This window comes from Streptomyces sp. CB02400 (assembly GCF_001905725.1).
In the GTDB taxonomy this organism is placed as follows: Bacteria; Actinomycetota; Actinomycetes; order Streptomycetales; family Streptomycetaceae; genus Streptomyces; species Streptomyces atrovirens.
In genome coordinates this window covers 1-55876 of record NZ_LIWB01000025.1, presented here as the reverse complement: position 1 = coordinate 55876, position 55876 = coordinate 1, and the positions used below count along the sequence as shown (strand labels likewise).

The window sequence follows — 55876 nt, the reverse complement described above, 5'->3', positions numbered from 1 at the left end:
CGTTTAGGGCCGTACCAGTGGCCTGAATCCCTCCCCCGACCGCATCCGGGGCCGGGGCGCCGGCCGTCCCGGCGCCGCCGTCGGCATTCCGTTTGGGTTTTCGGACCGTCAACAGGAAGACTGCACTCGTGACGTCCCGTATCCCGCGCGACTCCAGGCTCCGAATCGTCCGCCCGCGACCCCTGGCCGCCGCCCCCACAGCGATGAACCAGCGGCGCCCGCGCCGCCCCGCGCCACGCCCCCCGGAGGGCACGCCGGCCCCGGCGGAGCTGGCCAGAATGGCGCGCTCCGGTCTGGCCGCCGCGGCCCGCGTCGCCCGCTGGGCCGACGCCGCCCTCGGCCCCGGCGGGGACAGCGCCACCGCCGACGGCAAGGCCACCCTCTCCGACGCGACCGCCGAACGGGCGGCCCGTGCTCTGGGCCTGACCCCCGCTCAGGTCCGCGCCGACTGGGACACCGCCCGGCTGGCCGGCCTCATCGAGGTGCACGGCGACAGCGCCCGCCCCGGCTGGCGGCTGCGCGCCTGGAACCGCGACGACAGCGCCGTGCTGCGCGGCTGGGTCGCCCTCTGCGACGCCTGGTCGCTCGCCCACCCGGAACCCGAGGAGTACGAGGCCGCCGCCGTCGCCGAGGTCGTCACGGCCATGCCGCAGGTCCTCTCCTTCCTCCAGCTCTCCGCCGGCCCCGTCCCCGTGTCCCAGCTCCTCGACCTGCTCCAGCAGCGGGTGACGGAACTCCGCACGGAACGCTGCGAGGTCGACTACGTTCCGCAGCCCGAGGTCTCCGGGTCCGACGCGGCCCGTCCCGACGCGCCGGGGTCCGGCACGCCGCAGCCGGACGCGTCCGGTACGGCCGGTCCCGAGGCGTCACGGACCGAAGCGGCCCGGCAGGACGCACCGCGGGCCCACACGTCCGGAGCCGCCGGTGCCCGGTCCGGGCCCGGGACCGAGCTCAGACCCAGGGTGCCGCTCCAGCGGCCCCGGCCCGCGCCCGCCGTGCCCGCCGACGCCCCGCTCGAGCCGCTGCTGGACTGGGCGCTGCGCGCCCTCGCCTCCGTCGGGGCCCTCACCTACGGCGACGGGCAGGCCACGCTCACCCCGCTCGGGAGCTGGGCGGTGTGGGTCAAGCTGGAGCAGATCTGCGTCGCCGCGCAGAGCCCCGCCGGGAACATCGAGCAGGGCGCCGAGGACATGCTGCGCGGCTGCGGCCGGCTGCGCCCCAACGCGGCCCGCGCCGAATACCGCGCCTGGCTCGCCGCCCGGCCGGTCGGCAGCGCCGTCACGGAGCTGATCGACGCCGCCCGGGGCGAGGACGCCCTGCTGCGCGGCCTCGCCTTCGAGGCGCTGCGCGTGGTCGGCGCCCCCGCCGAGCCCGAGGTCCGCACCGTGCTCGACGAGCCGACGCTGCGGCCGTACGCCCTGCTGTGGCTCGCCGAGCACGACGGCGCCGACCCCGAGGACGCCCACGAGGTCCTCACCCGCGAGGAGGCCACCTGGCTGTGGGTGGACACCGCGGCCGCCGTCGCCGACCACGGCGAGGCCCCGCTGCTGGTCCGCCATCTGGAGTCCGCGGTCCAGCCGACCGTCCCCGCGCTGCTCGCCGAGGTACGCGCCGTCGGCCACCCGCGCACCGTCCAGGTCCTGGTCGCCCTGGCCGCCGCCCACCCCGACCCGGCCCTGGCCAAGGCGGTCCGCCGCGCCGCCTTCCAGGTCCACACGGGCGGCTGACGCCGCCGGCCCGCCGCCCAGCGGCCCGCAGGGCCCAGGCACGTACCCGGCTCCCGCTGTCCGCCAGGGCCCGCCCGGTGGCGGGACCGGGATGCCGGGTCTCAGGTCGCCGCCTCGGGGGCTGTGATCCTGATCCCTCGGGGGCATCAGGATCTCCGCGCTCCGGTCCACCACGCGCCGGTGGTGTGCGTCGGCGTGAACGACGCGACGCACACCACCGGCCGGGCGCCGCACGCTTCACCGCCGCGTCGAACGCCCTGCCACGCCCCTTTGTGCCCAGCATCACCACGCCGTCGCCCTGCGCCGCCTCGCTACAGCGCCGGCACCGGCCCCTGGCGACCGCCGGGTACACCCGCGCCCAGGAAAAGCGGTTGCACGGCCCCGTTAGAATGGCTCGCATGGCCATTCTCCTCGCGCATTAGACGGCGGGAACGTCCTCAGCCGCCCACCGCCACCCCATACCTGCCCTGGAGTCTGTCCGTGATCTCCGCCTCCGGCATCGAGCTGCGCGCCGGTGCCCGCGTCCTCATCGAAAGCGCCACCTTCCGCGTCGCCAAGGGCGACCGCATCGGCCTCGTCGGCCGCAACGGCGCGGGCAAGACCACCCTCACCAAGGTCCTCGCCGGCGAGGGCATCCCCGCCGGCGGCACCGTCACCCGCTCCGGCGAGGTCGGCTACCTGCCCCAGGACCCCCGCACCGGCGACCTCGACGTCCTCGCCCGCGACCGCATCCTCTCCGCCCGCGGCCTCGACGTACTGATCCGCAAGATGCGCGAGAACGAGCAGCGCATCGCCAACGGCCAGGGCGCCACCCGTGAGAAGGCGCTCAAGCAGTACGAGCGTCAGGAGACCGAGTTCCTCACCAAGGGCGGATACGCCGCCGAGGCCGAGGCCGCCACCATCGCCGCCGCGCTGAACCTGCCCGACCGCGTGCTCGGCCAGCCCCTGCACACCCTCTCCGGCGGTCAGCGCCGCCGCGTCGAGCTCGCCAGGATCCTGTTCTCCGACGCGGACACCCTGCTCCTCGACGAGCCGACCAACCACCTCGACGCCGACTCGATCGTCTGGCTGCGCGACTACCTCAAGACCTACCGCGGCGGCTTCATCGTGATCTCCCACGACGTCGACCTGGTCGAGACGGTCGTCAACAAGGTGTTCTACCTGGACGCCAACCGCGCCCAGATCGACGTCTACAACATGGGCTGGAAGCTCTACCAGCAGCAGCGCGAGGCGGACGAGAAGCGCCGCAAGCGCGAGCGGCAGAACGCCGAGAAGAAGGCGGCCGCGCTGCACTCGCAGGCCGACAAGATGCGCGCCAAGGCCACCAAGACCGTCGCCGCGCAGAACATGGCCCGCAGGGCGGACAAGCTGCTGTCCGGCCTGGAGGCCGAGCGGAAGTCCGACAAGGTCGCCAAGCTGCGCTTCCCCGAGCCGTCCCCGTGCGGCAAGACCCCGCTCATGGCGGAGGGACTGTCGAAGTCCTACGGCTCGCTGGAGATCTTCACCGACGTCGACCTGGCCATCGACAAGGGCTCCCGCGTCGTCATCCTCGGCCTCAACGGCGCGGGCAAGACCACCCTGCTCCGCCTCCTCGGCGGCGCCGAGAAGCCCGACACCGGCCAGGTCATCGAGGGCCACGGCCTCAAGCTCGGCTACTACGCGCAGGAGCACGAGACCCTCGACCCGGAGCGCACGGTCCTGGAGAACATGCGCTCCGCCGCCCCCGACCTGGACCTCGTCGACGTCCGCAAGACGCTCGGCTCGTTCCTGTTCTCCGGCGACGACGTGGACAAGCCGGCCGGTGTCCTCTCCGGCGGCGAGAAGACCCGTCTCGCGCTGGCGACGCTCGTGGTCTCCTCGGCCAACGTGCTGCTCCTCGACGAACCGACCAACAACCTCGACCCGGCCAGCCGCGAGGAGATCCTCGGCGCGCTGCGCACGTACAAGGGCGCGGTCGTCCTCGTCACGCACGACGAGGGCGCCGTCGAGGCGCTCCAGCCGGAGCGGATCATCCTGCTGCCGGACGGCGTCGAGGACCTGTGGGGCGCCGACTACGCGGACCTGGTCGCCCTCGCCTGAGCGATTCGCCCGGGGGACGTCAGCCGGGGTTGATCGAAGGTGTGATCCACTGCGTATGGATCATTCGGCCCATCGGTGATCCATCATTCGTGTGAGATCTCCTCATCCCGAGGTGTGTCCTACACGGATTTCGCGGCCGAGCTCCCGGCGAACCGGGGCTCGGCCGTCGCACCTTTCTGACCTGGCACTTCATGGAAGAACCCGTTCGGAGGTGCCGTCGGCGCACCGCGGAATCTCTCATTCCGTATGTGGGGATGCGCTCCCGTCGTCACAACCTTGTCTCATCGACCTTGCCGAATGGGTGGCCATGAAGGCCCGGAGGGGTGATCATGAGGAGACCAGAGCGCACTTCCCATGAGGAGGCACGGGTGGCCGAGACTCTGAAGAAGGGCAGCCGGGTGACCGGCGCCGCGCGCGACAAGCTCGCGGCAGACCTGAAGAAGAAGTACGACGCCGGTGCGAGCATCCGGGCGTTGGCCGAGGAGACCGGCCGCTCGTATGGCTTCGTGCACCGCATGCTCAGCGAATCGGGCGTCACGCTGCGAGGGCGTGGCGGGGCGACACGGGGCAAAAGGGCCCCTTCGGCCTGACCCCGGGCGCCCCGGGAACCCGATGGTGACCACCCGGTCGGCCGACTGACCGGCCGGGTGGTTACTGTGCAGTCACTTAGGTCGACCGCACCCATCGGAGGCGCCCCATGGCTTCGTCCGCCCAGGACCTCGGTCCCGTACTCGACAAGGACGGCGTACGGCTCACCGTCGACGACGCGATCGCCACGGTGACGCTGACCAACCCGGCCAAGCGCAACGTGCAGAGCCCCGCTCTGTGGCGGGCGCTGACCGAGGCGGGCCGGCTGCTGCCCGGCTCCGTCCGGGTCGTGGTGCTGCGCGGGGAGGGCAAGTCCTTCTCCGCCGGGCTCGACCGGCAGATGTTCACGCCCGAGGGGATCGAGGGCGAGCCGTCGTTCATCGACCTGGCGCGTCGCGACGACGCCACGCTGGACGCGACCATCGCCGAGTACCAGGAGGCGTTCACCTGGTGGCGGCGCAGCGACATCGTGTCGATCGCGGCTGTCCAGGGACACGCCATCGGGGCCGGGTTCCAGCTCGCCCTCGCCTGTGACCTGCGCGTCGTCGCGGACGACGTGCAGTTCGCCATGCGCGAGACCAGCCTCGGTCTCGTCCCCGACCTGACCGGTACGCATCCGCTGGTCGGCCTCGTCGGATACGCCCGCGCGCTGGAGATCTGCGCGACCGGGCGCTTCGTCACGGCCGAGGAGTCCGTGAACACCGGCCTGGCCAACCTCGCCGTACCCGCGACCGACCTGGACGCGGCGACCCAGGACCTCGCCGCAGCCCTGCTGGCCGCCCCCCGTGACGCCGTCATCGAAACCAAGACCCTGCTCCGAGGCGCCCAGTCCCGCACCTACGACGACCAGCGCGCCGCAGAACGAGCCGCCCAGTCCCGCCGCCTACGAGACCTGGCCGGCCTCGGCGAATAACCCCCGCCCCGCGTTCCCGCGGGCAGTCGCGCCCCGCGTTCCCGCGGGCAGTCGTGCCGCTGGGGCGGCACGGGTGGGCGCGACGGCACCCCATGAGCGCCGGGCTGCGCGTCCCGCCCCCGGCCCGGCGGACCGCCCGTCCCGGTCAGTCGACCGCCGTGATCAGTACAGCCACGGTGGGATGATCCGGCAGCGATTCGGTCACCGCCGAACGGACCCTCCGGGCCACATCCAGAGGGCGGGCGTCCGCCACCACCGCGAGGTCCACGCGCGCGTGACGGCGAGACAGACCGGTGTCGCCCCGCTGCTCGGTCAGGTGAACCGACCGTCCCAGCACCCCCGTCAGCCGGCTCACCCCCGGCACGGCAACCGCCGCGGTCGCGACCCGGTCAGTCTCCGAGCCACCGGGGCCCGCCGGCTCGTCCGCCGCCGACTCACCCGGTGCCGGTTCCGCACCCGGCACCGGCACCGACACCGGTACCGGCTCCGCATCCAGCAACTCCACCACCCGCAGATCCACCTCCACGACGGCCAACCCGATCCGCTCCACCACCACTTCCGCCAACACCTCCCGCAGCCGCGACGCGGTCACCGGCACCGGCCGCACCGCAGTGGCCGCGAACTCGACGGTCAGCCGCAACGCCCCCGGCGGCACCACCCCCGGCGGAGCCGGCACGACCGGCTCACCCGTCACCCCCTCCGGATCGGCGAGGCCGATCCGTACACCGTCCAGGCGTACGCCCGGCACATCCCGTACCACCGCGCGCCGCAGCACCGCCTCCGCCGCCCGCTCCGCGATCCACGCGCCGTCGCGCGGCCCTCCCAGGGCCAGGATCCTGCCCAGCCCCACCTGCTGCCGCACCGCCCGAGCCCACCGGTCTGCCGTCATTCCTCCAGCCTGACGCATCTCAGGCGCGGTACCGGGCAACCACGCATACCGTGGTCGATGGAGGACGACCGAAGGGACGCACGGCGATGACCGACATGACCGAGGGAGGCCCGGTACGGGCCCCCGACCCGGAGAAGAACCTCTTGGAGACCACCCCCCGCAAGGGCCAGGGAACCCGGCGCGGCGGCGGCGACCCGGCGACCCGCGGCCGTACCACCATCGCCGACGGTGTCGTGGAGAAGATCGCGGGGCTGGCCGCGCGGGACGTGCTCGGCGTGCACGCCATGGGCAGCGGCCTGTCACGGACCTTCGGCGCCGTACGCGACCGGGTGCCCGGCGGCTCGAAGTCGGTGACGCGCGGCGTGAAGGCCGAGGTCGGCGAGTTGCAGACCGCGCTCGACCTGGAGATCGTCGTCGACTACGGCGTGTCCATCGCCGACGTCGCCAGGGCCGTACGGGAGAACGTCATCGCGGCGGTCGAGCGGATGACCGGACTGGAGGTGGTCGAGGTCAACATCGCGGTGAGCGACGTGAAGCTGCCCGAGGAGGAGGAAGAGGAAGCGGAGGCCCGCCTTCAGTGAGGCTCGGTGAGCGGAGGAGCACACCATGAACATGGCCGTGGTCGGCATGATCGCCGGCATGGCGTTGGGCTTCGCCGGATACTTCGGCGGATTCGGAGCGTTTCTGCTGGTGGCGGCGTTGGGCGCCGTCGGGTTCGTCGTCGGGCGGTTCCTCGAGGGGGACCTGGAACTCGGTGACTTCTTCCGTTCCCGTGACGAACGGCGGCGGTGACGGCGGTGAGCACGGTCGTCGAGCCCGGCCGGGGCCCGGCCGCCGTCGCGCCGGGTGAGCGCGGGGCGACCAGGATCGCCGACCGGGTGGTCGCGAAGATCGCCTCGCAGGCGGCCCGCGAGGCGGCCGGTCCCCTGCCGCCGGGCGCCGCCCCGCCGCACGCCACGGTGGTGGTGCGCCACGAGGCCGCCCGGGTCCGGGTGCACATCGAACTCGGCTACCCCGGCGACATCGGCGGCCGGTGCGCGCGGGTGCGGCGCCAGGTGGTCGACCGGGTGCGCGCCCTGGCGGGGATGCACGTACCGGAGGTCGTCGTCCTGGTCGAACGGCTGCACCTGACGGCAGCGCCGGGAGCGGCCCGGGGGAGGACGTGATGAGCGGACCCGAGGGCACGGTCCTGGAGAAGGACCCGCCGCCCGCGGAGGCGCCCGGCGGCTCCGGCGGGCACCGGCGCTTCTGGTCGGCCCGCCGGGTCCCCGCGGGCCTGGTCGCGCTGCTGGCCCTGGTGGTCACGGGCGCGTTCCTGTACGACGTCGTCGCGGTGCGGGCCCACCGCGCCGCGCTGGGCTGGCGCCGGGAACTGGCCCGGCAGCTCGCCGAACGGCCCCTGGACGACATCTGGGTGCTGACCGGCGCCGGTGTCGCCACCGCCCTCGGACTCTGGCTGCTGCTGCTCGCCCTGACACCCGGCCTGCGCGCCCTGCTTCCGATGCGCCCCGTGGATCCCGACGTCCGCGCGGCACTGCACCGGGACGCCGCCGCGACGGTGCTGCGGGACCGGGCCCTGGAGGTGGCCGGCGTGCGGTCGGTGCGGGTCAGGGTGAAACGCGCCCGCGCGGACGTCCGCGCGGTGTCGCACTTCCGTGAACTGGACGACGTGCGGGCCGACTTGACCGCGACGCTCGACGACGCCGTGGCGGGCCTCGGCCTGGCCCGGCCGCCCTCGCTGTCGCTGCGCGTACGGCGGCCCGGCCGGAAGGGGCGGTAGAGATGCTCAAGGGCGTCAACCGGGTGCTGCTCGGGATCACGGGGCTGGTGCTGGTCGTCCTCGGCGGGTCCGTGCTGGCGATCGGGCTGGGGGCGCCGGCGCCCTCCTGGTGGCCGCACGACGGGCGGCACGACGTGCTGCTGGACGAGGCCGAGCGGACCCGGTGGCGGGACGACGGCTGGTGGTGGCCGGTCGTCATCGCCGTTCTCGCCGTCCTGGTCCTGCTCTCCCTGTGGTGGCTGCTCGCGGTGCTGCGCCGGCGCCGACCGGCCGAGGTACTGCTCGACACCGGCGACGACGAGGGCGCGTCACTGCGCGGAAGGGCCCTGGAACAAGCCCTCGCGGAGGAGGCGAGCCACCTGGACGGCGTAGCCCGGGCCCACGTCCTCCTCACCGGCCGCAGAAACAGCCCCAGAACCCGCGTACTCCTCTACCTGCAACCCCACATCGACCCGGCAACAGCCCTGCAAGCCCTGACAAAGGGCCCCCTCACCCACGCCCGGACCTCCACAGGCCACCCCACCCTCCCCACAGAGGCCCGCCTGCAAGCTGTAAAACACCACCCGGAACGAGTCACATAGCCGCATCCCCGCATCCCCCGCATCCCCCGCATCCCCGCGGGCAGTCGTGCCGCTGGGGCGGCACGGTGGGCGCGACGGCACCCCGTAAACGCCGGGCCGCGCTACCACCCCCCACCCCGCACCGACACAGGGCACCTGCGAAACGGCCGTCAGAACCCGTGCCGGAAACCTCCGTCCACCGGCAGCATCACCCCGGACAGATAAGAAGCCGCCGGCGACAGCAAAAACGCGGCCGTACGGCCGAATTCCCCCGGCGTGCCGTACCGCCGCAACGGAATCCGAGACTCCGCAGCCCGCCGCGTAGCCTCCGGATCCGCCGACAACGAGTCCAACTCCCGCACCCGGTCCGTATCGATACGCCCCGGCAGCAGCCCCACCACCCGGACCCCCCGCGGCCCCAACTCGTCCGCCAGCGACTTCGCGAACCCGGCCAGCCCCGGCCGCAGCCCGTTGGAAATGGTCAGCCCGGGAATCGGCTCGTGCACCGACCCCGACAGCACGAACCCGATGACACCCCCCTCACCCAGCTCCGCCGCGGCCGCCCGCGCCATCCGCACCGCCCCCAGGAACACCGACTCGAATGCCGCCCGCCACTGCTCGTCGGTGGTGTCGGCGACGAACCCCGGCGGCGGCCCGCCCACGCTGACGAGGATGCCGTCGAAGCGCCCGAACCGCTCCCGCGCGGTGGCGATCAGCCGCGCGGGCGCCTCGGGATCGGCGTTGTCGACGGCCACCCCGACCGCGTCCGGCCCCAGCGCGGACGCCGCCTGAGCGACGGACTTCTCCTCCCGCCCCGTGACGACCACCTTCGCGCCGTCGGCGACGAGTTCCCGCGCGGAGGCGTTGCCCAGCCCGCGGGTCGCCCCGGTGACGACGTACACCCGGTCCTTCAGTCCAAGATCCATGGCCCTATCCTGCCCCCTCGTCCCCGAACAGGGCGAGAGCGGTGTTCACCAGGCCGATGTGGCTGAACGCCTGCGGGAAGTTGCCCAGTAGCCGCCCGCCCACCGGGTCGTACTCCTCCGCCAGCAGACCCACGTCGTTGGCGAGCCCCATCAGCCGCTCGAACAGCGCGCGCGCCTCCTTCGTCCTGCCGGTCATGTGCAGGGCGTCCGCGAGCCAGAACGAACAGACCAGGAACGTGCCCTCCCCGCCGGGCAGCCCGTCGACAGCCGTCGCGTCCGGCGTGTAGCGGCGTACGAACCCGTCCTGCCCCAGCTCCGCGCGGACCGCGTCGATGGTGCCGAGCACCCGGGGGTCGTCGGGCGGCAGGAAACCCACCCGGGGGATCAGCAGCAGCGCGGCGTCGAGTTCGCGCGAGCCGTACGACTGCGTGAACGTGTTCCGCGCGGGGTCGTATCCCTTCTCGCACACCTCCCGGTGCACCTCGTCGCGCAGCTCCCGCCAGCCGTCCAGGTCACCCTCGAGATCCGGGAACTCCTCCAGGGCGCGCACCGCGCGGTCGGCGGCCACCCACACCATCACCTTGGAGTGCACGAAGTGGCGCCGACCGCTCCGCACCTCCCACAGCCCCTCGTCCGGCTGCCGCCAGGCCGTGCGCAGGAACTTCAACAGCACCGTCTGCATCGCCCACACGTCCGGCTGCGCGGACAGTCCCGAACGCCGGGCCAGCGCCAGGGAGTCCACGACCTCTCCGTACACGTCGAGCTGGAGCTGGTTCACCGCGTCGTTGCCGACCCGTACCGGCGTGGCGCCGCCGAAGCCGGGCAGCCACGGCAGTTCGAACTCCGGCAGCCGCCGCTCGCCCGCGAGCCCGTACATGATCTGAAGGTCCGCCGGATCGCCCGCGACCGCGCGGAGCAGCCAGTTGCGCCAGGCCTCCGCCTCCTCCTGGTACCCGGCGGCCAGCAGCGCCTTCAGGGTCAGCGTGGAGTCGCGCAGCCAGCAGAAGCGGTAGTCCCAGTTGCGCACCCCGCCCGGCTCCTCCGGCAGCGAGGTGGTGGGCGCGGCGACGATACCGCCGGTGGGACGGTAGGTGAGTGCCTTGAGGGTGATCAGCGAGCGGACGACCGCGTCCCGGTGCGGGCCGTCGTAACGGCACTGCGCCGCCCAGGCGCGCCAGTCCTTCACGCTGTGCCGCAGCGAGGAGTACGGGTCGACCAGCGGGGGCCGCGGCTCGTGGGAGGGGTGCCAGGTGAGCACGAACGCGACCCGCTCGCCCTCCCGCACCGTGAACTCGGAGACGGTGCTCCGGTCCTCGCCCCAGGTGTCCACGTCCGGGACGCTGCGCAGCCACGCCGAGTCCGGCCCGGCCACCGCCACCCGGTGGCCGTCCGCCCGGCGCACCCACGGCACGACCGAGCCGTAGTCGAAGCGCAGCCGCAGCGTGCTGCGCACGGTCACCTCACCCCGTACGCCCTGCACGATCCGCACCAGGTCCGGCGCGCGGTGGCGTTGCGGCATCAGGTCGGTGACCAGCACCGCTCCCTCGGGGGTCTCCCACTCGGTGTCCAGGACGAGTGTGTCCTCGCGGTAGGAGCGGCGGGCGCACCGGTCCGCACCGGCGGGGGCGATGCGCCAGTGCCCGTTGCTCTCGTCCCCGAGCAGCCGCGCGAAGCAGGCCGCCGAGTCGAAGCGGGGCAGACAGAGCCAGTCGACCGAGCCGTCCGCGCCCACCAGGGCAGCGGTCTGTTCGTCGCCGATGAGCGCGTAGTCCTCGATACGGTGCACGGGGTGCGGGTTCCCGGCCATCGGGGGCGGCAATCAGGGGCGGAGCCGGGGGAGTGACGGACCGTCGGCCACCGCCGCGCCGTCGCCGGAGAAGATGACACCGGGGTCCGAGGGGGCCTGGTTGAGCACCCACAGGCCGATCAGTGTGGCCAGCGCGAAGACGACGGCGACGAGCACGGCGAGGACGAGCCGCCGCCGGCGTTCGCGGCGCAGCCACTCGCCGCGCGCGGTGCGGTAGGCGTCGGGGTCGGGCAGCACCCCGCCGGCCAGGGCCTGGAGGGCGTCGCGCAGTTCCCGTTCGGTGCGCTCCGCGTCCGGCGGGCGTGGCGGCCCGGCCCGGAGGTGGTCGGTGCGGTCCGGGCCGGTGCCACGCGACGGAGTCGCATCTCGATGCGTCATCGCCGGGCCTCCATCGCCTGGGTCAGCGCGGAGATGCCGCGCGAGGTGTGCGTCTTGACGGAACCACGGGAGATGCCCATCGCGTCGGCTATCTCGCTCTCCTTCAGTCCGAGCCAGTGGCGCAGCACCAGCGCCTCGCGCTGCCGGGCCGGAAGGTGCTGGAGCGCGTCGATCAGCACCCGCTGGTCGTCGCGGAGCAGCGCGGTGTTCTCGGCGGAGGCCACGGTCTCGTCCGCCGGGGCCGCAGGACGCTCCTCGTGCCGGCGGGCGACCTGGAGGTGGCCCGTCCGCGTCCGGGTCAGATCGCAGACGGTGGAGCGCAGGTACGCCTCCGCCGCGGTCATGTCCTTCAGCCGCCGCCACTTGCGGTAGATCTGGTAGTAGGCCTCGGCCACCACGTTCTCCGGGTCGTCCGCGCCGAGCAGCACGGCGAGCCGCAGCATCGAGGAGTAGTGCAGCTCGAAGAGGCGGGCGACACCGGCCTCCCGTTCCACGTCGTCCGGGCCGGTGACGGCGGGCCCGAGCGGTCCGGGCGGCACCGCCGCGGGCGCCGGGACCGACGCCGGGGCCGGTGGCAGGGTGACCTGGGGGTGCTGTCTGCGTCTCACGGGTTGTCCGCTCCCGTCTGTGGACGTCGCCCGGCCATCAGGCGGGACGGCAGGTCGGTGGCGTCGGCGCCGCGCGGGACGCCGAGGCGGGCGAGGGCGGCGGTACCGGCCACCGCGACGGTCAGGTTGAGCAGCAGGGCGGCGACCCCGGCGTAGATCTCCAGCGGTCCGTTACCGGGGCCGAGCGGCACGATCGAGGAGAACCCCTCGCGCACCACCAGATACGTCCCGGCGACCATGCCCACGGCCCACCCGGCGAGCAGCGCCCGCGGATGCAGCCACCGCGTGTACAGGCCGACCGCCACCGCCGGGAAGATCTGCAGGATCCACACCCCGCCGAGCAGCTGGAGGTTGATGGCGTCCTGGTCGCGCAGCCCGAACACGAACGCCACCGCCCCGAGCTTCGCGGTCAGCGACACCGCCTTGGCGACCCGCACCTGCCGTTTCGGCGTGGCCGTCGGATGGACGTACTCGACGTACACGTTCCGTACGAAGCTCGTCGCCGCGGCGATCGACATCACCGCCGCCGGCACCAGCGCGCCCACCACGATCGAACCGAACACCAGCCCGGCCAGCGGGCCCGGCATCAGCCGGTCGACCAGCATCGGCACCGCCGCCTCGGCGCTGCCCTCGGGGGCCCGCACCCCGGCCGCCAGGGCCGCGATGCCGAGGAACCCGAAGAGCGCCAGCAGCGCCGTCCAGGCGGGCAGCCCCGCCGACACCTTGCGCAGGGTGCGCGTCCCGTCGGCGGCGAACCCGGCGGTGAGCACGTGCGGGTACATCAGCAGGGCCAGCGCGGAGCCGAGCGCGAGCGTGGCGTACGCGGGCTGCTGCCCCGGCGTCAGCAGCAGCGGGGAGTGGGCCGTGTCCGTGCCGCCGAGGGCGCGCGCCGCCCCGTCGAAGACCGCGCCGGGCCCGCCGAAGCGCCGCAGCACCAGCCAGCAGACGGCGGTGAGCGAGACGAACACCGCCACCGCCTTCAGCGCCGAGATCACCGTGGGCGCCCGCAGCCCGTGCCGGTAGGTGGCCACCGCGAGACCCGCGAACACCGCCACCATCACCAGGTCCCCGGTCGCCCCGTGCGGATACAGCCCGCCCGCGGTGAGCACCGCGCGGATGCCGAGGAGCTGCAGCGCCAGATACGGCATCGTCGCCAGGATCCCGGTCAGCGCGACCACCAGGGCCAGCGGCGGCGACCCGTACCGGCCGCGCACGAAGTCGGCGGCGGTGATGTAGCCGTGCCGCCGGGCCACGCTCCACAACCGGCTCAGCAGCACGAACGCGAGCGGGCAGACGATCACCGTGTACGGCACCGCGAAGAAGGCGGGCGCCCCGTTGCCGTACGCCAGACCCGGTACGGCGGTGAAGGTGTACGCCGTGTAGACCGTCCCGCCGAGCAGCAGCCAGGTCCAGCCGGCGCCGAGGCTCCGGTCGGCCAGCGCCCAGCCCTCCAGCGAGGGCAGCCGCTCGCTCGGCCGCAGCCGCCGCGCGGTGACGGCGAGCAGCGACGCCCCGCCGATCACGGCGAGGAACGTCGCGGTCATGGCGCCATCGGCCATGCATCACCGTCCTCGGTGTGCTGGGTGCCCTCGGGGAGAGCCGCGCGCACGGCCCGTCCGGTGCGCCGCGTCACTCTCGCACAGAGCGCCCCGAACCGGGAGAGGAGCGCAGGTCACAGCACGGACCGGTCATTCCCGGCTACGGCGCGTGTCCCCGGCGCGTGTCCCCGGTGGGGCCCGCTACACCGCCGCCGGTTCCGTCTCCTCGGCGTCCGCCGCCCCGGCCGCCGCGCGGGACCGCTCCCGGGCCTCGCGGCGGGCCAGCACGAACCAGCCGACCGGCACGGCCGCCGCGAACAGCCACCACTGGACGGCGTACGCGTAGTTCAGCGCGGAGTTCTCCTTGCCGGGGTCCCCGAGCCGCTCCGGGGTGCCGTCCTTCGGTTCGGGCGCCGTCTGCGCCACATAGCCGCCGAGCACCTGGGCACCGAGGCGCTCCGCCTCCTGCTCGCTGTTGATCAGCATGATCTGCCGGTCCGGCAGCCCCTCGAGGTCCTTGATGCCGCTCGCCTCGGTCGTCTCGTCGGGCATCAGCCGGCCCTTGATCGTGACCTCGCCGCGCGGCGGCGCGGGAACCTCGGGGAACGCGGTCTGGCCCGCCTCCGCGGGGATCCAGCCCCGGTTGACCAGCAGGACCTTGCCGTCGTCGAGGACGAAGGGGGTCAGGACGTGGAAGCCGACCCGGTCGTCGGCGTTGGTACGGCGGCGGACGACGACCTCGTCATCGGTGTCGAAGCGCCCCTTGGCGGTCACGGTGCGGTACCGCTCGGCGCGCGTCACGGCGTCCCCCGGCGCGGCGAGCCGCTCCACCGGCACCGGATCGGCGGCCAGCGCGTCGGCGACCAGCCGGTTCCGGGCGTCGCGCTCCCCGTAGCGGTCCATCTGCCAGAAGCCCAGCCAGATCATCGTGGGGATGAGGAGCAGGGCGACCAGCGTGATGATCACCCATTGGCGGGACAACAAGAAGCGGTACACCCCACGACCGTACAACTCGGTCGCGGGGTGCATTGAGGCGGGTACGTCCTCACACCTTGTCGACGATCCCCGCCTTTCCCTCCGCGCGGGCGCAGTGGGCGCCGCAGAACCAGTGACCGTCGGCCTCGACGCCCTGGCCGATGATCTGCACCCTGCAGTGCTCGCAGATCGGGGCCATGCGGTGGATCGCACAGGAGAAGCAGTCGAAGACGTGCACCGCGCCCTGCGCGTGCACCTCGAAGGTCATTCCGTAGCTGTTGCCGCAGACTTCGCATGTCGCCATGGGCCACAGGGTGGGCCGTCGGCCCGGCGCGGGCGAGCGGGCGCCGGGCGAGTCGCCCGCCAATCACCCGTCCGTACGGTCGTGCCCGGCGCCCCGGTCAGCCTTCCGGCGCGGCTTCGACGTCCCCGAGGAGCTGGCCGAACGCGGCCTCGTCGACGACCGGGGTGCCGTACTGCCGGGCCTTGACCACCTTGGACGTGCCCGAGTCCGGATCGTTGGTGACGAGGAGGCTGGTGAGCCGGGACAGGCTGCCGGCGACATGCAGGCCCGCCTCCGTCGCGCGGTCCTCCAGCAGGTCCCGCTCGACCGAGGTGTCCCCGGAGAACGCCACCCGCATGCCCTGCTTGAGCCGCCCGCCCGGCTCGTACCGCCCCGGATTGGGGTACGGGCACGCGGGCCGCTTGCGGGACGGGCGCCAACTGGTCGGCCGGTAGCCGCCGGGGCCCGCCTGCTGTCCGGTGCGGGGACGGTCCGTCCACTCGGTCAGCGGCAGGCACTCGTGCAGCGGCAGCCGTACGCCGCCCGCCGCCGCGGCCCGCAGACTGGGCCGGAACGCCTCCGCCAGCACCCGCGCGTCGTCCAGCGCGTGATGCGCCCGCCGCTGTACGACACCGAAGTGCGCGGCGAGCGACTCCAGCTTGTGGTTGGGCAGCGGAAGCTTCAGCTCCTTGGAGAGGACGATGGTGCACAGCCGCTGCTTCACCGGTGCCTCGCTCCGCGCGCGGGCGTACTCCCGGGCGATCATCTGCCAGTCGAAGACCGCGTTGTGCGCGACCAGCACCCGGCCCTCCAGCCGGGCCGCGAACTCCGCGGCGATGTCCTGGAAGAGGGGCGCCCCCTCCAGCACGTCGCTCGTCAGACCGTGTATCCACACCGGGCCCGGGTCCCGCTCCGGATTGACCACCGTGTACCAGTGGTCCTCGACCTCGCCGCGCGCGTCCAGCCGGTAGACGGCCGCGGAGATGATGCGGTCGTCCCGGGCCAGCCCCGTGGTCTCCACGTCGACGACCGCGTATCCCTGCGGATACGCGGCCGGCCACACGGTGGGGGAGGACGCTGCGGTCGTGAGGTCATCGAGCATGGTTCACGAGGATACGGGCCGGGACCGACACCGCTGCCCGTCAGGCCCCTCCACACGGCCCGCACCTTCGGACGCCGGGAATGTCCGTACGGGTCGCGAATCCCCGTTCACCAGCGGATCGGCACCGGAAGCGCCGTCAGCAGCCCCGACACCGCGACCACCACGCCGAGCGCGTACACCTCCGCCCGCGCGGGGGAGCAGGCGGTCAGCGGATCCCGCGCGCGGGCCAGCCGGATCCGGGCCCACAGGGCGAGGATGGCGACCCCGGCCATCAGGATCACCTTGGCGAGCAGGACCCGTCCGTACGCCGTGTCCGTCAACTGCTCCACGATCGTCTCCGGCGGCATCCGGCGCAGCGAACTGCACACGCCCGTCGCGGTGACGGCGACGAGCAGAACGGCCGCCACGCGCGCGTAGCGCCCCAGCAGCGCGGCGCCCGCCTCCGCTCCCTGCCACAGCCGCAGGGTGCGCAGCGCGTGCAGCAGACCGCCCACCCAGAGCGACGCGCAGACCAGGTGCACCAGGGTCAGCCCGGAGCCGATGAGCGGGCTGTACTCGGTCGCCGGATGCGCGCGCAGCGCCTCCGCGACCGTCACCGCGGCCAGCGGCCACACCTGGGTGCCGGGACGGCCGGACGCCGCGCACAGGGCCGCCGCGAGGAAGGCGTTGACCTCCAGGAGGGCGAGCTTGCCGTCCCTGGAGTCGTAGAGACCGCCGACGTCGATGTCGGCGAGGCTGCCGGGCACCAGGTTGCCGGTGGCCACCACGGAGGCCAGTCCGAGGGCGGCCACGAAACCGACGGAGTTCGCCACGGTCGACCAACTGCGGGGCACGGCGGGCAGAGCACCGGGTACGGAACGCGCCAGCCGCCGCACGAACAACTCGCCGACGGGTATGGACAACGCCGCGAACAACACCGCCCGCAACAGGCCGATCCCCCCGCTACCGGGCGCATCGGCCTCCCCGGTCCCCCGCAACGCGGCCGAGGGCCCGAGCAGCGGTGTCACCGCCCCGAGCGCCACCAACACGAGCACGGCAACGGCCCGCCCCCGCCCGCTCCTTCGCGCACTGTCCGCCCCAACCCTGGTTCTCATCAAACTCACCCCAGGATCTTCACAAGGCCCCACAGAAGCGGGCAAGCCCGCGACCACAGCAAGCGCCCCACCGCAGCTACGGGCAGTCGTGCCGCCCCAGTTGCGGGCAGTCGTGCCGCTGGGCCGGCGCCCGCCCTCTGGCGACTGTTGGCGTAGCTGTGGGCAGTCGTGCCGCTGGGGCGGCGCCCGCCCTCTGGCGACTGTTGGCGTAGCTGTGGGCAGTCGTGCCGCTAGGGCGGCACGGGTGGGCGCAGCGGCACCCTGCCGACGCCGACGAGTGAAACCCCGCGCGGTCCCTCAGACCCACCGAGCCGAATCGGCTCCCCAACACCCCGGCGCCCGCGCCCAGTCACGCGGCCCACCCTCGAACACCACCGGCGACAGGGCGTACCGCAGCCTCCCCAGCGAGCTGTCCCGCTCCGCGAGCCACTGGGCCACAGGCACATCGGCGGAAGCCCCGCCGCTTCGGGGCCCCTCCAGCAGCCACCCCGCCGTCCGCGCCAACGCCACCCGCACAACCCTGCTCCCACCCCCCTCCCCCTGCTCACTGAGCGCCCGCAACACCCCCGCCGCCAACAAGTACCCCGTGCCATGGTCGAGCGCCTGCGCCGGCAGCACCCCCGGCCGCCCCGCCGAAGAACCCTCGACCGCCGCGACCCCCGTCGCCACCTGCACCAGACTGTCGAACCCCCGCCGATCCCCCCACGGCCCGTACGCCCCCCACGCCGACAACTGCGCCACCACCACCCCCGGCCGCCGCTCCGCCAGCGCCCGAGGTGTCAGCCCGAAACGATCCAGAGCCCCCGGCCGGTACCCCGTCACCACCACGTCCGCCGTCGCGAGCAGCTCCTCGAACACCTCCCGGCCGACCGAAAGGTCCAGCAGCGCAGACCGCTTCCCGAACCCCGTGTCGGCGTGCTGGTCGACGATTTCGGGCAGCCCCGGCGCGTCCACGCGCAACACGTCCGCACCCAGCAGCGCGAGCGTACGGGTGGCGACCGGCCCCGCGATCACCCGCGTGAGATCCAGCACCCGCAGCCCCGCCGCGGGCAGCAGCGGATCCCGGCCCACCGGAGCGAACACCCGCGCGGGGGCCGAATCCAGCCGCTCGCGCTCCACCAGGGGGCGCCCGGCCACCTCCACGCCTTGCGCGTGCGCCGCCCACTCCTCGGGCGTCCGCAGAGCGACGGCGAGCCCCCCTGCCGCGCACACCGCCTCCTCGACCTCCCGCGCGGAGCGCTCCGCGAGCGCCGCCGCCACCGCGTCCGGGTCCTCCGGCACGCCCAGCACGGCCAGCAGCCGGGCCCGGTGGTGCGGATAGTTGGCGTGCGTGCGCACCCACCCGTCGGCCGTGCGCCAGAACCGCGACAGCGGAGCGAACGTCTCCGGGGCCCGCCCGCCGACCAGCAGATGCCGCTCGCTGACGAACGCCGTGGCCACCGCCCCGTCGTCCACCCGCACCGCTGGCACCTCGCCGCCGCCCGTCCGCCGCGCCCCCAGCTCGGCGGCGGCCAGCGCGCACGCGCCGACACAGGCGCGCGCCAGTTCCCGTACCGGCAGCCGGGCACCCAGCACACCGGGCCGTTCGACGGCCGACACGCGAGAGAGGAGGGCGGGATCGCCGCCCAGGGCGGACCACACGGACGCGAGATCAGTCATGACCGCACTATGCCGCGAGAGGGGCCGGGCGCGATCGCCCGGCCCCTCTCACACGGCTCCCGCAGGACCGGCGACTACCGCGTCACCGCGTCCAGCGCGTCGGCCGTGCCCCAGCCGTAGAAGCCGTTGCGGTTCTTCGGGCCCTCGCACACCGCGTCGACCTTGCCGTCGCCGTCGATGTCGTACGGGTCCGTGCACGCGGTGGCGTCGGCCTCCGCGTACAGCAGGGCCTTGACCAGCGCGGGCGAGGCGTGCGGGTGCGTCGACTTGATCAGTGCGGCGACGCCCGCGACATGCGGGGACGCCATCGACGTACCCGCCATGTAGCCCCACGACCCGCCGGGCAGCGTGCCCAGGATCAGACCGCTGGTGGCGGGCGGTTCCGGCTTCTGGTACGCCGTCGAGTCACCGCCCGGCGCGGCGATGTCGACGACACCCCGGCCGTAGTTGGAGAACGACGACTTCAGCCCCTTCGCGCCGGTCGCCGCGACCGTCACCACACCCGGAAGCTGGGTCGGGATGTCGTAGCACTCGGACGGGTCGATCACCCGGTCCGACGGGGTGGAGTCGTTGGGGGAGACCGGGTCGGTGATCTCGTCGGACGCGAGGTCGTAGTTCTCGTTGCCGGCCGCGGCCACGTTCACCGCGCCCTTGCGCTCCGCGTACCGCGACGCCCGGGTGACGGCCTCGACGAGCGCCTTCTGGTCGGGGTCGTCCGTGCAGTTGAAGTACCAGGGGTCGGTGTAATAGCTGTTGTTGGTGACGTCGACCCCGTGCTCGGCCGCCCACACGAAGCCGCACACCACGGCCTCGGTGTAGAAGAAGCCGTCCGGGTTGGACACCTTGATGCCCGACACCTTCACGCCCGGCGCGACACCGGTCATGCCGACGCCGTTCTTCGCGGCGGCGATCTCACCGGCGACATGCGTGCCGTGCGGGCTCTCCTCCGCGCTCGGCCGCCAGGCACCGTCGCTGGTGTCCGGCTTGCCCGACACGCAGTTGACCGACGCGTCCCGGTCGAAGTTGGGCGCGATGTCCGGGTGGGTGTCGTCCACACCGGTGTCTATGACGGCGACGGTCACCTTCGAGCTGCCCAGCGACTTCTCGTGCGCCTTGTCCGCCTTGATGGCGGGCAGGTCCCACTGCAGGCCCTGGAGCGGGTCCTGGCCCTCGGCCGCCGCAGACTCGGCCCGGGCGATCTCGGAGGCGCTGAGCGCCTTCGGGGTGCCCATGTCCGTGGTGGCCGCCGACGGCAGCGGCGCGGTGCGGGTGGCACCGGCCGACTGCACTCCGCGCACCTTGCGGATGGTCTTCGCGAAGTCGGCGTCCGACGAGTGGACGACGATGACACCGATCTTGTCGTACGACGTCACGATGGTCCCGCCGGCCTTGCCGATCGCCTTCTTCACGTGCGCCGACGTGCCGTGCCCGCCCCGGACGTTGACCACGTAGCTGAGCGGGGTCGCGTCGGCGGAGGCCGCGGCCGGCGCCGTGTCGGCCGGGGCGGCCGTGGCCGCGGTGTTCGGCAGGAAGGCGAGCGCCGTCGCCATGGCCATCCCGGCCGGGATGGCGAGCGCGCGGCGGTGACGCGGGTGGGACGCGGTCATGAAGTCTCCAGTTCGTTCACGAGTGCGGTCGGACGGGCGGGCGGGAAGTGCGGAGTGGCGCGGGTCACTTGACGGCGCGCAGCGCGTCGACGATGCCGAAGCCGTAGAAGCCGTTGACCCGGCTGCCGCCCTCGCAGGTCGCGTCCTGCGCGCCGTCGCCGTCCTGGTCGTAGGACTCGGGGCAGCCCGGGTTGTTCGCCTGGGCCTTCAGCAGAGCCTGCAGCTGGGCGGGGGAGGCCCACGGGTGCTCGGACTTCAGCAGCGCGGCGACACCGGCGGCGTGCGGCGAGGCCATCGAGGTGCCCTGCAGCCAGGCGTACTCGCCGTTCGGCATGGTGGACAGGATGCGGCCGTCCTTCGACGGCGTGTCCGGGAGCTGGTACTTGCGGTCGCCGCCCGGCGCGGCGACGTCGACGACGCCCTTGCCGTAGGTGGAGTAGTACGACTTGAGGTTCTGCACACCCGTCGCGCTGACGGTGACGATGCCCGGAAGCTGGGTCGGCACGTCGAAGCACTCGCTCGGGTCGATGGTGCGCTCGACCGGCGTGGAGTCGTCGGGGCTGGAGTCGTCGACGATCGCGTCGGAGGCCAGGTCGTGGTTGGAGTTCCCGGCCGAGGCGAGGTGCAGGGTGCCCTTGCGCTGCGCGTAGAGCTGGGCCCGGTTGACCGCGTCGACGATCGCCTTCTGGTCCGGGTCGTCCATGCAGTTGTAGAGCCACGGGTCGACGTAGTAGCTGTTGTTCGTGATCTCCACGCCGTGGTCGGCGGCGAACACGAACGCGCAGACGACGTTCTCCGGGTAGAAGAGGCCGTTGTCCGGGTCGCTGACCTTGATGCCGGCCACCTTCACGCCGGGTGCGACACCGGCGACGCCGACGCCGTTGCGGGCCGCGGCGATCTCACCGGCCACATGGGTGCCGTGGTAGTCGTCGGCCGTGTACGGCCGCCAGGCGCCCTCGCTGGTGTCCGCCTTGCCGCCGACGCAGTTGGCCGACTGGGAGGCGGAGAAGTTCGGGGCGAGGTCCGGGTGGGTGTCGTCGACGCCGGTGTCGATCACGGCGACGGTCACCCTGCGGCTGCCGTCGTTGATCTTCGCGGCCTTGTCGGCGCCGATCGCCCGCAGGTCCCACTGGTCGGCCTCGAGCGGCTCGCTGCCGGGGGTCCGCGCGGAGACGGCCTCCGTCCGCGCGGCCTCGGCGGCCGTCACGAAGTCGGCGGCGCCCTCGTCCGTCGTCCCGGCCGCTGTCAGCGGCGCGGTGCGGGTGGCGCCGGCCGACTGGACCCCGCGCGCCGCGCGGATCTCCTCGCCGAAGTCCGGGTTCGCCGAGTGGACGACGATCACGCCGATCCTGTCGTACGTGACCACGACCTTCCCGCCGGCCGCGGCGATCGCCCGCTCCACCGACGCGATCGTGCGGCGGTCCGCCTTGGTGTTGACGACGTACGCCAGGGCGGGCGCGTCCGTCGCCTGCTCGGCCGACACCGCCCGGGGGGCCGCCGAGGCCGCCGAGGCCGCCGTCGGCAGGAAACCGAGCGAGGCGGTCAGGGAGAGCACGACGGGCACGGCGAGGGCGAGCCGGCGTCTGGAACGCAGATGAGCCATGGGGTCTCCACATCATCCGGAAACGAAACCGGCCCGAGACACGGGTGGTGCTCGGGCAGGTACATGACGGGGTGGTGCAGGGTGAAGCTATCCCGCGCTCTCGCTGGCCAGCAATGTTTCGCCGGCAACGTCTTCGGAAAACGCCACCGGAAAAGAACGGCGGAGAGTTGAACCGGCCCTCGCGTGGCGCCGTGCCCTTGGGCAGGAAGCGCGAGGACACTCGCCTTTCGTCCCCGCCCGAACCGAACCGCACCGCGAGGAGACCCCGTGGCCGCCGAAGCACCGCCCCCCTCGACAGAACAACGCAAACTCCCCACCCCCGAGGAGTTCACCGAGGTGCAGGAGAGCGCTGAGTTCGGTGAACTGCGCCGCTCCTACCGCTCCTTCGCCTTCCCGCTGACCGTCGCGTTCATCATCTGGTACCTGCTGTACGTCCTGCTCTCCAACTACGCGGGCGACTTCATGGGCGCGAAGCTGTTCGGCAACATCAACGTCGCCTTCGTCTTCGGCGTCCTGCAGTTCGTCACCACGTTCCTCATCGCGTGGTGGTACTCCCGGCACGCCGCCGCCAAGCTCGACCCCAAGGCCGAGGCCATCAAGACCCGTATGGAGGGCGGCGCATGAGCCCCTCGATCACCCATGTCACCCTCGCCGCGAGCGAGGCGAGCGAACACCGCGCACTGATCATCACGTTGTTCGTGCTGTTCGTCCTCGCGACCCTCGGCATCACCATCTGGGCGGGCCGGCAGACCAAGGACGCCGCCGACTTCTACGCGGGCGGACGTCAGTTCAGTGCCTTCCAGAACGGGCTCGCGGTCTCCGGCGACTACATGTCGGCCGCCTCCTTCCTCGGCATCGCGGGCGCCATCGCCCTCTTCGGCTACGACGGCTTCCTGTACTCGATCGGCTTCCTGGTCGCCTGGCTGGTGGCACTGCTGCTGGTCGCCGAGCCGCTGCGCAACTCCGGCCGCTACACCATGGGCGACGTCCTCGCCTACCGCATGCGCCAGCGCCCGGTGCGCACCGCGGCCGGCACCTCGACCATCGTCGTGTCGATCTTCTACCTGCTGGCCCAGATGGCGGGCGCGGGCATCCTCGTCTCGCTGCTGCTCGGCATCACCTCCGACGCCGGCAAGATCCTCATCGTGGCCTTGGTCGGCGTGCTGATGATCGTGTACGTCTCCATCGGCGGCATGAAGGGCACCACCTGGGTCCAGATGGTCAAGGCCGTGCTGCTCATCGGCGGCACGATCCTCATCACCTTCCTGGTGCTGCTGAAGTTCAACTTCAACATCTCCGACCTGCTGGGCAGCGCCGCCGAGAACAGCGGCAAGGGCGACGCCTTCCTCGAGCCCGGCCTCCAGTACGGCGCCGACGGCACCACCAAGCTGGACTTCATCTCCCTCGGCATCGCCCTGGTGCTGGGCACCGCCGGTCTGCCGCACATCCTGATCCGCTTCTACACGGTGCCCAACGCCAAGGCCGCCCGGAAGTCCGTGAACTGGGCCATCGGCATCATCGGCGGCTTCTACCTGATGACCATCGCCCTCGGCTTCGGCGCCGCCGCGCTGATCTCCCAGGACGAGATCATCGCCTCCAACCCGTCCGGCAACACGGCGGCCCCGCTGCTCGCCCTGCACCTGGGCGGCGTCGACTCGGCCTGGGGCGCGATCCTGCTCGCCACCATCTCGGCGGTCGCCTTCGCGACGATCCTCGCCGTGGTCGCCGGACTCACCCTCGCCTCGTCGTCCTCCTTCGCGCACGACATCTACGCCAACGTCATCCGCAAGGGGAAGGCCACCGAGAAGGAGGAGATGAGGGCGGCCCGCTGGGCGACCGTCCTCATCGGCGTCGTCTCCATCGCGCTGGGCACCCTCGCCCGCGACCTGAACGTGGCCGGCCTGGTCGCGCTGGCCTTCGCGGTCGCCGCCTCCGCCAACCTGCCGACCATCCTCTACAGCCTGTTCTGGAAGCGGTTCACCACCCAGGGCGCGCTGTGGTCGATCTACGGCGGTCTCGTCGTCGCCGTCGGCCTGGTGCTGTTCTCGCCCGTGGTGTCCGGCGACCCCAAGGCGATGTTCCCCGACGTCGACTTCGCCTGGTTCCCGCTGAAGAACCCGGGCATCATCTCCATCCCGTTCGGTTTCGCGATGGGCTGGCTCGGCACCGTCCTGTCGAAGGAGGAGCCCGACGCCAAGAAGTACGCGGAGCTGGAGGTCCGGTCCCTGACCGGCACCGGCGCCCACTAGATCCGCACACCGATCCACGCACCGCGCGACGGCCGCGTCGTAGGGCCCCTTGTAGGTCCCTACGACGCGGCCGTTCGTCCCTCGTCACATCGGGTCGCTGTGGGTTGTCGGTGGCGTCACGTAGGCTCGCAGGTAGCCGGGCATGAGCGATCCGTGTACCGGGCACGAGTGATTCGTGTAAAGGGAGGGGCCACGTGCTCATCGACACCTACGGCCGAGTGGCCACCGATCTGAGGGTCTCGCTGACCGACCGGTGCAATCTGCGCTGCACCTACTGCATGCCCGAGGAGGGTCTGCAGTGGCTGGCCAAGCCCGACCTGCTCACCGACGACGAGATCGTCCGCCTCGTCGACATCGCCGTCACCTCACTCGGCATCGAGGAGGTCCGCTTCACCGGCGGTGAGCCGCTGCTCCGTCCCGGCCTGGTCGGCATCGTCGAGCGCGTCGCCGCCCTGGAACCCCGCCCGCAGATGTCCCTCACCACCAACGGTATCGGGCTGAGGCGCATCGCGCCCGCCCTGAAGGAGGCGGGCCTGGACCGGGTCAACGTCTCCCTGGACACGCTCCGCCCGGACGTCTTCAAGACCCTCACCCGCCGCGACCGCCACCAGGACGTCCTCGACGGCCTCCACGCGGCCCGCGAGGCCGGACTGACCCCGGTGAAGGTCAACTCGGTCCTGATGCCGGGGCTCAACGACGACGAGGCCCCCGACCTCCTAGCCTGGGCCGTGGAGCACGACTACGAGCTGCGCTTCATCGAGCAGATGCCCCTGGACGCCCAGCACGGCTGGAAGCGCGAGGGCATGATCACCGCCGGGGACATCCTGACCTCCCTGCGCACCCGTTTCGAGCTGACCCCCGAGGGCGACGAGGCGCGCGGCTCCGCACCGGCCGAGCGCTGGCTGGTCGACGGCGGCCCGCACCGCGTCGGCGTCATCGCCTCCGTCACCCGCCCCTTCTGCGCGGCCTGCGACCGTACCCGCCTGACGGCCGACGGACAGATACGCACCTGTCTGTTCGCCACCGAGGAGACCGACCTCCGCGCGGCCCTCCGCTCCGACGCCCCCGACGAGGAGATCGCCCGCATCTGGAAGCTGGCGATGTGGGGCAAGAAGGCAGGAGCAGGCCTGGACGACCCGACTTTCGTCCAGCCGGACAGGCCGATGTCCGCAATCGGGGGCTAGGGAAGCGCCCCGAAGGGGCGCGGGGCCGTATCGATATGCGGCTCCGCCGCGTGGGCGCGACCAGCCACGACGCGCCCGCAGCCGCGAACAACCGAAACCACCCGTGGCAATGGCGCTCACACGCCCCGCGCTTCCCACTCCTCCAGAGGGACAACCTCCTTCAAAAACCCCCGAACCCCCAGGAACTGGGACAAATGCTCCCGATGCTCCTCGCAAGCAAGCCATGTCTTCCGCCGCTCAGGCGTATGAACCTTCGGGTTGTTCCACGCCAGTACGTAGACCGCGGCGGCACGACAACCCTTGGCGGAACAGACCGGCATCTCGGGATCAGGAAGCATCACACCCCCGACCCTAACCCGCCCGGAAAAGGCGACGCCGAGCAGCCACGGGGGGAGCTGCCCGGCGTCGGTCCGTCGCTCCGACGGGGGATGCGGAGCGCGTACGAAGTATGTCACGGGTCACCCCGCCCCCGGCACCGGAACAACATGATTGATCTGAGCTTTTCTTGAGCTTGGCGGGGAAGTGCCTTCCGCTTCCCGCGGTCCGTGCTCACGCCCCGATCTTCACGACCCCTCGGGCCGCTCCGTTCGTGCGCCCGGAGCCGCCTGTGACGCCACATCTTCCGCATCGGATTCCGCGGAACCGTCATTCGTCCGCGACGGCGCGATCATCGGCTTCATCGGCGTCGTCACGAAGGTCGACGGCAGGGACGGCGCGTTCTCGCGCCCGGCGTTGGCGATCACCACCGCGACGTACGGCAGGACCGCCCCGAGCACCAGCGCCACGATCGCGACGTGCCGCTCCACGTTCCACAGCGTCGCCGCGAGGATGACCGAGATCGTACGGACGGCCATCGAGATCACATACCGGCGCTGCCGCCCCCGTACGTCCTCCTGGAGGCCCGTCCGGGCACCGGTGATCCGGAACACCTGGGCGCTGCCGCCGCCATGTTGCTTCCGCATCACATTCCACCATCCGCCCGCATCGGACCTTCCCCGTACCTGACCGGCCGCCGTCCCGTCCCGTGACACCGGGTCCGGACATGTCCACGTTACGCCGCGCCCTGCCGGGGCACGAGAGCGGGTCACCCCGCCCCGCGGCGCACCGTCTGCGCCGTAGCGCGTACGGCATGTCCGACATGCGGCGTACCGCGTCTCGGCCGACACTGGCCGTAATGCTCGCGTCAAGCCGTACGAGGAGGCAGCCATGGGCTGGTTGTGGGCGATCATCGTGGGATTCGTGCTCGGTCTGATCGCCAAGGCGGTGATCCCCGGCAAGCAGCACATCCCACTGTGGCTGGCCACCATCTGCGGCATGATCGGCGCCATCGTGGGCAACGCCATCGCGCGGGGCTTCGGGATCGAGGAGACGCGGGGCATCGACTGGGGCCGGCACATCTTCCAGCTGGGCGCGGCGATCGTCGTCGTCCTGCTCGCGGAGATGCTGTACACCGCGATGCAACGCAGGAAGCACGAGCGGCAGCGGGTCTGACCCGGCACATACGGCGACGGCGGCGTGCGACGACGGCGTACGGCGAGGCGGTTTCCGGCGTACGACGAAGGGGCGGCCTCCGGCGCACGCCGGAGACCGCCCCGCACCAGCCCGTCGGCTCAGCCGGCCGTGACCTCCACCGCCGCCAGGTTCTTCTTGCCCCGGCGCAGCACCAGCCAGCGCCCGTGCAGCAGGTCCTCCTTGGCGGGGACGGCGTCCTCGGCGGTGACCTTGACGTTGTTCACGTAGGCGCCGCCCTCCTTCACCGTGCGCCGCGCGGCCGACTTGCTCGGCACCAGACCGACCTCGGCGAACAGGTCGACCACCGGGCCCAGCTCGGTCACCTGGACGTGCGGCACCTCGGAGAGCGCCGCCGCCAGCGTGCGGTCGTCCAGCCCGGTCAGCTCGCCCTGGCCGAAGAGGGCCTTGGACGCGGCGATCACGGCTGCCGTCTGGTCCGCGCCGTGCACCAGCGTCGTCAGCTCCTCGGCCAGCGCGCGCTGCGCGGCGCGGGCCTGCGGACGCTCCTCCGTCTGCCGCTCCAGCTCCTCCAGCTCCTCGCGGGACTTGAAGGACAGGATCCGCATGTAGCCGGAGATGTCCCGGTCGTCCACGTTCAGCCAGAACTGGTAGAACGCGTACGGCGTCGTCATCTCCGGGTCGAGCCAGACGGCGCCGCCCTCGGTCTTGCCGAACTTGGTGCCGTCCGCCTTCGTCATCAGCGGCGTGGCGTAGGCGTGGACGGTGGCCTCCGGCTCCAGCCGGTGCAGCAGGTCCAGGCCGGCCGTGAGGTTGCCCCACTGGTCGCTGCCGCCCTGCTGCATCGTGCAGCCGTAGCGCCGGTAGAGCTGGAGGAAGTCCATCGCCTGGAGGAGCTGGTAGCTGAACTCCGTGTAGCTGATGCCCTCGGAGGACTCAAGGCGCCGGGCGACCGAGTCCTTCGTCAGCATCTTGTTGACGCGGAAGTGCTTGCCGATGTCCCGCAGGAACTCGATCGCGGACAGCCCCGCGGTCCAGTCCAGGTTGTTGACCATCACGGCCGCGTTCTCGCCCTCGAAGGTCAGGAACGGCTCGATCTGGCCGCGCAGCCGTTCGACCCAGCCCGCGACGGTCTCCGGCGAGTTCAGCGTGCGCTCCGCGGTCGGGCGCGGGTCGCCGATCTGGCCCGTGGCCCCGCCGACCAGCGCCAGCGGCCGGTGACCGGCCTGCTGGAGCCGGCGCACGGTGAGCACCTGCACCAGGTGCCCCACGTGCAGCGACGGCGCGGTCGGGTCGAAACCGCAATAGAACGTGACGGGACCGTCCGCGAGCGCCTTGCGCAAAGCGTCCTCGTCAGTGGACTGGGCGAACAGCCCGCGCCACTTCAGCTCGTCGACGATGTCCGTCACGGTTCTCGTGTCTCCTCGATGATCTTCGGCCGGTCGGGTGACGGCCGGTTGCGAACGCCTACGAGGTTATACGCCCTGGCTGACAGAGCTCATATTGAAATCGGGGACGCGCAGCGCGGGCATCGCCGCCCTGGTGAACCAGTCGCCCCACTCCCTGGGCAGCGTCTTCTCCGTACGGCCCGCCTCAGCCGCCCGGCCGAGCAGGTCCACCGGCGACTCGTTGAACCGGAAGTTGTTCACCTCACCGGTGACCTCACCGTTCTCTACGAGGTAGACGCCGTCCCGGGTCAGGCCGGTGAGCAGCAGCGTCGCCGGGTCGACCTCGCGGATGTACCACAGGCAGGTCAGCAGCAGCCCCCTCTCGGTGGCCGCGACCATCTCCTCGAGGGAGCGGTCGTCGCCCCCGTCCAGGATCAGGTTGTCGATCCCGGGCGCGGTCGGCAGCCCGGTCAGACCCGCGCCGTGCCGGCTGGTGGTCAGGTGCTTCAGCTCGCCCTCGCGGATCCACTCCGTCGCCGACAGCGGCAGCCCGTTGTCGAACACCGACTGGTCGCCGCCGGAGGAGTGCGCGATCACGAACGGCGCCGACTCCAGGCCCGGCTCGTTCGGGTCGCTGCGCAGGGTCAGCGGCAGTCCGGTCAGCCGCTCGCCGACCCGGGTGCCGCCACCCGGCTTGGAGAACACCGTGCGCCCCTCGGCCGCGTCCCGCCCCGAGGCCGACCAGAGCTGGTAGATCAGCAGGTCCGCCACCGCGGTCGGCGGCAGCAGCGTCTCGTACCGGCCCGCGGGCAGCTCGAGGCGCCGCTCGGCCCAGCCCAGCCGTACGGCCAGCTCCGCGTCGAGCGCCGCCGGGTCGACGTCCTTGAAGTCCCGCGTGGAGCGCCCCGCCCACGCCGACCGCGTACGGTCCGGCGATTTGGCGTTCAGCTCCAGCGTCCCGTTCGGCTGGTCGTGCCGCAGCCGCAGCCCCGTCGACGTGCCGAGGTAGCTGGAGACCAGCTCGTGGTTGGCGAAGCCGTACAGCTCCCGGCCACCGGCACGCGCGCGTGCGAACGCCTCGCCCAGGGCCGGGGCGAAGTCCGCGAACACGGCGGAGGAGGTCTCGGCGGGCGCCTCCGTGAACTCGGGCGACGGGGCCACCCCCGTGACCAGCGGCTGCGCGTCCTCGGCCGGACCCGCACCCCGCGCGGCGGCCTCGGCGGCCCGCACCAGCGGCTCCAGCTCGTCCACGGTCACCGCGGACCGGGACACCACCCCCGAGGCGGTGCCCTGCGCACCGTCCACCGTGGCGATCACGGTGAGCGTGCGCCCGCGCGTGACACCGTTCGTGGTGAGCGCGTTGCCCGCCCAGCGCAGGTTGGCGGTGGACTCCTCGTCGGCGATCACGACACAGCCGTCGGCCCGGGACAGTTCGAGAGCGCGCTCGACGATCTCGTACGGCTTGCTGGAACGCGCGCTCATCGCCCGGCCTCCTGCGTCGTGTTCAGGCTGTGCTTTCCCGGGGGACGGCCCCCGGACCCCCGGCCGATCCCGGTGCTGACGCTCATCGCCCGGCCTCCTGCGTCGTGTTCAGAATGTTGACTCCCTTGAACAGGGCGGACGGGCAGCCGTGCGAGACCGCCGCGACCTGCCCCGGCTGGGCCTTGCCGCAGTTGAAGGCACCGCCCAGGACGTACGTCTGCGGGCCGCCGACCGCCGCCATGGAACCCCAGAAGTCCGTGGTCGTGGCCTGGTAGGCGACGTCCCGAAGCTGCCCCGCCAGCCGCCCGTTCTCGATCCGGTAGAAGCGCTGCCCGGTGAACTGGAAGTTGTACCGCTGCATGTCGATCGACCACGACCGGTCCCCGACGACGTAGATGCCCCGGTCCACGCCCCCGATCAGGTCCTCCGTCGACATCCCGGCCGGATCAGGGCGCAGCGACACATTGGCCATGCGCTGCACCGGCACATGGCCGGGGGAGTCCGCGAACGCGCACCCGTTGGACCGCTCGAACCCGGTCAGCTTCGCGATCCGCCGGTCGAGCTGGTAGCCGACCAGCGTGCCGTCCTTCACCAGGTCCCAGGACTGCGCCTCGACGCCCTCGTCGTCGTAGCCGACGGTGGCGAGCCCGTGCTCGGCGGTGCGGTCACCGGTGACGTTCATCAGCTCGGAGCCGTACTTCAGCTTGCCCAGCAGGTCGAAGGTGGCGAACGAGGTCCCGGCGTACGCCGCCTCGTAGCCGAGCGCGCGGTCCAGCTCGGTGGCGTGCCCGATGGACTCGTGGATGGTCAGCCACAGGTTGGACGGGTCCACCACCAGGTCGTACAGCCCCGCCTCGACGCTCGGCGCCCGCATCTTCTCCGCGAGCAGCTCCGGAATCCGCCCCAGCTCGTCGTCCCAGTCCCAGCCGGTGCCCGTCAGGTACTCCCAGCCACGCCCGACGGGCGGCGCGATGGTCCGCATGGAGTCGAACTCACCGCTGGAGTCGTCGACGGACACGGCCGTGAACACCGGGTGCAGCCGCACCCGCTGCTGCGTGGTCACGGTCCCGGCGGTGTCGGCGTAGAACTTGTTCTCGTGCACGGTGAGCAGCGAGGCGTCGACGTGGTCCACCCCGTTCGCCGCCAGCAGCCGCGCGCTCCACTCGGCCAGCAGCCCGGCCTTCTCCTCGTCGGGCACGGCGAACGGATCGATCTCGTACGACGACACCCAGGTCTTCTCGGAGTGCACCGGCTCGTCGGCCAGCTCCACCCGCTCGTCCGACCCCGCCGCCCGGATCACCTGCGCGGACAGCTTCGCCATCGCCACCGCCTGTGAGGCGACCTTGGCGGCGGCGTCCAGGGTCAGATCCACCCCGGACGCGAACCCCCAGGTCCCGCCGTGCACCACGCGCACCGCGTAGCCGAGGTCGGTGGTGTCCGACGACCCCGCCGGCTTGGCGTCCCTCAGCCGCCAGGACGCGTTGCGCACCCGCTCCAGACGGAAGTCCGCGTGCTCCGCCCCGAGCGCCCGCGCGCGTGCGAGCGCGGCGTCGGCGAGGGCCCTCAGCGGCAGCGCCAGAAACGACTGATCGACCTCATGGGCCACGAGTGGCCTCCCCTTCTCACCATCGCGAGATGTGCTCATCCGTCAGCAGTGAACCACGGGTGCCCCCGGGGAACGTGACGGACGGCCGCCGCGGTGTGCCACTCGCGCCCAGGGGCTCTCAACTTCCTCCGGAACAACGGCTGTTCACCAATCGGCAGATGTCCCGTCACTGTCCGTGCGCGGAGCCGCCGTACGTTCGGGAGCGCCGGTCCGGACGATCATCCGGACAGCCCGACTCAAGGAGTGCGTATGCGTATGCGTCGTGTGGCCGCCCTGGCGGCCGCGACCGCCGGTCTTCTCACGGCCCTGTCCGCCCCCGCCGCGGTCGCCGACGAGCCCCTGCAAAGGACGGGCGGGCTGACGGCCTGCAACCACCGCGCGCAGCACATCAACGTGGAGTTCCCGCTGCGGGGCGGCTTCAGCACCTACGTCATCAACCCGGGCACCTGCCTGAGCACGAGCCTGGGCGACGGCGGGCCCGGCGAGCAGGCCGTGGCGTACGCCCACTACAGCGGCGGGCACAAGCTCGCCGTGGACCACTTCTTCTTCGACAGCGGGACGTGGTACACCCGCCACGTGTACTGAGCCGAAGCGTTCCGGGAGCGCTCCCGTGGGACCGTCCGGTCCGGCGGGAGCGCTCCCGCGCGTTCGGCCCCGCGCCGCCACCCGGGCGCGGGAAGTACGGGGGAGCCCCGCGCGCCCGTGACCGGACGGTGCGGCTTTCTGTAGGGACCCGACAGAGGCGGTGCGAAGGTGCTGTGGGTGGCCGATCGCTCGGATCGGCCCCGGTACCGATAGGTTTTCGCTGTACCAGACCGCTATTGAAAGGGTGACCCGATGAGCCGCTCGGTTCTCGTCACCGGTGGAAACCGGGGTATCGGCCTCGCCATTGCCGGCGTCTTCGCGGAGGCGGGCGACAAGGTCGCGATCACGTACCGTTCCGGTGAGCCGCCCCGGGTGCTCACGGAGCAGGGTGTCCTGGCGGTCCGGTGCGACATCACCGACCCCGAGCAGGTGGAGCAGGCCTACAAGGAGATCGAGGAGGCGCACGGCCCCGTCGAGGTGCTCGTGGCCAACGCCGGTGTCACCAAGGACCAGCTCCTGATGCGCATGTCCGAGGAGGACTTCACCTCGGTCGTCGACACCAACCTCACCGGCACCTTCCGGGTCGTCAAGCGCGCCAACCGCGGCATGCTGCGCGCCAAGAAGGGCCGCGTCGTGCTGATCTCCTCGGTGGTCGGACTGCTCGGCTCCGCGGGGCAGGCGAACTACGCCGCCTCCAAGGCCGGCCTGGTCGGCTTCGCGCGCTCCCTCGCCCGTGAGCTGGGCTCGCGCAACATCACCTTCAACGTCGTCGCGCCCGGTTTCGTCGACACCGACATGACCAAGGTGCTCACCGACGACCAGCGGGCGAACATCGTGTCGCAGGTGCCGCTCGGCCGGTACGCGAAGCCGGAGGAGGTCGCCGCGACGGTGCGGTTCCTCGCCTCGGACGACGCCTCGTACATCACTGGAGCCGTCATCCCCGTTGACGGCGGACTGGGAATGGGTCACTGAACGACATGAGCGGAATTCTCGAGGGCAAGCGCGTCCTGATCACCGGTGTGCTGATGGAGTCCTCCATCGCCTTCCACACCGCCAAGCTGGCCCAGGAGCAGGGTGCCGAGATCATCCTGACCGCGTTCCCGCGGCCCACCCTGACCGAGCGCATCGCCAAGAAGCTGCCCAAGCCCACCAAGGTCATCGAGCTCGACGTCACCAACGACGAGCACCTGGGCAGGCTGGCCGACGTGGTCGGCGAGGAGCTCGGCGGCCTCGACGGCGTCGTGCACTCCATCGGCTTCGCGCCGCAGGACGCGCTCGGCGGCAACTTCCTGAACACGCCGTTCGAGTCGGTCGCCACCGCCATGCACGTCTCGGCGTACTCCCTGAAGTCGCTGACCATGGCCTGCCTGCCGCTGATGCAGAACGGCGGCTCGGTCGTCGGCCTCACCTTCGACGCGCAGTACGCCTGGCCGCAGTACGACTGGATGGGCCCGGCCAAGGCCGCCCTGGAGGCCACCAGCCGCTACATGGCCCGTGACCTGGGCAAGCAGAACATCCGCTGCAACCTGATCTCCGCGGGCCCGATCGGTTCCATGGCCGCCAAGTCCATCCCGGGCTTCGGCGAGCTGGCCTCCGTGTGGGACAGCCGCTCCCCGCTGGAGTGGGACCTGAAGGACCCGGAGCCGGCCGGCCGGGGTGTCGTCGCCCTGCTGAGCGACTGGTTCCCGAAGACCACGGGCGAGATCGTCCACGTGGACGGCGGTCTGCACGCCATCGGCGCCTGACCGGACGCCTTGCCGAGGGCCCGCACCCCGTACGGGGTGCGGGCCCTCGCGTTGGCCTGACTCAGCCGACGGAGGTCAGCCGACGGAGGGCGGACCGAACAGTCCCGGACGGCACACGAACGGATAGGCGGCGGCCTCCTCGGCCGCCGTCGCCGCGTCACCCGCGCGGATCGCGTCCACCAGCCGGCCGTGGTCCATGTGCATCTCCGGGGTCATGCCCTCGCCCACGTCGCCGCGCAGCCAGTCCCGCAGCACCTCGCTCAGGTCCGAGTACATCGCGGTCATCACGTCGTTGTGCGAGGCGGCCACGACCGCCAGGTGGAACGTGGCGTCCGCCGCCACGAACGCCTCCGCCTCACCCGACTCCCAGGCCTCCTCCCGGCGCAGCAGCAGGGTGTCGATCTGCTTGAGGTCCTTCTCCGTACGCCGCTCGGCGGCCAGCCGCGCCGCCGCCGACTCCAGGGTCGAACGCAGCTCGGCGATGTGCCGGGGGTCGGCGTCGGCGAAGCGGCGGTGCATCACGCCGGCCAGCTCGCTCGTGGCCACCACGTACGTGCCCGAGCCCTGGCGGATGTCCAGCAGCCCGTTGTGCGCCAGCGCGCGGACGGCCTCGCGGACCGTGTTGCGGGCCACCCCCAGCTGCTCCACCAGCTCCGGCTCGGTGGGGATGCGTGCGCCGACCGGCCACTCGCCCGAGGTGATCTGGGCGCGCAGGGCGGCGATGACCTGCTCGGACAGGGCCGAACGACGGGGATGGCTCAACGGCATGACACACCTTCGCACGACAGGGGCCCCGTGCGGCGGCCACGGCATGGACAACCAATCATCCTATGATTCTATGATGGGCTTCATGGCTGGTGAGAAAAACCGGACGATCACGTCCACGACCGTACGTACGTCGGCCGCGTCCGGAGTCCGGACCGTTCCTGGGACCGGGGCTGGGGACGGGGCCACGCGCGCGTGGCGGACGCGACTGCTCGTCGTCGGCATCGTGCTGGCCGCGCTCAACCTCCGTCCCGCCATCACCAGCCTGGGCGCGCTGCTGGAGGAGGTCCGCGACGGGCTCGGCATGAGCGGGAGCGTGGCCGGACTGCTCACCTCCGTGCCCCCGCTGTGCTTCGCCGTCTTCGGCGTCACCGCGCCAAGGCTGGCCCGTAGGTTCGGCGCGGGCGCGGTGGTCTGCGCCGGCATGGTCGCCATCGGCGCCGGCCTGCTGATACGCCCGTACGTGGGCGGCACGGCGGCGTTCCTGGCCACCAGCGCGCTGGCGCTGATGGGCATCGCCGTCAGCAACGTCCTGATGCCGGTCATCGTCAAGCGCTGGTTCCCCGACCGGGTCGGCTCCATGACCGGCCTGTACTCCATGGCCCTCGCCCTGGGCACCGCCACGGCGGCGGCCGTGACCGTGCCGCTGACCGACGCGCTGGGCGGGAACTGGCGGTCGGGCCTCGCCCTGTGGGCGGCCCTGGCGGCAGCCGCAGTACTGCCGTGGATCCCCTTCGTACGGGCACGGGAACCGGAGCACGACGGGGCACGTGCCGGACGGGACACTCCCGCCGAGGCGCCGGTACGGCTGCGCATCACCCGCAGCCGTACCGCCTGGGCGCTGGCCGTCTTCTTCGGGCTCCAGGCCACCGCCGCCTACATCACCATGGGCTGGATGGCGCAGATCTTCCGGGACGCGGGCGTCCCCGCGGGCACGGCCGGGCTGCTCCTCGCGGTCATCATGGTGATGGGCGTCCCGCTGGCCTTCGTCATCCCGCGCCTCGCCACCCGGCTGCCCCACCAGGGCCCGATCGTGCTCGTGCTGGGCGTCAGCGGCCTCGTCGGATACGCGGGCCTGTACTTCGCGCCGGCCGCCGGCGCCTGGCTCTGGGCGCTGCTGCTGGGCATCGCGAACTGCGCCTTCCCGCTGGCGCTCACCATGGTCGGGATGCGCGCCAGGACCGGCGCGGGCGTGGCCCAGCTGTCGGCCTTCGCCCAGAGCACCGGCTATCTGATCTCCATCCCCGGCCCGCTCCTGGTGGGCGTCCTCTACCAGCACAGCGGCGGCTGGGGCCTGCCGATCGCACTGATGGCCGCCCTGATGATCCCCCAAATGATCGTAGGCGTCCTGGCAGGCCGCCCCCGCACGGTGGAGGACGAGGCGACGGCCCCTTAGGGGCGCGGGGCTGTGCCGGCATGCGGCTCCGCCGCGTGGGCGCGAGGGGGCTCGGGCCGAAGGGGCGGCGGGGGCGAAAAACGACCGCCCACGACCAGAAGCCACCCGGCACGGACCGCTCGACGGAACCGCCGCACCGGAGGCCCCGGCCGCCAGGCCACCCACGCCGTACGCCCCCCGAAGCCCGCCGCGGGCGACCGAGGTGCGAGACTTGCCGCATGCCAGTCCTCGACCCCAATCCGCAGAACGGCCAGAAGAAGATGCTGCTCGTCTTCGGCGCGTTCTTCGCCATCTTCATCGTCATCGGCGTGATCGCGACCGTCCTCGCCCCGTGACGCCCCATGGTGGTGCTGGCACCACCATCCCCTAGGGGGCCAGGCTCAGGGTCAAGTGGGTGGGTCACCGGATGGGTTGGGACCCAGGGAATCCGTACCTTCGAGATGTGGCCGCGAGACGCGGGCCACGGACCATTCGAAGAGCGGAGGCCCCCATGTCGGCGCGCACGCACACCCGGCCCCACCCGGCCCCCCGGGGCGCCGTCGACACCCGGCTGCCGTGGTGGGCCCTGGCCCTGCCCACCCTCGCCTTCGTCGCCCTGCTCACCCTGGTCCTCAACCCCTCCGACGCCCACGCGACCGTCGGCGATCCCGCGCTCACCCACCTCGTCGAGCGCGCACAGCAGCTCATAGCCCGCTGAACACCCCCCGGAGGCGCCGGTCAACTCCCTGCGCCCCATGGCCTGTTTCATGCGAAGCTGGGTCACATGAGCGTCGCAGAACCCCGCAGGATTGTCCTTTTCCGGCATGCGAAAGCCGACTGGCCCCCGGTCTCCGACCACGAGCGCCCACTCGCCGAGCGGGGCCGCATGGATGCCGCCGTCGCCGGGCGCAAGCTCGCCGACACCGGTATCGCCTTCGACCTGGCCCTGTGCTCCACCGCGGTCCGGACCCGCGAGACCTGGAAGCTCGCGGTCCACGAGTTCCCCGAGCGACCGAAGACCGTCTACGAGGAGCGGGTCTACGATGCCTCGCCCGGCGAGCTGATCGCCCTGCTCAACGAAACCCCCGACGACGCGCAGAACGTCCTCCTGGTCGGCCACAACCCGGGCGTCCAGGGACTCGCCGACATCCTGGCCGGCGCGGCGGAGGGCGACGCCCGCGAGCGCATGAGCCGGCTCGGCTACCCGGCCGCCGCCTTCGCCGTCCTTTCCTTCACCGGCTCCTGGAAGTCCCTCGAGCCCGGCGTCGGCACGCTGGTCGACTACTGGGCGCCCACCGAGTGACACCCGGCACGGCAGGGGTCCGGCACCCGACGTCCGTCGGTGCCGGGCCCGCCCGTCGCCGGGCTGTGCCCCGGTCCGGGCGGCTCAGCCCACGTCGAGCGTGTCCGCCGCCTCGACCTCTTCGCGGGTGACGCCGAGCAGGTACAGGACCGTGTCCAGGAAGGGGAAGTTCACCGCCGTGTGCGCGGCCTCGCGCACCACCGGCTTGGCGTTGAAGGCGACACCGAGCCCCGCCGCGTTCAGCATGTCGAGATCGTTCGCACCGTCACCGATCGCCACCGTCTGCGACAGCGGCACGCCCGCCTCGGCGGCGAACCGGCGCAGCAGCCGGGCCTTGCCCGCCCGGTCCACGATCTCGCCGGTGACCTTGCCCGTCAGCTTCCCGTCGACGATCTCCAGGGTGTTGGCCTGGGCGAAGTCCAGCCCCAGCCGCTCCTTCAGATCATCCGTGACCTGGGTGAACCCACCCGAGACCACGCCCACTTGGTAGCCGAGACGCTTCAGCGTACGGATCAGGGTGCGGGCTCCCGGCGTCAGCCGCACCTCGCTGCGGACCTTGTCCACCACGGAGGCGTCCAGCCCCTCCAGCAGCGCCACGCGCGCGTGCAGCGACTGCTCGAAGTCCAGCTCCCCGCGCATCGCGGCCGCCGTCACCTCGGCGACCTCGTCCTCACAGCCGGCGTGCGCGGCGAAGAGCTCGATCACCTCGTCCTGGATGAGCGTGGAGTCCACGTCCATGACGACCAGGCGCTGCGCCCGCCGGTACAGCCCCGCCCCGACCACGGCGATGTCGACCCCGAGCCTGGCGGCGTCGGTCACCAGCGCGGTCCGCAGCGGTTCCGTCTCCACGCCGGACACCGCGAACTCCACGGCGGTCACCGGGTACTTGGCGAGCCGGAAGATACGGTCGATGTTGCCGCCGGCCTTGGTGATCCGCGCGGCGATCGCCGCCGCCGCCTCCGAGGTGAGGGGGTGTCCCAGCACGGTGACCAGGGAGCGGCCGAGCCCGCGCGGACGGTTGTCGCCCTTGCCGGAGATGATCTCCGCCTGCATCTTCATCGACTCCGCCCAACTGTGGACGGTCGCCCGCAGATCCCCTTCCAGCCCCTTGGGCGGCTCGGTCACGAGCGCGCAGAGCACGATGCGGCCACGGGTGACGACCTGCTCGATGTCGACCACGTCGACCGAGTAGGCGGCGAGGGTGTCGAAGAGGCCGGCCGTGATGCCCGGCCGGTCCTTGCCGAAGATCTTGACAAGGAGGGTGGGAACGTCGGTGGTCTGCGATGCGCTCATGGTGTTCCCACCGTATCCGGCACCCAGTGCCCCGCGCCTCCGAGGTCCGCCAGCCGGACAATGAACACGGCCCGACACCGGGATGTCCCGGACCTTACGTACGGTCCGGCTTCCGGGGCGTCGGGGGAGGGGGCGGCGGTGGCGGTGGAGGCGGCGGAGGCTCGTCCGGCCACAACGGCGACCGCCCCCGCGCCCCGGCTCCCCGCCGGGGCGGCTCGACCGGCCCGATCACGGTGGGCGCCCCATGGACATCGCCGTTCCCCTCAGAATCCCCGGCCACCTGCGGCTCACCACCCCCCGACACCCCACCCGCCGCAGGCACCGCATCCTCCGGCTCCTGCGCCCCGGCTTCCCGCGCCCCGCGCGGTCCTCGCGGCCCCGCCTCCCACGGCTCTTGCTCCCCGTGCGCTTCCTGCGGTCCTCGCGCCGGCGGCCTCCATGGCTCCTGAGCCCTGGTTTCCTGTGGTTCGTGCGGTTCTCGCGGCGGTGGCCCCCACGGCCCCGGCGCCCCGGTCTCCCGTGACCCGCGTGCTTCCCGCGCCCCGCGCGATGCCCCCGGCGGCCCCCACGGTTCCTCCCGCACCCCCGACTCCTGAGGCCCCCGCGGCTCCCACCCCACCCGCAGATACGGATTGGTGTCCGGGTTGGGGGCCCGGTAAGGAACCCCCGGCTCGTACGGCCCGGCGGCCGGCGGCCCGTCCGCGCCCTCGACGCCACCCACCGCCCGCCACCCACCGTCCGCCTTCGTGTCACCCCGTGCCAACGGCGCCGCCCGCACCCCCGCCGCCCCGCTCGCCCAGGCCAGCAGAGCACCCGCCGCGCCCGCGCCCGCGCCCCACACCGCGCCCAGCAGGAGCGCCGTACCGAGCCGGCCGCGCAGCTCGATGCCGGCGCCGAGCGCGTCGAAGCCCAGCACGGACAGCGAGGCGTTCGCCGACACCTCCGTCAGCCAGGCCAGCAACGGCAGAGTCAGCGCCGTAGCGGCACCCAGCCGCAGCGCGCACCGCCCCGCGAAACCGGCCGCTCCGCGATCAGCCGCGTCCCCGACCGGCGTCCGCACGCCCGTCAGCACCCCCGCCAGCAGCATCATCAGCGCGGCGGCCACCGCCAGCAGCCACACCCGCCCGTCGAACTCCGCCAGCCGCCCCAGCGTGACGGACCGGTCCGAGCCGGCCCGCAGCAGATCGTCCACGGGGTGCGGCAGCGCCCCGAGCAGCGCCCCGCTCGCCCGCCCGTCCCACGGCACGAACAGGCCGAGCGGTACGCCGGTCCACACCCCGTTCGGGGCCCCCAGCAGCGCCGCCCCCGCGATCCGCCGAGGATGGTCGTCGCCGATCGCCGCGTACCCCGCCGCCGCGTACCCCGCCGCCACCGCCACCAGCCCCACCGCGACGAGGGCGGACACCGCCGGCCGTACGACACGGTGCACGGCGTCCCAGCCGTCCGGCAGGGGAGTGCGGCGGGACGCCAGCAGCGCGACGAGCAGGACGCCGGCCGTCCAGCCGAGGCCCCCGAGCAGCGTCGGCGCCGTGTCGACGGTGAACCCCACCGCCGCCTCCGCGTCGACGAGATCACCCACCCGGTCCGGCAGCAGCCCCCCGACATCGCCCAGCCCCGGGATCTCGACCCCGCCACCACCCGCCCCCGGCAGGTCGTCAAGGCCCAGCGAGCCCCCGTCGATGGTGATGACGTCGTGCCCCGCCCAGACCAGCCCGCCCGTCATCGTCACGAACAGCGCGACCACCGCGCCCGCACGCGCGAGGAGTTCGGCGCCGGAGACCACAAGTCCCGCCGCCCGTAAGGACCGCAGGAAGAAGTACGACAGCAGCAGCGCACCCACCAGACTCACGCCCAGCGGCGTGATCTCCACGGCCGTGCCGGCCTCCGCACCCGACAGCCCGAAGGCGGACACGTCACCGGACGGCGTGACCGAACCGCCCGCCCCCAGAGCCACCACCGCGGCGGTCATCGGACCCAGCGAACCGGCCGCGTCCGCGTCCAGCAGGTGCAGCCCGAGCGCCGCCGTCCCCGCCATCCCGATCAGCGCCCAGCTCACCGCGGCGACCGCGGACATCACCACATCGCCCCACGGCACGCGCGTACCGTGCTCCGCTGCTCCGACGCCCGTGGCAGCACCCATGGCAGGCCCCCCCGATCCGCGACGCGGCGTGACGGCCGCACATGTCCCCCTCGCGTGGTTTACCACTCTCCGGGCCGATTTCAACCCCGTCGACGAAAGCCGGTGAACACCTTGGTGCGCGCTCGTGACAAGGCCCGACTTTCGGTCAGAGGGCCGACCTGAAATAGTTCCCCCCGATGTTCGCCATCCCTAGACTCCCTGCGACGGGGGAAATTCGGGGGACAACTCAGTGGGGCATGGAGTGCCGGAACTCGTACTGGAATCAAACGGACGGACCTGGACGCTCGATCCGTCCAGGGCATACACCCTCGGACGCGATCCGCAGGGGGACGTCGTGCTGGACGACGCCAGGGTCTCCTGGCGTCACGCCACGATCAGCTTCAACGGGCGCAGTTGGGTCATCGAGGACCACGGCAGCACCAACGGCACGTTCGTGCAGGGGCAGCGGATCCACCACCTGGAGTTCGGTTCCGACACGGTGCTGAACCTGGGCAACGCGACCGACGGCCCGCGCGTGACGCTGTCCGGCGCAGCCGCCGGTGCCGGCACCGCGGCCCCGGCCGCCACGCCGCAGGCCCAGCCGCAGCAGCCGTACGCCGCCCAGGGCGCGAACCCCGGCTGGTCCCAGCAGGCGCCGCCGCAGCAGCAGCCGCCCGCCCAGCAGCCCGGCTGGCAGCAGCCGGCACCGCAGCAGCCCGCGCCGCACATCCCGCAGCAGGGCGGTCCGGGCGAGCAGTACGCGCAGAAGGTGCCCGGCGGCGGCGCGGGCGCGCCGCCGGTCTACGGCGACCGCAGCCCCACCACGTTCCACCAGTTCTCCCTCGGCCGCGTGATGCGCATCGGCCGCGCCCTGGAGAACGACCTGGTCGTCTCCGACCTCCAGGTCTCCCGCAACCACGCCGAGTTCCACTCGACGCCCGACGGCCGCATGGAGATCCGCGACCTCGGCTCGCACAACGGCACGTACGTCAACGGCCAGCCGATCGCCAAGGGCGGCGCCCAACTGCTCGGCCCCGCCGACATCGTGGGCGTCGGTCACTCGACGTTCCGGATCGTCGGCGACCGGCTCGAGGAGTTCGTCGACACCGGTGAGGTGTCCTTCTCCGCCCGCCACCTGACGGTCACCGTCGACGGCGGCAAGCAGATCCTCAAGGACGTCTCCTTCGGCGTCCCCGAGAAGTCGCTGATCGCGGTCATCGGCCCGTCAGGATCCGGCAAGTCGACCCTGCTCAAGGCCCTCACCGGCTACCGCCCGGCCAACCAGGGCGAGGTCCTCTACGACAACCGGAACCTCTACAAGCAGTTCGCCGAGCTGCGCCAGCGCATCGGTCTGGTCCCGCAGGACGACATCCTGCACAAGGAGCTGACCGTCAAGAAGGCCCTCAAGTACGCGGCCAAGCTCCGCTTCCCCGCCGACACCACGGCCGCCGAGCGTGAGTCCCGCATCGACGAGGTGCTGCGCGAGCTCAAGCTGGACATCCACAAGGACAAGAAGGTCACGTCCCTGTCCGGCGGTCAGCGCAAGCGCGTCTCCGTCGCACTGGAGCTGCTCACCAAGCCGTCCCTGATCTTCCTGGACGAGCCCACCTCCGGCCTCGACCCGGGCATGGACCGCGATGTCATGCAGCTCCTGCGCGGCCTCGCCGACGACGGCCGTACGGTCCTCGTCGTCACGCACTCGGTGGCCGAGCTGGCGATCTGCGACAAGCTCCTGGTGATGGCGCCCGGTGGCTCCGTCGCCTACTTCGGCCCGCCCGAGGAGGCGCTGAACTTCTTCGGCTACGACACCTGGGCCGACGTCTTCTCCGCCTTCGAGAACTACCGCGACTACGACTGGGCGGGCCGCTGGAAGGGCTCGCAGCACTACCAGATGTACGCCGCGGACATCGACGCGGTCGCACCGCAGTCCGTACAGGTCCCGCCGATGCAGGCGATGCGGCCACCGAAGCCGCAGGGCTGGATGTCACAGTTCGTGACCCTGGTGCGCCGCTACGTCTCGGTGATCGTCTCCGACAAGGGCTTCCTCGCCCTGATGGTGATCCTGCCGGCCGTCCTCGGCGCGGTCAGCCTGCTCATCGACGCGGACAAGGGCCTGCTGCCCAACCCGCCCAACGCGGCGGGCCGGGTCATCCCGAACGGCACGGCGACCACGGTCCTGCTGATACTCGCGGTGGGCGCCTGTTTCGCGGGCGCGGCGAACTCCGTGCGTGAGCTGATCAAGGAACGGGTCATCTACGAGCGGGAGCGCGCCACCGGCCTGTCCCGCTCGGCGTACCTGATGTCCAAGGTGTTCGTGCTCGGCATGATCACCGTGCTGCAGGGCCTGCTGGTCGGCGTGATCGGCTTCTCCAGCCGGGAGATCCCGGAGGAGGGCCTGGTCTTCGGCGGCTTCACGCTGCTGGAGCTCTCCGTGCCGATCATGGCGCTCGGCTTCACCTCGATGATGTTCGGTCTGATCATCTCCTCGCTGGTGAAGACCGCGGAGAAGACCATGCCGCTGCTGGTGATGTTCGCGATCATCCAGGTCGTCTTCACCGGCTGCCTGTTCACCCTGCACGGCTCGATCGGCGTCAACCAGTTCTCGTTCCTGATGCCGTCGCGCTGGGCGGTCGCCGCCTCGGGCGCCACGCTGGACTTCAACAAGATCAGCCCGCCGGAGACGGCCGGCGACACCGACCCGCTGTGGGAGCACACGGTCGGGGCCTGGGCGATGGACATGGGCGCGCTGATCGTCCTCGGCGTGATCTGCGGCTTCTTCGTGGCCCGCTTCCTGCGCCGCCACGAGCCCGAGGTCATGCGCAAGTGATCCGCGCCGTACGGCCCCGAAGGGCGGCACCCCGTCAGGAGGGTGCCGCCCTTCGGCGTCTTTGGTTCGCGAGAAGAGGTCCGCGCCGACCTCAGTACGCGCTGTCGACGTTGTCCATGGTGCCGTACTTGTCGGCCGCGTAGTTGCAGGCGGCGGTGATGTTGGCGACCGGGTCGTAGATGTTCTTCGAGGTGCCCGGGACGTGGTAGGCCTCGAACGTCGGCGGGATCACCTGCAGCAGGCCCTTGGACGGGATGCCGTTCTGGGCGTTGATGTCCCAGAGGTTGATCGCCTTCGGGTTGCCGGAGGACTCCCGCATGACGTTGCGGTGGATGCCCTCGTAGGAGCCTGGGATGCCGTGCTTCTTCATGATGGCCAGGGACTCGCGGATCCAGCCGTCCAGGTTGTCGCTGTAGGTCTTCTGCGGGGCGGCCTGCTTCACCTCGGCGCGCTCGGCGGCACGGCTGGCGGCCTCCTCGGCCTGGCGGGCCTTCTCCGCCTTGGCCTCCGCGGCGGCAGCGGCGGCCTTCTTCTCGGCGGCGGCCTGGGCCGCGGCCTCCTTCTTCGCCGCGATCTGCTCGACCTTGACGCTGGAACCGGCGAGCTGGTCGGTGACGCTCGCCTTGACGTCCTGGATCGGCTCGGTGCTGTACGCGACCTTCGCCGTGGGGGCGGCGACCTCGGCCGTGGTGGCCGTGGAGGCGTTGCTCGGGACGGCCGAGAAACCGATGGCGGCGGCGCCGAGGGCCGCGACACCGGCGACGGCGATCTTGTGGTGACGGGTCAGGGCACGACTATGACCACGGGTGAGGATGTTCTTGGACATGCGGGATGGACCTCTTCGAATAGCGCGGAGGTCGCTCAACGTCCGGTGGGGACAGGGTGCTTCCGGCACAAACGCCGCGGGGAGATACCCACGGCGCTGAGCGACGCAGCCATTCTTAGCGGCCGCAAAATTGCGGGGCAAAGGTGTGACGTACGAAGCCGGGTAGTGGATCAGGGAGGGGCAAACCGGGGCAGAGGGGGCCGTATGTCCCGCTCACGCGGGCGGTATGTCTCTCCTAATCCTCTTCGTACGTGATGTGCGCCCTATGCCCGGCCTCACACCGGCCACCCCCCGCCCTCACCGGTGGTTGCTGGAGCAATGCTCTGTGTGAGGGGGTTCGGTCACTCCGGCAGAACCAGGTGCACATCGCCGAACTCGTGCCACAGGTAGCGCCCGCGCAGCGCCTCCTCGTACCCCCGGTCGATCGCCGCCCGGCCCGCGACCGCCTCCAGCATCAGCAGGTGCGAGGCCTCCGGCTCGTGCAGCCCGGTCAGCAGCCCGTCCACCACCCGCACCCCGCGCTCGGGCGTCACCACCAGATCGGTCCACCCCGCACGGGCCCGCACCACACCGTCCGCACCGGCCGCCGACTCCACCGCCCGTACGGCCGTCGTCCCCACCGCGATCACCCGGCCACCCCCCGCCCGCGCCGCCCCGATCAGCCGCGCCGACGCCTCCGGCACCACGAACCGCTCCGGATACGGCGGCTCGTGCGCCTCCGCCGACGCCACCCCCGTGTGCAACGTGACCGGGGCGAACTGCACCCCCCGGCTCACCAGCTCCGCCACCATCCGCGCGGTGAACGGACGCCCCGCACTCGGCATCTCCGCACTCCCCGCACCGTCCGGCGACGGCAGCGCGAACACCGTCTGGTACGCCGACAGCGGCTGGTCCCGCTCCGTGTACGCGTACCGGATGGCCCGCCCGTGCTCCCGCAGCACCCCGAGCACGTCCCCCGACACCCACGCCCACCACAGCCGCTCCCCGCGCGCACTCAGCGGCTCCTCCAGCACCAGCCGCACACCCCCGAACAGCCGCACCTCTGTACCCGCGGGCGCCCCCGCGCGCGCACGCGTGGTGCCGCGCCCGTTGGGATCCCGCAGCTCGACCGCCCACCGTCCGTCGTCACCGCGCGTGGAGAAATGCACCACCACGCGCGCGTGCCCGATCCACCCCCCGACGGCCGCCGCCAGCGTCGGCGAGGTGTTCACCACCAGCAGGTCCCCGGCCCGCAGCAGCCGCGGCAGCTCCACGAAGGCGTGATGCGAAACCGCCGTGCCCCGCGACACCAGCAGCCGCACCGAGTCCCGCTCAAGACCCGGCCCCCGCTGCTCCACCGGCACCCGCGCGGACAGCTCCTCCGGCACCTCCACGGCCACGGTCATCGCCGCTCCTCCAGCAGCGCCGGGGCGCCGTAGCGACCGCTCGCCGGCCGCTCGTCCAGCAGCCGCAGGAAAGCGGGCACCACAGTGGCCGGCTCAGGACGCGGATCGTCGTCGTCCGGTACGGCCGCCGCGTACAGGTCCGTCGCCATGTCCCCGGGATCGACCGACCACACCCGCAGCCCCGGCTCCTCCACCGCCAGCACCGCCGCCAACTGGTCCAGGGCCGCCTTGGACGCCCCGTACCCGCCCCACGTCGGATACGCCTCCGCGGCGGCGTCCGAGCTGACCACCAGCACCGCCCCGGCCGCCGCCGACCTGAGCAGCGGCAGCGCCTCCTGCACCAGGCCCAGCGCCGCCACCAGGTTCACCTCCAGCGCCCGCCGCAGCCCGTCCAGCGGCAGCTCCTCCAGCGGGACCAGCGGCTCGGCGCCCAGCGCGCTCGCGTTGTGCACCACCAGGTCCACCCCGCCCAGCCGCCACGCCGCCGCCACCAGCTCCGCGCGGTGCGCCGCGTCCGTGACGTCCCCGGGCAGCACCGTCACGCGCGTGCCGTGCGCCGACACCAGCCCCGCCGCCTCCGCCAGCGGAACCGGGTCCCGCGCGTCCAGCACCAGATCCCAGCCACGCTCCGCCAGCCCCCGGGCGAGCGCCTCCCCGAGCCCCTTCGAAGCCCCCGTGATGATCGCAACCGGCATGGCAACCGTCCCCTCGTCCTCGGACGCCGCTTGATCGGCGTGCCCTCAACCTAGGGACCGGCCCGCCGCCACCGCCTCGGGCCCGGGACGCAACGCCCCGGGTCCCTTCGCCCTACGCCACCGACCCCGGTCCCGCGGTCCTACGCCCCGACCGGGACGGCGGGACCTCCGACCTAGGTCCCGCGGCCCGCCCGACGGCCGCCACACGTCCGATCCCGCTGTCACCGCCCGCCGGTACCGTGAGGACATGAGCCACGGCCCCCGGTCCGGCCTCGCCGCGGTGAGCTCCGCGTTGCTGGCCATGAGCAGGCACCTCGAGGTGCGCGACGTCCTCAAGACGATCGTCGCCTCGGCCCGCGAACTCCTCGACGCGCAGTACGCCGCGCTCGGCGTGCCCGATGACCACGGCGGCTTCGCCCAGTTCGTGGTCGACGGCGTCAGCGACGACGAGTGGAAGGCCATCGGCCCCCTCCCGCGCCAGCACGGCATCCTCGCCGCGATGCTCAATGAGGCCACCACGCAGCGCCTCGCCGACGTGCGCCGCGACCCCCGCTTCGGAGGCTGGCCCAGCGCCCACCCCGATCTGGTCGACTTCCTCGGCCTGCCCATCCGCGACGGCGACGAGGTCATCGGCGCCCTGTTCCTCGCCAACAAGAGGTGCCCCAAACCCGAGGGCACCTGCGGCTTCACCGAGGACGACGAGGAACTGCTCGGTATCCTCGCCCAGCACGCGGCGATCGCCCTGACCAACGCCCGGCTCTACGAACGCAGCCGCGAACTGACCATCGCCGAGGAACGCTCCCGCCTCGCCCACGAGCTCCACGACGCCGTCAGCCAGAAACTCTTCTCCCTGCGGCTCACCGCCCAGGCCGCCGCCCGCCTCGTCGACCGCGACCCCTCCCGCGCCAAGGGCGAGCTCCAGCAGGTCGCCGCCCTGGCCGCCGAGGCCGCCGACGAGCTGCGCGCGGCGGTCGTCGAACTGCGCCCCGCGGCCCTCGACGAGGACGGCCTCGTCGCCACCCTGCGCACCCAGATCCAGGTCCTCGACCGCGCCCACACCGCGCGCGTGACCTTCACCGGGCACGGCGTACGCGCCCTGCCCGCAGCCCAGGAGGAGGCGGTGCTGCGCGTCGCCCAGGAGGCACTGCACAACGCGCTGCGGCACTCCGGCGGCGACCACGTCGACGTCACCCTGGACCGCCGCGGCGGCGGAGCGGTCCTGCGGGTCAGCGACGACGGAGGCGGCTTCGACCCGCGGATCGTCCGCCGCGCGGGCCGCCATCTGGGCCTGGTCTCCATGCGGGACCGGGCGAGCGGGGTCGGCGGCAGGCTGACCGTGGAATCGGCGCCCGGCAAGGGCACCACGATCGAGATGGAGGTCCCCGGTGGCTGACGCAATCAAGGTGCTGCTGGTCGACGATCACCAGGTGGTACGCCGGGGGCTGCGCACCTTCCTCGAGGTGCAGGACGACATCGAGGTCGTCGGCGAGGCCGCGGACGGCGCCGAAGGGGTCGCCCTGGCGGGGGAGCTGGGGCCCGACGTCATCCTCATGGACGTCAAGATGCCCGGCATGGACGGCGTGGACGCGCTGCGCCGGCTCCGTGAGCTGGAGCACCCCGCGCGCGTGCTGATCGTCACCAGCTTCACCGAGCAGCGCACGGTGGTCCCCGCCCTCCGCGCGGGCGCCGCCGGTTACGTGTACAAGGACGTCGACCCCGACGCGCTCGCCGGAGCCATCCGCTCCGTGCACGCCGGGCACGTCCTGCTCCAGGCGGAGGTGGCCGGCGCGCTGCTGTCCCAGGAGGAGACCGGCTCAGGCACGGGACGCGCGGGCTCCCTCACCGAACGGGAGCGCGAAGTGCTCGGGCTCATAGCGGACGGCCGCGCCAACCGGGAGATCGCCCGCGCCCTGGTGCTCTCCGAGAAGACCGTGAAGACCCACGTCTCGAACATCCTGATGAAACTCGACCTGGCGGACCGCACGCAGGCCGCCCTGTGGGCCGTACGCCATGGCCTGAGCGGCTGACCCGTGACGCCTCGGACCGGCCGGAAGGTTCCCCTCCGATCCGAGATTCATACCGTAGTGGGAATGTCCCTCGGACGGCCGTATCCCTTGTCGTCTCCGGCCGTTCTCCAGTGCACGCCGCGGCGCCTGCCGCGGTCATCGCAAGGAGGGCTCGGAAAGTGAAGAACCTGAAGAAGGCAGCGGCCGTGACGATGGTGGCCGGCGGTCTGCTCGCGGCCGGTACGGGGATGGCCTCCGCCACCGACGGCAGCCACGCCGACGGCACGGCCGTGGGCTCCCCGGGCGTCGTCTCCGGCAACGTCGTCCAGGTCCCGGTCGACGTCCCGGTCAACGTGTCCGGCAACAGCATCAACGTCATCGGCGTCCTGAACCCGGCCTTCGGCAACACCGCCGTCAACCACTGACGCGCACCCCCACAGCCCCGGCCGCCCGCCCCCCACCGAGCGCCGGGGCTCGGCGCTGTCCCGGCACATGCCGCGTGACTACGGACAGCCGTACCACCCCCCGACGTCACTGCGGGCAATCGTGCCGCCGGGGCGGCACGGGCGGGCGCAGCGGCACCCCGCAAGCGCCGGGCGGCGCGACCCACCCCCGCCCCGCACCAACGCCGGCCACCGCACCAACACCGGCCACGCAAACCCGGGGCACCTCACCCCACCCCCCGCTCCTCCACAACGGAGTTGTACGCGGCCACCTGCGCCCGCCGAGCCGTCCGCTCCACCGGCCGCAACGCCCCCGCCCGCGCCGAAATCTCCGAAGCGCTCACCGCACCCCCGTGCCCGTGCGCCCCCGCCAGCGAAACCAACGCCCCCACCCGTTGCGCCAGCTCCAGCACCCGCACCGCCCGAGGCGGATACCCCGGCGCCAACACCTCCCGCCCCCGCAGGGCACGCGCCCGATACGCCTCGATCGCCGCCTCCGCCACCGGCCCCGACCCGGCCACATCCAGCCGCGTCAACACCTCCGTCGCCTCCCGCAACGCCTCCGCCAGCTCCCGCTCCGCCTCCCCGAGCGACGGCACGTCCGCCGGCGGCGCCGCCCGCACCGGCAGGCAGTGCCACACCACCTCCACATGCACATCACCCGAGGGCCCGGCCTCGTACACCTCCGGCACCAGCCCGACCGCGGCCCCGGAACAGACCACCGCCTCCTCCGCCTCCAACGCCCGCGCGTTGAACTCCGGCGGCCCGCTCAGCCCCAGCGGATGCCCCGGCGCCGGCAGCGCCACCCGCAGCCCGCTCACCCCCAGCGTCCGCAGCCGCCCCAACGCCAGCGTGAGCCCCACCGGCGCCGACTCACCCGGCAACCCCTCCACCCGGTGCACCGCGTCCTCCCCGACGATCGCGAGCACGGCGTCATCCGGTGAGACAAGTCCGGCAAGAAGGGCGTTTCCCCAAGCGGCAAGGCGTCCAGAGCGAGGTTCCGAGAGCATGCGTACACCCTAGACAGAGCCCAAGAACCGGACCGGAGGAATGTCCGGGTCGACCAGTGGCGTAGATTTCATGATGGGCTGCGCCCACGGGTGCGGCGGACCGACCCACAGGCGTACGCGACAGCCGAGACCGGCCACACTGCAAGGGGAGACAACGCGCTCATGAGCGATGTTCTGGAGCTTCAGGACGTATCCGTGGTCCGTGAGGGCCGGGCTCTGGTGGACCAGGTCTCCTGGTCGGTCAAGGAGGGCGAGCGCTGGGTCATCCTCGGCCCCAACGGCGCCGGCAAGACCACCCTCCTCAACATCGCGTCCAGCTACCTCTACCCCAGCAAGGGCACCGTCAGCATCCTCGGCGAGACCCTCGGCAGGCCCGGCACCGACGTCTTCGAGCTGCGCCCCCGCATCGGCATGGCCGGCATCGCCATGGCCGACAAGCTGCCCAAGAAGCAGACCGTCCTGCAGACCGTGCTCACCGCCGCCTACGGCATGACCGCCGGCTGGCAGGAGGAGTACGAGGACATCGACGAGCAGCGCGCCCGCGCCTTCCTCGACCGCCTCGGCATGTCCGAGTACCTGGACCGCAGGTTCGGCACCCTCTCCGAGGGCGAGCGCAAGCGCACCCTCATCGCCCGCGCCCTGATGACCGACCCCGAACTGCTGCTCCTCGACGAGCCCGCCGCCGGACTCGACCTCGGCGGCCGCGAGGACCTCGTACGCCGTCTCGGCCGGCTCGCCCGCGACCCGATCGCCCCCTCCATGATCATGGTCACGCACCACGTCGAGGAGATCGCCCCGGGCTTCACCCACGTCCTGATGATCCGCCAGGGCAAGGTCCTCGCCGCCGGCCCGCTGGAACTGGAACTCACCTCCCGCAACCTCTCCCTCTGCTTCGGCCTCCCGCTCGTCGTCGAACAGGTCGGCGACCGCTTCACCGCCCAGGGCCTCCCGATGTCCTGATTCCTCCCGCAGCCCAAGACCCGGAGCCGCACGGCGCGTTCAAACCGATCGGCGCCCTGTCGGCGACCGGGTGTGCGGTCCTACCATGACCACGTGGACATCGACGCATGGCTGTGGTGGCTGATCGGCGCGGCGGTACTCGGCATCGGGCTCGTGATCACCGCGATGCCCGAACTCGGCATGCTCGCGGTGGGCGCCGTCGCCGCGGCAGTGGTCTCCGGCATCTTCGGCGGCGGCGCCGTCGCCCAGGTCGTGGTCTTCGCCGTCGTCTCGACCGCCCTCATCGCCGTCGTACGGCCCATCGCGAACAGACACCGTGCCGGGCGGCCCCAACTCGCCACCGGCGTGGACGCCCTGAAAGGGAAACAGGCCGTCGTCCTGGAGCGCGTCGACGGATCCGGCGGCCGGATCAAGCTGGCCGGCGAGGTCTGGTCGGCACGCGCACTCGACGCCGGCCGCGCCTACGAAGCAGGCCAGGAAGTGGACGTCGTGGACATCGAGGGAGCCACGGCCATCATCATGTGACCGGGCACGACACAACTGGGGCGAACAACCCCCCAGTTGCACCGATGGTCTGTCAGACTCGACCAGCAAGATCTTCAACAGAAGATCTTCCACAGGCACAAGAGCTGCCGTAGGCGCCGAGGCTAAGAAGGGTTCGGGGAACCGACGATGCAACCGATCATCATCGTCCTGATCATCCTGGTGGTGCTGGTCTTCATCGCCCTGATCAAGACGATCCAAGTCATCCCACAGGCCAGCGCCGCCATCGTCGAGCGCTTCGGCCGCTACACGCGGACACTCAACGCGGGCCTCAACATCGTCGTCCCGTTCATCGACACCATCCGCAACCGCATCGACCTGCGCGAACAGGTCGTCCCGTTCCCGCCGCAGCCGGTGATCACCCAGGACAACCTGGTCGTCAACATCGACACCGTCATCTACTACCAGGTGACCGACGCCCGGGCCGCCACCTACGAGGTGGCCAGCTACATCCAGGCCATCGAACAGCTCACCGTCACCACGCTCCGCAACATCATCGGCGGCATGGACCTGGAACGGACCCTCACCTCCCGCGAGGAGATCAACGCGGCCCTGCGCGGCGTCCTCGACGAGGCCACCGGCAAGTGGGGCATCCGCGTCAACCGCGTCGAGCTCAAGGCCATCGAACCGCCCACCTCCATCCAGGACTCGATGGAGAAGCAGATGCGCGCCGACCGCGACAAGCGCGCCGCGATCCTCCAGGCCGAGGGTGTCCGCCAGTCCGAGATCCTGCGCGCCGAGGGCGAGAAGCAGTCCCAGATCCTGCGCGCCGAGGGTGAGGCCAAGGCGGCGGCGCTGCGCGCCGAGGGCGAGGCCCAGGCGGTCCGTACGGTCTTCGAGGCGATCCACGCCGGAGACCCGGACCAGAAGCTCCTCTCCTACCAGTACCTCCAGATGCTCCCCAAGATCGCCGAGGGCGACGCCAACAAGCTCTGGATCGTCCCCAGCGAAATCGGCGACGCCCTCAAGGGCCTCTCCGGCGCCATGGGCAACTTCGGCGCGATGGGCGGCGGCAACGGCGCTTCGGGAACCGCCAACGTCCCTTCCCAGGAACGCCGCGAGAAGCCCTCGATCGACTGACGGGACCTGAAAGCACGGGGTTCCCCGCACTCCCTAGGGGCGCGGGGAACCGCGCGACCAGCCACAGACAACCCGCAGCCGGGCGGCGACCCACGCCTCCACGGCGAAGCCGTTCACGCCGCGTCCAGCGCCAACCACTCGGGCAACGCCTCGAACTCCTCGGCGCCCAGCGCCAACAACATCGCATCAGCCGGCGTCGGCTCAAAAGGCCGACGCAACAGCGGCATCCCCGCCTGCTCAGGCGTCCGATTCGCCTTCCGGTGATTGTCCTCCGCACAGGATGCCACCGTGTTCAACCACGTGTCCTGCCCACCGTGCGACCGCGGCACCACGTGGTCCACGGTCGTCGCCCGCCGCCCGCAGTAAGCGCACCGGTGCCGGTCCCGTACCAGGACACCCCGCCTCGACCACGGCGCTTGTCTTCGGAACGGCACCCTCACGTACTGGCAGAGCCTGATCACCCGGGGCGCCGGTATGTCGACCGCGGCTCCACGCATCCGCAGCTCGGGGTGGGCCTGCTCGACGACGGCCTTGTCCTGAAGCACCAGAACGACGGCTCGGTTCAGCGTCACCGTCGACAACGGCTCGAAGCTCGCGTTCAGTACCAGCGTGTCCCGCATACCAGCCCACCTCCCGTGTGCACCGGCCCACCCCTCGGCGGGCTGGGATCAACTCTGGCCGGGCACGCCGAGATGGACAACGCAATATCTGCTGCTCCTGCGGGAGGTGACCCCCGCGACCCCCGGCAACAAAAATGCCCGCCCCTGATCAATTCCAAGACCAGGGGCGGGCAAACGTTCCGTGAACGCTCGAGGCCGCGCGGGAAACCGCTCAGGACTCCGCGGGCACCTCGTACTCACCGATCAGCTGGGCACGCCCCAGCGTGTGGAACCGCAGGTTGAAGCCCACCACGGCGGGAGACGCGTCCGAGTCCGGACCGAGCTTCTCCTGGTCCACGGCGTACACCGTGAACACATACCGGTGCGGCCCGTCCCCGGGCGGCGGCGCGGCACCGCCGAAGTCCTTGCTGCCGTAGTCGTTGCGCGCGTGGACCGCGCCCTCGGGCAACCCCTCGAACTTGCCGCTCCCCGCACCGACCGGCAGCTCGGTCACCGTGGCCGGGATGTCGAACACCACCCAGTGCCAGAACCCGCTGCCCGTCGGGGCATCGGGGTCGTAGCAGGTCACGGCGAAGCTCTTGGTCTCCGGCGGGAACCCCTCCCACCGCAGGTGCGGGGAGGTGTTGCCGGCCGCGTGGACCTGAGCGTCCTTGAGCGTCGCCCCCTCCTGCACGTCCTCGCTCGTCACCGCGAACGACGGCACGGGTGGATGGAAGTCGTGGGGGAGCGGCCGCCGCTTGAGCTCGGTCACGTCGGTACCTCCTGATCGGTTGCGTTCAGTCGGAAACCGAGCCTAGAACCAGTTGCGCTTGCTGCCGACCTCCGACAGCCACTGGTTGAGGTACGCCGTCCAATCGGTCCCCTGGTAGTCGTTCAGCCCCACCTTGAAGGAACGGAACGTGTCGCTGCCCTCGCTGAACAGCCCCGGCTTCTTGTCCATCTCCAGCACGACGTCCATGGCCTGCTCGTCGGCCACGAAGCTCAGCTCGACCTGGTTCAGCCCCCGGTACTGCTGCGGCGGGAAGAACTCGATCTCCTGGTAGAACGGCAGCTTCTGCCGGGTGCCCCGGATGTGGCCGCGCTCCATGTCCGCGTTCTTGAAGCGGAAGCCCAGCTGGATGAACGCGTCCAGGATCGCCTTCTGCGCCGGCAGCGGGTGCACGTTGACCGGGTCCAGATCACCGGAGTCCACGGCCCGCGCGATCGCCAGCTCGGTGCTCACCCCGATGTTCATCCCGCGCAGCGGCTGCCCGTCGATCATCGTGATCGGCGTCTCCCACGGGATCTCCAGCCCGAACTGCACCGCGTGCACCGCACCCGCCTGGAGCTCGAAGGCACCACCCAGGCTCGACTTGGTGAACTCGACGTCCTGCTTGTACTCCTGGTCGCCGCTCTCCACCTCGACCTTGGCCTGCAGCCCGACCGACAGACCCTCGATCTGCTGGTTCACGGACCCGCCCTGGATCCGCACCTCACCCTGGACGACACCGCCCGGAACCACGTTGACCTCGTGCAGCACCGTCTCGACCGAGGCCCCGCCGGCACCCAGACTCGCCAGCAGCTTCTTGAACGCCATGTCTCTTCCTCTCCAGGCGACCCCCGTGGGCCACACCTGATCCGTCGTCCTGCGTCGAGTCGTACGTATGGACCCTTGATCCCTAACAACGCGATCCGGCCGTGGCCGGTTCCGCGTCCCACACCCTGGCAACCGCGGAGCCCGCTGACCACCCCGCGGCGCCGTCCGTCTCCAGTACCCTCGGACGGCATGATCGCGACCCCCGACCGTACGCCCCTGCCCAGAGAGTTCTTCGACCGCCCCGTCCTCGAGGTCGCCCCCGACCTCCTCGGCCGGGTCCTGGTCCGCACCACCCCGGACGGTCCGATCGCCCTCCGCCTCACCGAGGTCGAGGCATACGACGGTCAGAACGATCCCGGCTCCCACGCCTACCGCGGTCGCACCGCCCGCAATGACGTGATGTTCGGTGCGCCCGGCCATGTGTACGTCTACTTCACCTACGGCATGTGGTTCTGCATGAACCTCGTGTGCGGCCCCGAGGGCCGCGCGAGCGCCGTGCTCCTCCGCGCCGGCGAGATCATCGAGGGCGCCGAGCCGGCCCGCAGCCGCCGCCTTTCGGCCCGCAACGACAAGGAACTCGCCAAAGGTCCGGCCCGCCTGGCCACGGCCCTCGGCGTCGACCGCGCACTCAACGGCACGGACGCCTGCGCCGCAGGCGACACCCCGCTACGGATCCTCACCGGCACCCCCGTGCCCTCCGACCAGGTGAGCAACGGCCCGCGTACCGGAGTCTCCGGTGAGGGAGCCGTCCACCCCTGGCGCTACTGGGTCACCGACGACCCGACGGTGAGTCCCTATCGGGCCCACGTGCCGCGGCGCCGCCGAAGTTGACTCGACCTCGGAAGGTGCGTAATGTAGCCCGAGCCGCTTGAACCGGGTACGGCGATCGCCTGCAGCCGGAAGCGGCCAACCCACTACCTACGATCACCCCTCAGCGGGGTCGAATTCGTCATGTCCGCATGTCTGAATTCCGAACCGCAGAGCCCGATTATGAATCGAGCGGGGAAATCGGTTAACGTAGTGAATGTCGAAAGGCCGACAGGCGGAAGCCGAGGGCTCGACGGCATACCCCGCCGACCGGGAATCAGGCCCGAAAGGATCTGATAGAGTCGGAACCGCCGGAAAGGGAAACGCGAAAGCGGGAACCTGGAAAGCACCGAGGAAATCGGATCGGAAAGATCTGATACAGTCGGAAACGCAAGACCGAAGGGAAGCGCCCGGAGGA

At 71.9% G+C, this 55876-nt stretch carries 56 protein-coding genes; 28 read left to right on the top strand and 28 right to left on the bottom strand.

What is annotated here, in order from left to right:
* The first annotated feature begins 203 nt into the window (after window positions 1-203).
* From AMK33_RS40900 to AMK33_RS36990, 4 genes are all read left to right on the top strand, one after another.
* A complete protein-coding gene (locus AMK33_RS40900; protein WP_235618302.1) occupies window positions 204-1727 on the top strand; it encodes a hypothetical protein in 1524 nt (507 codons plus the stop codon).
* A 480-nt stretch (window positions 1728-2207) separates the two neighbouring features.
* Entirely contained in the window at window positions 2208-3806 is a 1599-nt protein-coding gene (locus AMK33_RS37000; RefSeq protein ID WP_073937472.1) for an ABC-F family ATP-binding cassette domain-containing protein, read from the top strand.
* 368 nt (window positions 3807-4174) lie between these two features.
* Window positions 4175-4396 carry a helix-turn-helix domain-containing protein gene (locus tag AMK33_RS36995; RefSeq protein ID WP_030858495.1) on the top strand — a complete coding sequence of 74 codons (222 nt, stop codon included), beginning with the start codon at window positions 4175-4177 and terminating at the stop codon, window positions 4394-4396.
* A 107-nt stretch (window positions 4397-4503) separates the two neighbouring features.
* On the top strand, window positions 4504-5307 hold the full coding sequence (locus AMK33_RS36990; protein WP_073937470.1) for an enoyl-CoA hydratase/isomerase family protein: 804 nt from the start codon (window positions 4504-4506) through the stop codon (window positions 5305-5307).
* A gap of 145 nt (window positions 5308-5452) precedes the next feature.
* Here AMK33_RS36990 and AMK33_RS36985 read toward each other — a convergent pair whose 3' ends face one another.
* A complete protein-coding gene (locus AMK33_RS36985) occupies window positions 5453-6196 on the bottom strand; it encodes a nucleopolyhedrovirus P10 family protein (protein WP_073937468.1) in 744 nt (247 codons plus the stop codon).
* Window positions 6197-6282: 86 nt separating this feature from the next.
* Between AMK33_RS36985 and AMK33_RS36980 the strand changes: the two genes are divergently transcribed.
* Genes AMK33_RS36980 through amaP form a run of 5 tightly spaced genes read left to right on the top strand, consistent with a single transcriptional unit; the run spans window position 6283 to window position 8557 of the window.
* Entirely contained in the window at window positions 6283-6777 is a 495-nt protein-coding gene (locus AMK33_RS36980) for an Asp23/Gls24 family envelope stress response protein (RefSeq protein WP_073937466.1), read from the top strand.
* 25 nt (window positions 6778-6802) lie between these two features.
* On the top strand, window positions 6803-6988 hold the full coding sequence (locus tag AMK33_RS36975; RefSeq protein WP_073937463.1) for a hypothetical protein: 186 nt from the start codon (window positions 6803-6805) through the stop codon (window positions 6986-6988).
* Entirely contained in the window at window positions 6985-7362 is a 378-nt protein-coding gene (locus AMK33_RS36970) for a hypothetical protein (protein WP_073937461.1), read from the top strand. Before AMK33_RS36975 ends, AMK33_RS36970 begins: the two co-directional genes overlap by 4 nt.
* The gene (locus AMK33_RS36965; RefSeq protein ID WP_073937458.1) at window positions 7362-7976 is read left to right on the top strand and encodes a DUF6286 domain-containing protein; all 615 of its coding nucleotides are present in this window, start codon (window positions 7362-7364) and stop codon (window positions 7974-7976) included. Before AMK33_RS36970 ends, AMK33_RS36965 begins: the two co-directional genes overlap by 1 nt.
* A 2-nt stretch (window positions 7977-7978) precedes the next feature.
* Window positions 7979-8557: an alkaline shock response membrane anchor protein AmaP gene (gene amaP / locus AMK33_RS36960; RefSeq protein WP_073937455.1), complete on the top strand. Its 579-nt coding sequence runs from the start codon at window positions 7979-7981 to the stop codon at window positions 8555-8557.
* A gap of 149 nt (window positions 8558-8706) precedes the next feature.
* Here amaP and AMK33_RS36955 read toward each other — a convergent pair whose 3' ends face one another.
* From AMK33_RS36955 to AMK33_RS36900, 12 genes are all read right to left on the bottom strand, one after another.
* Complete coding sequence (locus tag AMK33_RS36955; protein ID WP_073937453.1) at window positions 8707-9462, bottom strand: SDR family oxidoreductase; 756 nt, start codon at window positions 9460-9462, stop codon at window positions 8707-8709.
* Between the two features lie 4 nt (window positions 9463-9466).
* Window positions 9467-11269 carry a glycoside hydrolase family 15 protein gene (locus AMK33_RS36950; RefSeq protein WP_201263147.1) on the bottom strand — a complete coding sequence of 601 codons (1803 nt, stop codon included), beginning with the start codon at window positions 11267-11269 and terminating at the stop codon, window positions 9467-9469.
* Between the two features lie 12 nt (window positions 11270-11281).
* Window positions 11282-11647, bottom strand: a complete 366-nt coding sequence (locus AMK33_RS36945; protein ID WP_201263146.1) for a hypothetical protein — start codon at window positions 11645-11647, stop codon at window positions 11282-11284.
* Complete coding sequence (locus AMK33_RS36940; protein ID WP_073937451.1) at window positions 11644-12255, bottom strand: sigma-70 family RNA polymerase sigma factor; 612 nt, start codon at window positions 12253-12255, stop codon at window positions 11644-11646. Before AMK33_RS36940 ends, AMK33_RS36945 begins: the two co-directional genes overlap by 4 nt.
* Window positions 12252-13814, bottom strand: a complete 1563-nt coding sequence (locus AMK33_RS36935; RefSeq protein WP_073937450.1) for a sodium:solute symporter family protein — start codon at window positions 13812-13814, stop codon at window positions 12252-12254. Before AMK33_RS36935 ends, AMK33_RS36940 begins: the two co-directional genes overlap by 4 nt.
* A gap of 180 nt (window positions 13815-13994) precedes the next feature.
* The gene (locus AMK33_RS36930; RefSeq protein WP_327380458.1) at window positions 13995-14789 is read right to left on the bottom strand and encodes an SURF1 family cytochrome oxidase biogenesis protein; all 795 of its coding nucleotides are present in this window, start codon (window positions 14787-14789) and stop codon (window positions 13995-13997) included.
* Between the two features lie 49 nt (window positions 14790-14838).
* A complete protein-coding gene (locus AMK33_RS36925) occupies window positions 14839-15072 on the bottom strand; it encodes a hypothetical protein (RefSeq protein WP_073937448.1) in 234 nt (77 codons plus the stop codon).
* Window positions 15073-15169: 97 nt separating this feature from the next.
* Window positions 15170-16153 carry a DEDDh family exonuclease gene (locus AMK33_RS36920; protein ID WP_073937447.1) on the bottom strand — a complete coding sequence of 328 codons (984 nt, stop codon included), beginning with the start codon at window positions 16151-16153 and terminating at the stop codon, window positions 15170-15172.
* Window positions 16154-16260: 107 nt separating this feature from the next.
* Window positions 16261-17247 (bottom strand): CopD family protein, encoded by a 987-nt coding sequence (locus AMK33_RS36915; RefSeq protein ID WP_073937446.1) that lies wholly within the window; start codon window positions 17245-17247, stop codon window positions 16261-16263.
* Between the two features lie 297 nt (window positions 17248-17544).
* Window positions 17545-18906: a CoA transferase gene (locus tag AMK33_RS36910; RefSeq protein WP_073937445.1), complete on the bottom strand. Its 1362-nt coding sequence runs from the start codon at window positions 18904-18906 to the stop codon at window positions 17545-17547.
* Window positions 18907-18980: 74 nt separating this feature from the next.
* The gene (locus tag AMK33_RS36905) at window positions 18981-20513 is read right to left on the bottom strand and encodes a S8 family peptidase (protein WP_073937444.1); all 1533 of its coding nucleotides are present in this window, start codon (window positions 20511-20513) and stop codon (window positions 18981-18983) included.
* A 64-nt stretch (window positions 20514-20577) separates the two neighbouring features.
* Window positions 20578-22116: a S8 family peptidase gene (locus AMK33_RS36900; RefSeq protein WP_073937443.1), complete on the bottom strand. Its 1539-nt coding sequence runs from the start codon at window positions 22114-22116 to the stop codon at window positions 20578-20580.
* A gap of 267 nt (window positions 22117-22383) precedes the next feature.
* Here AMK33_RS36900 and AMK33_RS36895 point away from each other — a divergent pair, with 267 nt between their 5' ends.
* From AMK33_RS36895 to moaA, 3 genes are all read left to right on the top strand, one after another.
* The gene (locus AMK33_RS36895; protein WP_073937442.1) at window positions 22384-22740 is read left to right on the top strand and encodes a DUF485 domain-containing protein; all 357 of its coding nucleotides are present in this window, start codon (window positions 22384-22386) and stop codon (window positions 22738-22740) included.
* Window positions 22737-24365 carry a solute symporter family protein gene (locus tag AMK33_RS36890; protein ID WP_073937441.1) on the top strand — a complete coding sequence of 543 codons (1629 nt, stop codon included), beginning with the start codon at window positions 22737-22739 and terminating at the stop codon, window positions 24363-24365. Before AMK33_RS36895 ends, AMK33_RS36890 begins: the two co-directional genes overlap by 4 nt.
* Before the next feature lie 194 nt (window positions 24366-24559).
* The gene (gene moaA / locus AMK33_RS36885; RefSeq protein WP_073937440.1) at window positions 24560-25549 is read left to right on the top strand and encodes a GTP 3',8-cyclase MoaA; all 990 of its coding nucleotides are present in this window, start codon (window positions 24560-24562) and stop codon (window positions 25547-25549) included.
* Between the two features lie 116 nt (window positions 25550-25665).
* On the opposite strand, the gene AMK33_RS44315 is transcribed toward moaA, so the two are convergent.
* Both AMK33_RS44315 and AMK33_RS36875 read right to left on the bottom strand, forming a co-directional pair.
* A complete protein-coding gene (locus AMK33_RS44315; RefSeq protein WP_073937557.1) occupies window positions 25666-25887 on the bottom strand; it encodes a hypothetical protein in 222 nt (73 codons plus the stop codon).
* A gap of 225 nt (window positions 25888-26112) precedes the next feature.
* Window positions 26113-26511, bottom strand: coding sequence for a DUF3099 domain-containing protein (locus AMK33_RS36875; RefSeq protein WP_073937439.1), 399 nt, complete (start codon window positions 26509-26511; stop codon window positions 26113-26115).
* Window positions 26512-26755: 244 nt separating this feature from the next.
* Between AMK33_RS36875 and AMK33_RS36870 the strand changes: the two genes are divergently transcribed.
* Window positions 26756-27040, top strand: a complete 285-nt coding sequence (locus tag AMK33_RS36870) for a GlsB/YeaQ/YmgE family stress response membrane protein (RefSeq protein ID WP_073937438.1) — start codon at window positions 26756-26758, stop codon at window positions 27038-27040.
* Window positions 27041-27159: 119 nt separating this feature from the next.
* On the opposite strand, the gene tyrS is transcribed toward AMK33_RS36870, so the two are convergent.
* The 3 genes from tyrS to AMK33_RS36855 all read right to left on the bottom strand — a co-directional run bounded on the left by tyrS (window position 27160) and on the right by AMK33_RS36855 (window position 31495).
* Window positions 27160-28428, bottom strand: a complete 1269-nt coding sequence (tyrS, locus tag AMK33_RS36865; protein ID WP_073937437.1) for a tyrosine--tRNA ligase — start codon at window positions 28426-28428, stop codon at window positions 27160-27162.
* Between the two features lie 66 nt (window positions 28429-28494).
* Window positions 28495-29889: a metallopeptidase TldD-related protein gene (locus tag AMK33_RS36860; RefSeq protein WP_073937436.1), complete on the bottom strand. Its 1395-nt coding sequence runs from the start codon at window positions 29887-29889 to the stop codon at window positions 28495-28497.
* Window positions 29890-29971: 82 nt separating this feature from the next.
* The gene (locus AMK33_RS36855; protein ID WP_073937435.1) at window positions 29972-31495 is read right to left on the bottom strand and encodes a TldD/PmbA family protein; all 1524 of its coding nucleotides are present in this window, start codon (window positions 31493-31495) and stop codon (window positions 29972-29974) included.
* Window positions 31496-31744: 249 nt separating this feature from the next.
* Between AMK33_RS36855 and AMK33_RS36850 the strand changes: the two genes are divergently transcribed.
* From AMK33_RS36850 to fabI, 3 genes are all read left to right on the top strand, one after another.
* Window positions 31745-32080, top strand: coding sequence for a hypothetical protein (locus AMK33_RS36850; RefSeq protein ID WP_143203897.1), 336 nt, complete (start codon window positions 31745-31747; stop codon window positions 32078-32080).
* Between the two features lie 252 nt (window positions 32081-32332).
* Entirely contained in the window at window positions 32333-33052 is a 720-nt protein-coding gene (fabG, locus tag AMK33_RS36845; RefSeq protein ID WP_073937433.1) for a 3-oxoacyl-[acyl-carrier-protein] reductase, read from the top strand.
* 5 nt (window positions 33053-33057) lie between these two features.
* A complete protein-coding gene (gene fabI / locus AMK33_RS36840; RefSeq protein ID WP_073937432.1) occupies window positions 33058-33825 on the top strand; it encodes an enoyl-ACP reductase FabI in 768 nt (255 codons plus the stop codon).
* 75 nt (window positions 33826-33900) lie between these two features.
* Here the strand turns inward: fabI and AMK33_RS36835 are convergent, their stop codons facing one another.
* Window positions 33901-34593 (bottom strand): FadR/GntR family transcriptional regulator, encoded by a 693-nt coding sequence (locus AMK33_RS36835; protein ID WP_073937431.1) that lies wholly within the window; start codon window positions 34591-34593, stop codon window positions 33901-33903.
* A 70-nt stretch (window positions 34594-34663) separates the two neighbouring features.
* Here AMK33_RS36835 and AMK33_RS36830 point away from each other — a divergent pair, with 70 nt between their 5' ends.
* From AMK33_RS36830 to AMK33_RS36820, 4 genes are all read left to right on the top strand, one after another.
* Window positions 34664-35986 (top strand): CynX/NimT family MFS transporter, encoded by a 1323-nt coding sequence (locus AMK33_RS36830; protein WP_073937430.1) that lies wholly within the window; start codon window positions 34664-34666, stop codon window positions 35984-35986.
* 218 nt (window positions 35987-36204) lie between these two features.
* A complete protein-coding gene (locus tag AMK33_RS44820; RefSeq protein ID WP_006132620.1) occupies window positions 36205-36321 on the top strand; it encodes an SGM_5486 family transporter-associated protein in 117 nt (38 codons plus the stop codon).
* Window positions 36322-36476: 155 nt separating this feature from the next.
* Window positions 36477-36683, top strand: coding sequence for a hypothetical protein (locus AMK33_RS36825; RefSeq protein WP_073937429.1), 207 nt, complete (start codon window positions 36477-36479; stop codon window positions 36681-36683).
* A gap of 66 nt (window positions 36684-36749) precedes the next feature.
* Entirely contained in the window at window positions 36750-37268 is a 519-nt protein-coding gene (locus tag AMK33_RS36820; RefSeq protein WP_073937428.1) for a SixA phosphatase family protein, read from the top strand.
* Between the two features lie 84 nt (window positions 37269-37352).
* Here the strand turns inward: AMK33_RS36820 and serB are convergent, their stop codons facing one another.
* Complete coding sequence (gene serB, locus AMK33_RS36815) at window positions 37353-38561, bottom strand: phosphoserine phosphatase SerB (protein WP_073937427.1); 1209 nt, start codon at window positions 38559-38561, stop codon at window positions 37353-37355.
* Between the two features lie 94 nt (window positions 38562-38655).
* A complete protein-coding gene (locus tag AMK33_RS36810) occupies window positions 38656-40701 on the bottom strand; it encodes a streptophobe family protein (protein ID WP_073937426.1) in 2046 nt (681 codons plus the stop codon).
* A gap of 241 nt (window positions 40702-40942) precedes the next feature.
* Between AMK33_RS36810 and AMK33_RS36805 the strand changes: the two genes are divergently transcribed.
* On the top strand, window positions 40943-43507 hold the full coding sequence (locus AMK33_RS36805) for an ABC transporter ATP-binding protein/permease (protein ID WP_201263148.1): 2565 nt from the start codon (window positions 40943-40945) through the stop codon (window positions 43505-43507).
* 91 nt (window positions 43508-43598) lie between these two features.
* Here AMK33_RS36805 and AMK33_RS36800 read toward each other — a convergent pair whose 3' ends face one another.
* The 3 genes from AMK33_RS36800 to AMK33_RS36790 all read right to left on the bottom strand — a co-directional run bounded on the left by AMK33_RS36800 (window position 43599) and on the right by AMK33_RS36790 (window position 46413).
* Entirely contained in the window at window positions 43599-44333 is a 735-nt protein-coding gene (locus tag AMK33_RS36800; RefSeq protein WP_073937424.1) for a transglycosylase SLT domain-containing protein, read from the bottom strand.
* 341 nt (window positions 44334-44674) lie between these two features.
* Window positions 44675-45718, bottom strand: a complete 1044-nt coding sequence (locus tag AMK33_RS36795) for an S-adenosylmethionine:tRNA ribosyltransferase-isomerase (protein WP_073937423.1) — start codon at window positions 45716-45718, stop codon at window positions 44675-44677.
* Entirely contained in the window at window positions 45715-46413 is a 699-nt protein-coding gene (locus tag AMK33_RS36790) for an SDR family NAD(P)-dependent oxidoreductase (protein WP_073937422.1), read from the bottom strand. Before AMK33_RS36790 ends, AMK33_RS36795 begins: the two co-directional genes overlap by 4 nt.
* A gap of 247 nt (window positions 46414-46660) precedes the next feature.
* Between AMK33_RS36790 and AMK33_RS36785 the strand changes: the two genes are divergently transcribed.
* The 3 genes from AMK33_RS36785 (at window position 46661) to AMK33_RS36775 (ending at window position 48844) form a co-directional block, all read left to right on the top strand.
* A complete protein-coding gene (locus AMK33_RS36785; RefSeq protein ID WP_073937421.1) occupies window positions 46661-47806 on the top strand; it encodes a GAF domain-containing sensor histidine kinase in 1146 nt (381 codons plus the stop codon).
* Window positions 47799-48440 carry a response regulator gene (locus AMK33_RS36780; RefSeq protein ID WP_073937420.1) on the top strand — a complete coding sequence of 214 codons (642 nt, stop codon included), beginning with the start codon at window positions 47799-47801 and terminating at the stop codon, window positions 48438-48440. The genes AMK33_RS36785 and AMK33_RS36780 overlap by 8 nt, the downstream gene beginning before the upstream one ends.
* Before the next feature lie 158 nt (window positions 48441-48598).
* On the top strand, window positions 48599-48844 hold the full coding sequence (locus AMK33_RS36775) for a chaplin (RefSeq protein WP_073937419.1): 246 nt from the start codon (window positions 48599-48601) through the stop codon (window positions 48842-48844).
* 245 nt (window positions 48845-49089) lie between these two features.
* On the opposite strand, the gene AMK33_RS36770 is transcribed toward AMK33_RS36775, so the two are convergent.
* Window positions 49090-49872, bottom strand: a complete 783-nt coding sequence (locus AMK33_RS36770; RefSeq protein WP_073937418.1) for a hypothetical protein — start codon at window positions 49870-49872, stop codon at window positions 49090-49092.
* A gap of 162 nt (window positions 49873-50034) precedes the next feature.
* Between AMK33_RS36770 and AMK33_RS36765 the strand changes: the two genes are divergently transcribed.
* The 3 genes from AMK33_RS36765 (at window position 50035) to AMK33_RS36755 (ending at window position 52455) form a co-directional block, all read left to right on the top strand.
* Entirely contained in the window at window positions 50035-50832 is a 798-nt protein-coding gene (locus AMK33_RS36765; protein WP_073937417.1) for an ABC transporter ATP-binding protein, read from the top strand.
* A 93-nt stretch (window positions 50833-50925) separates the two neighbouring features.
* Complete coding sequence (locus AMK33_RS36760) at window positions 50926-51357, top strand: NfeD family protein (protein WP_073937416.1); 432 nt, start codon at window positions 50926-50928, stop codon at window positions 51355-51357.
* A gap of 147 nt (window positions 51358-51504) precedes the next feature.
* Complete coding sequence (locus tag AMK33_RS36755) at window positions 51505-52455, top strand: SPFH domain-containing protein (RefSeq protein ID WP_073937415.1); 951 nt, start codon at window positions 51505-51507, stop codon at window positions 52453-52455.
* A gap of 113 nt (window positions 52456-52568) precedes the next feature.
* Here AMK33_RS36755 and AMK33_RS36750 read toward each other — a convergent pair whose 3' ends face one another.
* The 3 genes from AMK33_RS36750 to AMK33_RS36740 form a co-directional block, all read right to left on the bottom strand.
* On the bottom strand, window positions 52569-53075 hold the full coding sequence (locus AMK33_RS36750) for an HNH endonuclease (protein WP_073937413.1): 507 nt from the start codon (window positions 53073-53075) through the stop codon (window positions 52569-52571).
* A gap of 211 nt (window positions 53076-53286) precedes the next feature.
* Entirely contained in the window at window positions 53287-53826 is a 540-nt protein-coding gene (locus AMK33_RS36745) for a YbhB/YbcL family Raf kinase inhibitor-like protein (protein WP_073937411.1), read from the bottom strand.
* Window positions 53827-53868: 42 nt separating this feature from the next.
* Window positions 53869-54651, bottom strand: coding sequence for a sporulation protein (locus AMK33_RS36740; protein ID WP_073937410.1), 783 nt, complete (start codon window positions 54649-54651; stop codon window positions 53869-53871).
* A gap of 189 nt (window positions 54652-54840) precedes the next feature.
* Between AMK33_RS36740 and AMK33_RS36735 the strand changes: the two genes are divergently transcribed.
* On the top strand, window positions 54841-55482 hold the full coding sequence (locus AMK33_RS36735) for a DNA-3-methyladenine glycosylase (protein ID WP_073937408.1): 642 nt from the start codon (window positions 54841-54843) through the stop codon (window positions 55480-55482).
* The last annotated feature ends 394 nt before the right edge of the window (window positions 55483-55876 follow it).

Bases quoted from the DNA above. Each gene is read 5' to 3' on its own strand.
- fabG (WP_073937433.1), top strand. From the start codon at position 32,333: ATGAGCCGCTCGGTTCTCGTCACCGGTGGAAACCGGGGTATCGGCCTC.
- AMK33_RS36770 (WP_073937418.1), bottom strand. From the start codon at position 49,872: ATGCTCTCGGAACCTCGCTCTGGACGCCTTGCCGCTTGGGGAAACGCC.
- AMK33_RS36990 (WP_073937470.1), top strand. From the start codon at position 4,504: ATGGCTTCGTCCGCCCAGGACCTCGGTCCCGTACTCGACAAGGACGGC.
- AMK33_RS36955 (WP_073937453.1), bottom strand. From the start codon at position 9,462: ATGGATCTTGGACTGAAGGACCGGGTGTACGTCGTCACCGGGGCGACC.
- AMK33_RS40900 (WP_235618302.1), top strand. From the start codon at position 204: ATGAACCAGCGGCGCCCGCGCCGCCCCGCGCCACGCCCCCCGGAGGGC.
- AMK33_RS44820 (WP_006132620.1), top strand. From the start codon at position 36,205: ATGCCAGTCCTCGACCCCAATCCGCAGAACGGCCAGAAGAAGATGCTG.
- AMK33_RS36850 (WP_143203897.1), top strand. From the start codon at position 31,745: ATGCGTATGCGTCGTGTGGCCGCCCTGGCGGCCGCGACCGCCGGTCTT.
- AMK33_RS36925 (WP_073937448.1), bottom strand. From the start codon at position 15,072: ATGGCGACATGCGAAGTCTGCGGCAACAGCTACGGAATGACCTTCGAG.
- AMK33_RS36740 (WP_073937410.1), bottom strand. From the start codon at position 54,651: ATGGCGTTCAAGAAGCTGCTGGCGAGTCTGGGTGCCGGCGGGGCCTCG.
- AMK33_RS36875 (WP_073937439.1), bottom strand. From the start codon at position 26,511: ATGCGGAAGCAACATGGCGGCGGCAGCGCCCAGGTGTTCCGGATCACC.
- AMK33_RS36985 (WP_073937468.1), bottom strand. From the start codon at position 6,196: ATGACGGCAGACCGGTGGGCTCGGGCGGTGCGGCAGCAGGTGGGGCTG.
- AMK33_RS36790 (WP_073937422.1), bottom strand. From the start codon at position 46,413: ATGCCGGTTGCGATCATCACGGGGGCTTCGAAGGGGCTCGGGGAGGCG.
- AMK33_RS36945 (WP_201263146.1), bottom strand. From the start codon at position 11,647: ATGACGCATCGAGATGCGACTCCGTCGCGTGGCACCGGCCCGGACCGC.
- AMK33_RS36810 (WP_073937426.1), bottom strand. From the start codon at position 40,701: ATGGGTGCTGCCACGGGCGTCGGAGCAGCGGAGCACGGTACGCGCGTG.
- serB (WP_073937427.1), bottom strand. From the start codon at position 38,561: ATGAGCGCATCGCAGACCACCGACGTTCCCACCCTCCTTGTCAAGATC.
- AMK33_RS36900 (WP_073937443.1), bottom strand. From the start codon at position 22,116: ATGGCTCATCTGCGTTCCAGACGCCGGCTCGCCCTCGCCGTGCCCGTC.
- AMK33_RS36905 (WP_073937444.1), bottom strand. From the start codon at position 20,513: ATGACCGCGTCCCACCCGCGTCACCGCCGCGCGCTCGCCATCCCGGCC.
- AMK33_RS36755 (WP_073937415.1), top strand. From the start codon at position 51,505: ATGCAACCGATCATCATCGTCCTGATCATCCTGGTGGTGCTGGTCTTC.
- AMK33_RS36975 (WP_073937463.1), top strand. From the start codon at position 6,803: ATGAACATGGCCGTGGTCGGCATGATCGCCGGCATGGCGTTGGGCTTC.
- AMK33_RS36950 (WP_201263147.1), bottom strand. From the start codon at position 11,269: ATGGCCGGGAACCCGCACCCCGTGCACCGTATCGAGGACTACGCGCTC.
- AMK33_RS36915 (WP_073937446.1), bottom strand. From the start codon at position 17,247: ATGAGAACCAGGGTTGGGGCGGACAGTGCGCGAAGGAGCGGGCGGGGG.
- AMK33_RS36830 (WP_073937430.1), top strand. From the start codon at position 34,664: ATGATGGGCTTCATGGCTGGTGAGAAAAACCGGACGATCACGTCCACG.
- AMK33_RS36750 (WP_073937413.1), bottom strand. From the start codon at position 53,075: ATGCGGGACACGCTGGTACTGAACGCGAGCTTCGAGCCGTTGTCGACG.
- AMK33_RS36735 (WP_073937408.1), top strand. From the start codon at position 54,841: ATGATCGCGACCCCCGACCGTACGCCCCTGCCCAGAGAGTTCTTCGAC.
- amaP (WP_073937455.1), top strand. From the start codon at position 7,979: ATGCTCAAGGGCGTCAACCGGGTGCTGCTCGGGATCACGGGGCTGGTG.
- AMK33_RS36935 (WP_073937450.1), bottom strand. From the start codon at position 13,814: ATGGCCGATGGCGCCATGACCGCGACGTTCCTCGCCGTGATCGGCGGG.
- AMK33_RS36825 (WP_073937429.1), top strand. From the start codon at position 36,477: ATGTCGGCGCGCACGCACACCCGGCCCCACCCGGCCCCCCGGGGCGCC.
- AMK33_RS36890 (WP_073937441.1), top strand. From the start codon at position 22,737: ATGAGCCCCTCGATCACCCATGTCACCCTCGCCGCGAGCGAGGCGAGC.
- AMK33_RS36980 (WP_073937466.1), top strand. From the start codon at position 6,283: ATGACCGACATGACCGAGGGAGGCCCGGTACGGGCCCCCGACCCGGAG.
- AMK33_RS36795 (WP_073937423.1), bottom strand. From the start codon at position 45,718: ATGACCGTGGCCGTGGAGGTGCCGGAGGAGCTGTCCGCGCGGGTGCCG.
- AMK33_RS36860 (WP_073937436.1), bottom strand. From the start codon at position 29,889: ATGAGCGCGCGTTCCAGCAAGCCGTACGAGATCGTCGAGCGCGCTCTC.
- AMK33_RS36800 (WP_073937424.1), bottom strand. From the start codon at position 44,333: ATGTCCAAGAACATCCTCACCCGTGGTCATAGTCGTGCCCTGACCCGT.
- fabI (WP_073937432.1), top strand. From the start codon at position 33,058: ATGAGCGGAATTCTCGAGGGCAAGCGCGTCCTGATCACCGGTGTGCTG.
- AMK33_RS36920 (WP_073937447.1), bottom strand. From the start codon at position 16,153: ATGCTCGATGACCTCACGACCGCAGCGTCCTCCCCCACCGTGTGGCCG.
- AMK33_RS36835 (WP_073937431.1), bottom strand. From the start codon at position 34,593: ATGCCGTTGAGCCATCCCCGTCGTTCGGCCCTGTCCGAGCAGGTCATC.
- AMK33_RS36785 (WP_073937421.1), top strand. From the start codon at position 46,661: ATGAGCCACGGCCCCCGGTCCGGCCTCGCCGCGGTGAGCTCCGCGTTG.
- AMK33_RS36910 (WP_073937445.1), bottom strand. From the start codon at position 18,906: ATGACTGATCTCGCGTCCGTGTGGTCCGCCCTGGGCGGCGATCCCGCC.
- AMK33_RS44315 (WP_073937557.1), bottom strand. From the start codon at position 25,887: ATGCTTCCTGATCCCGAGATGCCGGTCTGTTCCGCCAAGGGTTGTCGT.
- AMK33_RS36870 (WP_073937438.1), top strand. From the start codon at position 26,756: ATGGGCTGGTTGTGGGCGATCATCGTGGGATTCGTGCTCGGTCTGATC.
- AMK33_RS36765 (WP_073937417.1), top strand. From the start codon at position 50,035: ATGAGCGATGTTCTGGAGCTTCAGGACGTATCCGTGGTCCGTGAGGGC.
- AMK33_RS36820 (WP_073937428.1), top strand. From the start codon at position 36,750: ATGAGCGTCGCAGAACCCCGCAGGATTGTCCTTTTCCGGCATGCGAAA.
- AMK33_RS36965 (WP_073937458.1), top strand. From the start codon at position 7,362: ATGAGCGGACCCGAGGGCACGGTCCTGGAGAAGGACCCGCCGCCCGCG.